Genomic DNA, 56226 nt, shown 5'->3' with positions numbered 1-56226 from the left:
CTGGCTGGGCTCGGTGCAACCGGATGTGCTGTGCCTGCAGGAACTCAAATCCGGCACCGACGCGTTCCCGGTCGACGCCGTGCGGGAACTGGGCTACGAGACGGCCGCGTACGGCATCGGGCGCTGGAACGGCGTGGCCATCCTGTCCCGCGTCGGGCTGGAGGATGTCACGCGCGGGCTGACCGGCGAGCCCACCTTCGAGGACAAGACCGACGCGCGGGCCATCGGCGCCACCTGCGGCGGGCTGCGCCTGTGGTCGGTGTACGTGCCGAACGGGCGGGAGCTGGAAAACCCGCACTACGAGTACAAACTGGCCTGGCTCTCGGCGCTGGAGGCGACCGTGCGCGAGGAGCAGGCGCGCGGGCTGCCGTTCGCCGTGCTCGGCGACTTCAACATCGCGCCGACCGACGCGGACGTCTGGGACATCGGCGTGTTCGCCGGCTCGACACACGTGACCGAGCCGGAACGGAAGGCACTCGCGGCGCTGCGGGACCTCGGCCTGTCCGACGTGTTCCCGCGGCCGCTGAAGTACGACCACCCGTTCACCTACTGGGACTACCGGGCCGGGAACTTCCCGAACAACAAGGGAATGCGGATCGACCTCGTGTACGCCGACGCCACGGTGGCGGCCGCGGTGACCGATTCCTATGTGGACCGTGAGGCGCGGAAGGGGAAGGGTCCGTCGGACCACGCGCCGATCGTGGTGGATCTGGAGCTTTGAGGGGCTTCGTCGGTGCAAGGCGCCTCATGAGGGGTCCCCATAGGACGAAATTTGTCCTATGGGGACCCCTCATGACACTTGAGTGAGCGCTGAAGCAACGTCCACGTGGCCGCCCCTTCATTGCGCCTGGGTCACCCTGGTGTGGCCTGGGTCTGGAGGTGGCTGTCGGTCGGGTGGTCGTGAGTGGCGATTCGGGCCATTGGGGTAAGGCAAAGTTGTCGTGACCGACACCCTCAACTGCGCGTTCTCCCGAAGCCGCTCCTGCCGATCATGTCTCCAATGTGGCATTGGAGACGCTGAGCGCCCCCAATGCCACATTGGAGACATCCGGCGCCCTTGCCCGTCCGCAGTACCCGGGAAGGTGTGAAGGTCGCGTTTCCTCGGCTGAGCCGCGTGAAGGGGGCCTTCACGCGCTCGGCATCCCCGCCGTAGGTACCGAAATCCTCTTGGCACCTTGCCCCCGATGCCATGAAAGGTCCTTTCCTTGCAAATTTTGCAAGGAAAGGACCTTTCATGGCACTTGAAGGAGCGCGTCAGCCGTTCCAGGCCGCCTTGTGCAGCCGCCGCAGCGCCCGCACCGCGGTCACCGCCCGTTCCCGGTCGACGGCCTGCACGGCCATGACCGAGTAGTACTCGTCGTCCGGCAGCTCCAGCCGCGCCCACGAAGCACCGTCCGGGAAACTCACCGAAAGCACCTCGCTCCACGCGAACCGCTTGGTGATCAGTACGTTCCGGACCTCGATGCCGTCGGCGTCGGCCTTCACGCGCGCGGTCGCGAACAGCATCGTCCCGGCCGCGAGCAGGATGCCGATGCCGATCATCGCCGCCTGGTCGGACGGCTGGAAGATCACGCCGGTGTCCGAGCCGCGCAGCAGCACCGCGACGACCACGAACGTCGCCAGCAGGATCACCGCCAGCACCGAGCACATCACCAGGGCACGGCGGGGCCGCACCACCACGACCTCGGACTCTGTCATCACATCCGCCTCGACGCTCACACGAAGCCCCGCTCGGTCCACGGCTGGCGCAGGTTGCGCAGCGCGTGCGCGGCGTCCAGTGCGGCGACGGTCGCTTCGTAGCCCTTGTCTTCGACGGAGCCCGGCAGGCCGGAGCGGTCGAGGGCCTGCTGTTCGGTGTCGCAGGTGAGCACGCCGTTGCCGACCGGGGTGCTCTCGTCGAGCGCCACCCTGGTCAGGCCCGCGGTGACCGCGTCGCAGACGTACTCGAAATGCGGTGTCCCGCCCCGGATGACCACTCCCAGCGCGACGACAGCGTCATGCGTACGGGCCAGTGCCTGCGCGGCGACGGGGAGTTCGACGGCGCCCGCGACGCGGACCACGGTCGGCTCTTCCTCCAGGTCGGCGGCCTTGGCCGCCTCCAGCGCGCGCTCCAGCAGGGCACTCGTGATCTTCGTGTGCCAGCGTGTGGCCACGATCCCGAGGCGGATGTTCTTACAGTCGGACAGGTCGAGTTCGACGTCCGGACGGCCCTCGCCGCTCACCGCGTGCCACCTCCGTTGCCCTGGTCGACCTCGGCGCCGACCTGGTCGAAATGCTCCAGCTGGGACAGGTCGTGCCCCATCCGGTCCCGCTTGGTCTTGAGGTAGCGCAGGTTCTCCGGGTTCGGCGAGATCGGCAGCGACACCCGGCCGCTGACCCGCAGGCCGTAGCCCTCCAGCCCGACGCGCTTGGCCGGGTTGTTCGTCAGCAGCCGCATCGAGCTGACGCCCAGATCGCACAGGATCTGCGCGCCGGTGCCGTAGTCCCGCGCGTCGGCGGGGACGCCGAGCTGCAGGTTCGCGTCGACGGTGTCCGCGCCGGCGTCCTGGAGCTGGTAGGCCTGCAGCTTGTGCAACAGCCCGATCCCCCGGCCCTCGTGGCCGCGGATGTAGAGCACGACGCCGCGGCCTTCCTTGGCCACCGCCTCCAGGGCCGCCTCCAGCTGCGGGCCGCAGTCGCAGCGCAGCGAGCCGAAGACGTCGCCGGTGAGGCATTCGGAGTGCACGCGGACCAGGATGTCCTCGCCGTCGCCGATCTCGCCGTAGACGAAGGCGATGTGCTCGATGCCGTCGAGCAGGCTGTCGTAGCCGACCGCGCGGAAGGTGCCCGCCGCCAGCGGGATACGCGCCTCGGCGACCCGTTCGACCTGCTTCTCCGTCCGGCGCCGGTAGGCGATCAGATCGGCGATGGTGATCACCTTCAGGTCGTGGTCCGCGGCGAAGACCTCGAGCTCGTCGCGGCGGGCCATGTCGCCTTCGTCCTTTTGCGACACGATCTCGCAGAGCACGCCGGACGGCGAGAGACCGGCGAGCCGGGCCAGGTCGACGGCGGCTTCGGTGTGCCCTGGCCGCCGCAGGACGCCGCCCTGCTTGGCGCGCAGCGGGACCACGTGGCCGGGACGCCGGAAGTCCGACGCCTTGGACGCCGGGTCGGCGAGCAGCCGGATGGTGTGCGACCGGTCGGCCGCGGAGATGCCGGTGGTGATGCCCTCGGCGGCGTCGACCGTGACGGTGTACGCGGTGCCGCGCTGGTCCTGGTTCGTGTGGTACATCGGGGGCAGATCGAGCCTGTCCGCCTCGGCCTCGGTCAGCGCCACGCAGACGTAACCCGAGGTGTAGCGCACCATGAAGGCCATCAGTTCGGGCGTGGCCTTCTCCGCCGCGAAGATCAGGTCACCCTCGTTCTCGCGGTCCTCGTCGTCCACCACGACGACCGGACGGCCCGCCTTGATATCGGCGATCGCCGCCTCGATGGCTTCGGCGTTCACAGCCACCCCGCCTCCACAGGGGGTCAGATCCGCCGACCCCGGAATCGCACTCGTCTCGGTCACGCCCGCTCCTCCGCGCCACCATTGTCCCCCTGCGTGCGCAGGTGCGGCATGGCCAGCTTCTCGACGTACTTGGCGACCACGTCGACCTCGAGGTTGACCAGGTCACCCGGCTGATTACGGCCGAGGGTGGTCAGTTCGAGCGTGGTCGGGATCAGGGCGACGGAGAACTCCTCGTCGGTCACCGAAGCGACCGTGAGGGAGACGCCGTCGACCGCGATCGACCCCTTTTCGACCACGTACCGTGACAGTTTCCCCGGGAGGGCGAACGTGGTGAGCCCTTGCTCGTCCCGCTTGAGGTAGACGCCGGTGCCGTCCACGTGGCCCTGCATGATGTGCCCGCCGAGCCTGCCGCCGGCCGGCGTCGCGCGTTCCAGGTTCACGACGTCGCCGACGTTCACCTTCGCGAGGCTGGAGCGCTGCAGGGTTTCGTGCACGACGTCGACGGTAAACTCACCGCCCGCCACCGCGACCACGGTGAGGCACACGCCACTCACCGCGATGGAGTCGCCGTGCCCGGCGTCGCTGGTCACCAGCGGCCCTCGCACGGTCAGCCGCGCGGCGTTCGGTACCTGCTCGACCGCGGTGACCTCGCCGAGTTCCTCGACAATGCCGGTGAACACTCCTGCTGCCCTCCTCCTGGTCGCACCGTCGCTGGAAACGATGCTCCCTTCATCCAACACCCACCGGTGCCGATTCCTTCTCCTGACCCGAGCACGGGTCTGGAGCCGGGAATCAGCCGCGGACGCGGGCGGCCTGCTCGCGCAGCGCCGCGACCGCCTTACCAGGGTCTTCGGCGCCGTAGACGGCGGAACCGGCGACGAAACAGTCCACCCCGGCCTCGGCGGCCTGCTCGATCGTGTCGGCGTTGATCCCGCCGTCGATCTCGACGACGAGCTTGAGGTGACCGGTGTCGACCAGGCGCCGCGCGGTGCGCACCTTCTCCAGGACGTCGGCGATGAACGACTGGCCGCCGAAGCCCGGCTCGACCGACATCACCAGCAGCGTGTCGTAGTGCTTGAGGGTCTCGAGGTGATCCTCGAGCGGGGTGTTCGGCTTGATCGACAGCCCGGCCTTCGCCCCGGCGGCGCGGAGGTTCTTCGCCAGCGCGACGGGGTCGTGCGCCGCCTCGACGTGCACGGTGACGTTGTAGGCGCCCGCCTCGGCGTACCCGATGGCCCATTTGTCGGGGTTCTCGATCATCAGGTGGCAGTCGATCGGCACGTCGGTGGCCTTGAGCAGCGACTTCACCACGGGCAGGCCGAGGGTCAGGTTCGGCACGAAGTGCGCGTCCATGACGTCGACGTGGACCCAGTCCGCGCGAGTGTCCCCCTCACCCGCGACGGCGCGGATCTCTTCGCCGAGCCGGGCGAAGTCCGCGGAGAGGATGCTGGGTGCGATCAAAGGTCGGTGAGCCACGCGCCCGAGTGTAGGAGGCCGCCGCTAACGGCCGCTAACCGGCTGTGACCGGCGTCGGTGGCCTTGAGGATGACATGAAATGGCCCCGGAGTGGGAGGTGCGCGCACCCGCCGCCGAATAGCGTTCCGGTCATGGTCAACCCTTTCAAGCCCCTGGTGCGGATCGGCGGTTACCGCAGTGTGCCGTTCAGCCTCCTCGGGATGGCGATGACGGCGCTGCCGTTCCCGTTCGCGCTCATCCCCGCCGTCCTCATCCCGGGCGACGTGACACTGAAACTGGTCTACGGGATCCTCGCGATGGGCCTGCTGGTCGCGCTCGCCGGACTTCCCGGTCCGATGCGGAAGGTCGGCGTGTGGTTCGCCAACCAGATGCTGGGCACCCGGATCGCGCAGCCTCCGCCGCACGCGAAGGTCGCCTGGGCGGAGCGACGGCGTTCGGCGGCCTGGCTCGTCGTGCACACCGGGCTCAGCTGGGTGCTGTTCGGCATCGGCGGCTTCCTGACGATCGGCTTCGTGTTCGCCCTGGTCTGGGTGGGAGGCGGCGGCAGCCCCATCGAGTTCTTCGGTGAGCGGGTGACGGTCGAACCCGGGACCGCCGGGCTGTGGACACTGCCGATCGCGCTGCTGACGCTGCTCGCGATCGCGTATGTCCTCGTCGGCTTCACCAAGCTCTTCCAGTACGGCGCGGTCGCGCTGCTGGGGCCGTCGGCCGCCGAACGCGTCGCCGCCGCCGAGGTCCGCGCGAACCATTTCGCCCAGCGCAACCGCCTTGCCCGCGAACTGCACGACTCCATCGGGCACACGCTGACGACGTCGACCATCCAGGCCGCCGCGGCCGCCGAGCTGGTCGATTCCGAACCGCAGCTGGTGCGGCGGGCGCTGGGCACCATCGAGGAGTCGTCGAGGATGGCGCTGGAGGACCTCGACCACGTCCTCGGCCTGCTGCGCGAAGACAACTCGTCCCGCGAGCCCGAACGGCGGCTCGTCGAAGCCGCGACGCTGGCCGAGCGGGCGCGTTCCGGCGGCGCGGTGATCGACTACGAACTGACCGGTCCCGCCGCCGAACTGCCCGCGACACTTTCCCGGGAGGCGTACCGGATCGTCCAAGAAGGACTGACGAACGCGTTGCGGCACGCCCATCCCGGCCCGGTGACCGTCCGCGTCGCGGTGCTCGCCGACGCGCTGCGCATCGAGATCGTGAATCCGCTCAAGGAGACCGTGGCCGCGTCCGGCCGCGGCGGCAACGGGCTGCCCGGTCTCACCGAGCGGGTCGAGGCGCTGCGCGGCGAGCTCGTCGCGGGTCCGGCCTTCGACGGTGAGCCGCTGTGGCGGCTGGTGACCACCATCCCGCTACGGTCACGCTCATGACATTGCGGGTCCTGATCGTCGACGACGAACCCCTGCTGCGGGCCGGTCTCCGTTCGCTGCTGGACAACCAGCCCGACCTGACCGTCGTCGGCGAGGCGGGCGACGGCGGCGAGGTGGTGGACCTGGTGCGGCGGACGCGTCCTGACGTGGTCCTGATGGACGTCCGCATGCCCGGCGTGGACGGGATCGAGGCGACCCGGCGGGTGCTCGCCGAAGTGCCCGAACCGCCGAAGATCCTCGTGATCACGACGTTCGACAACGACGACTACGTCTACGACGCGCTGCTCGCCGGGGCGAGCGGGTTCCTGCTGAAACGGGCCCGCAAGGAGGAGTTCGCGCACGCCATCCGGACCATCGCGGCCGGGGAGACCCTGCTGTTCCCCGACGCGATCCGGCGGATGGTCACCGCGCGCCCGGCGGCATCGGGCCTCGCGCCCCGGCCGTCGTCGCTGACGAAACGGGAGACCGAGGTGCTGCGGCTCATCGCCACCGGGATGTCCAATGTGGACATCGCGGCCGAGCTGGTCATCAGTCTCGAAACCGTCAAAACCCATGTGGGCAACATTTTCGGGAAACTGGGTGCGGCCAACCGCAGCCAGGCGGTGGTGTTCGCCTACGAGACCGGCATCGTCTCGCCGGGGCACAGCCTGCGCTGAGGGCGGTGCCGGGAAGGTGGGGCAGGCCCCCGGTGCGGCGCTGGGGGCTGCCCCATGGTCACCCGGCTTCGGCGTCCCTAATTTAGTGACCATGCGAAAATCCTTGCCAGGCAAGAAGATCATCGCCGTCAGCGCACTGGTCGCGCTGCTCGCCGCGACGACCGCCACCCCGGCACTCGCCGTGACCAAGCCGCGGGACGAAGTCGACAACGCGCTGAAAACGCTGGTGCGGGACGGCGTCCCCGGCGCGCAGGCGACCGTGACGAACACCTCCGGGCGGACGTGGTCGGAGCGCGAAGGCGTCGGGAACATCGAGACCGGGACGCCGTTCCCGCACGGCTCGAAGTTCCGGGCGGCCAGTGTCACCAAGACCTTCGTCGCCGTCGTGGTGCTGCAGCTGGTCGCCGAGGGGAAGGTGCGGCTGGACACGCCGATCGAGGAGTACCTGCCCGGTCTCGTGCGCGGGAACGGCAACGACGGCACGAAGATCACCGTGCGGCAGCTGCTCCAGCACACCAGCGGGCTCTACAACTACGTGCGCGACCTCGATATCGACAAGTGGCGGCATCGCGGGGCGGAGCCCGGAGAGCTGGTGGCGATCGGGCTCGCGCATCCGCCGCTGTTCGCGCCCGGTACGAGCTGGTCGTACTCCAACACGAACTACGTCATCGCCGGGATGCTCATCGAGAAGCTCACCGGCCGCTCCGTCGCCGACGAGATCGACGGCAGGATCGTCCGGCCGCTGGGCTTGCGCGACACCGCGCTGCCCCCGCGCGGCGACGAACGCCTGCCGTTCCCGCACGCCAGGGGGTACACGCCGCGAGGAACGGGGCTCGTCGACTTCACCGAATTCGACCCGTCGGCCGCCGGGGCCTCCGGCGGGCTCGTCTCGACCGGGGAAGACCTGAACCGCTTTTTCGGCGCGCTCGTCGACGGCCGGCTCCTGAAGCGGGCGCAGCTGACGGAGATGCAGCGGACCATCCCGGCGCCCGTCGGCATCCCCGGCGCGGAGTACGGGCTCGGCATCGCGTCCGTCCCGCTGTCGTGCGGGGGCAGGTTCTGGGGACACGGCGGGAACATCGTCGGCTTCGCGAACCTGTCGGGCGCCGTCTCGCACGGCAGGCGGGTGAACGTCGTGGTCAACCAGGACCCGTTGCCGGGCAAGGCATCGGACGATCTCGCCAAGGCACTGGACACGGGGTTCTGCGCCCGCTAGACCGCCGGGAGCAGATCCAGCACAGAGGTCCAGGACGCGTCGGGAGTGAGCCTCGTACTGGTGACCCCGGCGGAGGCGAGCGTGTCGAGATGACGTCGCCAGGCCGGGTGGTGCACCCGGGTGTCCTGGATCTGGTAGCCCAGCACGATCGTGACGCCGGGCGTGCCGAGGACGTCACCGAGCAGGGTCAGCGCCTGGTTGTCGGCGATGCCCAGCGCCAGTTTCGCCACGGAGTTCGCGCTCGCGGGGGCGAACAGGAACACCGTGGGATCCGGATGCGGCCGGGGTTCGCCCGGCATCCTGCCGGTACTGCGGACCGGCAGATCGGTGACCTTCTTCAGGTCATCGATCCCGCCGGTCGTCTCCAGCCAGCGGGCCGCGGTCGGGGTGAGCGTGATCGCGAGCTCCCAGCCGCGGTCCGCGGCCGGTCGCGCGAGCTGCGCGGCGAACCGGGTGTCCAGTCCGCCGCACGAGCTCGCGACCAGGCCGAGAACCCTGCTCACCCGGCGGAATCCGGCTTCCGCAGGACGGCGCAGAACATCGCGTCGGTGCCGTGCCGGTGCGGCCACAGCTGCACGTACGGGCCGTCGCCGAGCTGTGGGACGCCGGGGAAGAACTCACGCGCGTCGACGACCTCGACGCCGGCGCGGCGCGCCGTCTCCCCCACGACGCCTTCGGTCTCGGCCAGATGCGGCGAGCAGACGACGTAGGTGACGATGCCGCCGGGCCGGACCAGGTCCAGCGCCGCGGTGATCAGCTGGCCCTGCAGTTTCGTCAGATCCGAGATGTCGCTGGGCTGACGGCGCCAGCGCGACTCGGGACGGCGCCGCAGCGAGCCGAGGCCACTGCACGGCGCGTCGACCAGGACGCGGTCGTAGCCCGGTTCGAGGCCGGTCTCGCGGCCGTCGGCGACGTGGATGGTCACCGGAAGCCCACGGACGGCGTTCTCGATCAGCTTCGCGCGGTGCGGTGCCTTCTCGACGGCGTCGACGGTCGCGCCGCTGATCGACGCGAGCGCGCCCAGCAGCGCGGCCTTGCCGCCCGGTCCGGCGCACAGGTCCAGCCAGCGTTCGTCGGAGCCGGTGAGCGGCACCTTTGTGACGGCGACCGCGCACAGCTGGCTGCCCTCGTCCTGGACCGCGGCCAGCTTCTCCTTGACCGGCTCGACGTCGCCGGGATCGCCGGAGCCCGCGGGCATCCGGACGCCGTAGGGCGAGTACGGGGCGACGTCGCCGCCGGTGATGGCGGCCAGCTCGTCGGCGCTGATCTCACCGGGGCGGGCGACCAGGTGCACGTCGGGCCGTTCGTCGTCGGCCTCCAGGGCCGCCTTCAGCTCGGCTCCCTTGTCCCCCAGCGCTTCCGCGAAGGACCGCGCGACCCAGCGCGGGTGCGCCGTCCGCAGCGCGTACGCGCCGATCGGGTCGACCGCCTCGTCCGGCGCGAGTTCGTCGAGCCAGGTCTGTTCGTCCTTTTCGGACACTGAACGCAGCACGGCGTTGACGAAACCCGCGATCCAGGAACCGACTTCGGCGCGGACGAGGTCCACAGTGGACCCGACGGCGGCGTGCTCGGGGATACGGGTGCGCAGCAGCTGGTACGCGCCGAGCCGCAGCCCGTCCAGCACCAGCGCGTCCACCTTGTCCAGTGACCGGTCCACCAGGCAGGCCCCGATGACGGCGTCCAGCATGCCGATCGCCCGGGAGGTCCCGTAGGTCAGTTCGGTGGCCAGCGCCGCGTCCCGGCCGGTGATCCGGCGGTTGCGCAGCAGCTCCGGCAGCACCAAGTTCGCGTACGCGTCCTTTTCCCGTACCGCGCGCAAGACGTCGAACGCGACCTGCCGGGCCGGATCGACCTGCGGCGGGCGGCTGGGCCCCTCTTTACGCGGGCCGGGACGGCCACGCTCCGGCCTCGACGGCCGGCGTTCCCTACGCTCGTTCACTGCAGGCGCTCTCCTTGTTCGATCCTCGTACCGCGCGCCCAGTCGGTGGCCGCCATCCGCTTCTTGCCCTGCGCCTGCACTTCGCCCAGCCGCACCGGTTTCGACGCCGTGCCGACCAGGACCCGCTTGCGTTCCACGACCAGCTCGCCCGGCGGGGGCCCCGGCTCGTCGACGACCGTCACCGGGCCGAGCTTCAGCCGCTCGCCCCGGAACTCCGCCCACGCGCCCGGTTCCGGGCTGACCGCGCGGATCTGCCTGTCGACCGCGGTGGCCGGGTCGGCGAACGACACCCGCGCGTCCTCGACGGTCACCTTGGGCGCGTAGCTCACGCCGTCGCCGGTCTGCTCGACCGCGCGCAGCGTCCCGTCGGCGATACCGTCCATCGTGGACACGAGCAGCTTCGCCCCGGACTCCGCCAGCCTGCCGAGCAGCTGCCCGGCGGTGTCGGTCACCGCGATCTGCTCGGTGATCACGCCGAAGACCGGGCCCGCGTCGAGTTCCTTGACGATCCGGAACGTCGAGGCGCCGGTGATCTCGTCCCCGGCGCGGATCGCGGCCTGGACCGGCGCGGCGCCGCGCCACGCGGGCAGCAGCGAGAAGTGCAGGTTGACCCAGCCGTGCTTCGGGATGTCCAGCGCGGCCTGGGGCAGCAACGCCCCGTACGCGACGACGGGGCACGCGTCGGGGGCGATCTCCGCGAGCCGGGCGAGGAACGCGGGGTCACTCGCCTTCGGCGGGGTCAGCACCTCGATCCCGTGCTCGTCGGCAAGCGCGCCGATCGGGGACCGGACGACCCGGCGGCCTCGGCCGGCCTGCGCGTCCGGACGGGTCACGACGGCGACGACCTCATGCCGTTCGGACGCGAGGAGCGCGCGCAACGAGGGGACGGCGGGTTCGGGGGTGCCGGCGAAGACGAGGCGCATCAACGCACCTCCACCGGGGGGACGGGTACCTCTGACTGGACGAACATCGCCGCTCAGTCTAGAAGGGCCCCGCTCCCCCGGCGCGCTCGCTCTCCGCATCGGCCCGGCCTGGTGCTTCGACCCTCGGTTTCGAGAGAGCCGACCTGTCCGCCTCGTGAGTGGTAATGACGGTTCTAACCGTCATTACCACTCACGAGGCCGCAGTCGGTCCAGCGGGCCTAGCGAGGCGGCCAGGGCAGCACGACGGCCGCCGAGCCGCCACCCCGCCGGGTCGGTTCGGCGGCGGCGAGCCACCGGCCGTCCCGCAGCCGTTCGACACCGGTCGCGGCGCCTATCTCCGCGGGCGCCGTCGAGAACCCCTGTCCCTTGGCCTTCAGTGCCGCGAGCACCTCGGTCTGGTCGAGGAACGCCTGCTCGACCTGCGCGGCCGCCGAGTTCCGTTGCGAAGCGCGCGGTTCGGCGATCGCGTCGACCAGTCCGAGGCCGCGGTCGAGACGACCGGTGAGGATCTGCAGCACCGTGGTGATGATCGACGCGCCACCGGGCGAACCGACGGCGAGCAGCGGCTTGCCGTGGTCGAGCACGATGGTCGGCGCCATCGACGAACGCGGCCGTTTGGCCGGGCCGGGCAGGTTCGGGTCGGGCACGCCCGGCGTCACCGGGGTGAAGGAGAAGTCGGTCAGTTCGTTGTTGAGCAGGAACCCCCGGCCCGGGACGACGATGCCGCTGCCGCCCTCCTGCTCGATGGTCAGCGTGTAGGCGACCACGTTGCCCCACTTGTCGGCGACCGTGAGGTGCGTGGTGTTCTCGCCCTCGTACGGCGTCGGCGCGGAGTTCGTCCCCGCCGCGCACGGCACCGGGTTCCGCGGGTCGGCGGGCGCGACCGGGCTCACGCCGGCTTTCGCCGGGTCGATCAGGCACGCGCGGCTGTCGGCGAACTTCTGGCTGATCAGTTCCTTCGCCGGGACGTCGACGAACGCCGGGTCGCCGATCCACCGGTTGCGGTCGGCGAAGGCGAGCCTGGTCGACTCCAGGAAGTAGTGCAGGTAGTCGGCCTTCTCCAGCTTGGAGAGCTTCGTGTTCTCCAGGATGTTCAGCGCCTCGCCCACGGTCAGCCCACCGGACGACGGCGCGGGCATGCCGTAGACGTCGAGGCCCCGGTACCGGGTCTTGGTCGGCTTCCGCTCCACGACGCGGTACTTCGCGAGGTCCGCCGCGGTCAGGTCACCGGGACGAACCTTCAGCGTCGACGCGGGGTCGACCGGCGGCTTCCTCACCGTGTTGACGACGTCCGTGCCGATCGGCCCGCGGTAGAGGACGTCGGTGCCCTTCGCGGCGAGTTGCGCGTACGTGCCCGCGAGGTCCGGGTTCTTGAACGTAGTGCCGACCGCGGGCGGCGCGCCGCCGGGCAGGTACAGCGACCGGGTCGAGGGGAACGCCGAGAAGCGGGCAGCGTTGTTGGAGATCTGGGTGGTGAAGGTCTGGTCGACGGTGAAGCCGTTGCGCGCGAGGTCCTCGGCGGGCTTGATCGCCTTCGCCAGCGACTTGGTCCCCCATTTGCGCAGGGCTTCCTGCCAGGTGGCGGGCGTGCCCGGCACACCGACGCCGAGTCCGCTGGTGACGGCTTCGGCGAACGGGATCGCCTTGCCGTTCTCGACGAAGAGGTTCTCGTTCGCGCTCGACGGCGCGGTCTCGCGGCCGTCGAGGGTGTGCACCTTGCCGGTACGCGCGTCGTAGTAGACGAAGAAGCCGCCACCGCCGAACCCGGCGGAGAACGGATCGGTGACGCCGAGCGCGGCGGCGGTCGCGACGGCCGCGTCGACGGCGTTGCCGCCCTCGCGCAGGATCTTCGTGCCGATCGCGGTCGCGTCCGCGTCGATACTCGACACGGCGCCCAGATAGCCGACGGCGACCGGGGACTTCGGCGTCGGTGGAGCGGCCGAAGCGGTCCCCGGTACGGCGGCGCCGACCAGAGCGGCGATGGCGGTGACTGCGGTGATGCGTCCCAAAGTGCTTCTGTGCGCGGCCATGGCGCGAGTCTGCCCCGCCTGTCCACCCCGGACAAGACCCGTCCACACCTGCGTTCGTCGGTAGTGCGGCCCCGCCGGGATGAGAAGAATGCGGTGCCATGAAGACTCCCGGCAGGCGCTGGAGCGCGCTCCTCCCGCTGCTCACCGCCCTTCCCGTGCTCGCGGTCCCCGGTGTCGCGCAAGCCGAGCCCGCCCGTGACTGTTTCGACGGCTCGGCCGCGATCACCGTCGAGGAGAACCGCCTCACCGCGACGCTTCCGTCGGGCGGTCCCGCCGTCGGCCCGGAACTCGTCCGGCTCGCGGGATTCGACAAGCTCGTCTCCGACTTCACGACGCGTCTCTGCGCCACGAAGACCGCTTCGCGCGCCGAGAAGCTCGCCGAGACCGCCGGTGACGGGCTCTGGCGGACCGCGGTCGACCGCGCGCAGGGCCGCCGTCCCGACCTCGGCGGCATCGACAAGGCCGACGACCGCCCGCTGTACTGGGCGCGCTTGCAGATGAGCAAGGCGCTCCGGCAGTGGACGCCGCGCTTCCCGCTGACGGCGCCCGCCCGGGCGCACCTGCTGAAGACCTTCGACTTCGGCGCCCGCGGCCTCGACGACGCCCGTTTCCCGCTCGGCCCGTCGCTGCGCCGCGTGCTGGTGAGCGGATTCGACCCGTTCACGCTCAACGGCGCGGGCGTCCGTATCGCGAACCCGTCCGGCGCGGCCGCGCTGCACCTCGACGGCAAGGTGATCCAGACCCCGACCGGGCCGGCGCTGGTGCAGGCCGTGTCGTTCCCGGTGGTCTGGAGTTACTTCGACGCGGGCATCGTCGAGGCGGCCTACGGCGAGGCGTTGAAGAACCGCTTCCGCCGCCCGGAACTGATCATGACGATCAGCCAGGGCCGTCCCGGCCGGTTCGACATCGAGCGGTGGGCCGGCGCGTGGCGCGGTGGTTTCCCGGACAACCTCGACGCGTCGGTCGTCGGCCAGGTCCCGCCCGCGAGCGGCTGGCCGCAGCCCGCCGTCCAGTTCATCGAAACCACGCTGCCGTACGAAAAGATGCTCGCCGCGCCCGCCGGGGCGTATCAGGTGCTGTACAACCAGGCGTTCTGTGTGTGGCCGGACAGCACGAAGCCGGGGACCGGGACCGCGGTCTGCCGGACCGACGCGCCGAAACCCGGTGAGATCGCGGCGTCCGGAGGCGGCGGTAACTACCTCTCCAACGAATCGATGTACCGCAGCAACCGGCTCCGGATCGGGCTCGGCCTCGACGGTGTCGCGGGCGGGCACCTGCACACGCCGGTGCTCGGCACGCCCGCCGACCCGGCGGCCCTGACCGACGCCGATTTCGAGGCGCGGCGGGCGGCGATCTCCTCGCAGATCGTCACGCTGCTCACCGCCGCGCTGGGCGGCACCGCGCCTACGTCCGCTCCGCTCGCTACGCCCACTCCCGGCACTTCGTCCGCTCCGGGCGCTTCGCCCCGCGCCGACGTCCTCGCGGTCCCCGGCACGACCCTCTGACGCCCTGCGTTTCGTCCTCTGGATGCGGTCCTTGCACACGCAAGCACCGCATTCAGAGGACGAAACGCGGCAGGGGGCGGGGCGCTAGATGAGTTCCAGGGGGTCGAGCTGGATCCGGATGGGCTCTGAAGCCTTCCGCGCGTCCCGGCGGGCCGCGGCCGCGTGGACGGCTGCCGCGAGCGCCTTCCCCTGCGGACGGGCGACACGCACCAGGGCGCGCTCGCGTTCGGCGTTGCCGTCCTCGTCGACCTCCCCGAGCGGCACCGGGCCCAGCACCTCGCCGGTCTCCGGCAGGGCGAGATCGTCGAGCAGCCCGGCGACCACGTCCGGGGTGCCCTCGATACTCGCCATCCGCATCGCGGGCGGGAAGCCGAGTTCCCGCCGTTCGGCCAGCTCCTGGCTCGCGTGCCAGCCCGGATCCCACCGCACCAGGGCCTGGACGACCGAGAGGCCCGCTTCCGCGCCGACGAACACGCGTCCGCCCTCGGTCCCCGGCCGCACCAGTGCCGCGGCCGCCATCCAGCGGCGCAGGGTCTCCTCCCCGGCGCGCAGGTCCTGCCGCCCCAGCAGCGCCCAGCCGTCCAGCAGCAGGGCGGCGCCGTAACCGCCTTCCGCGATCGGCTCGGCTCCGGGCGTGCACACCACCAGCGCCGGTTTCCCCGGCACCGAAGCCAGAACCTCCGACGCGCCCGAGGTCCGCACCGGGAATCCGGAGAACGCGCGGCCCAGCTCCTCCGCGGTCCGTTTGGAGCCGACGACGACCGCCCGCAGCCGCACGGAACCGCAAGCCGCGCAATGGAAGTTCGTCTCGGGAACACCGCACCACCGGCAGGCGGGCGGCCTCGGCGCGCCGTCGATCAGGCCGCCGGGCAAGGAAAGCGGCCCCGCGCAGCGACGGCAGTGCGCCGACGTCCGGCAGTTGCCGCACGCCAGCCCGGGCACGTACCCGCGACGCGGAACCTGGACCAGGACCGGGAACCCTCCGGCCAGCGACTGCCGCGCCGCCTCGAAAGCGACCGAAGGAAGCCGTGCCGCCTTCGCCGCTTCGTCCCGCGCGACGTCGAAGTCCTCGCCGACGGGCGTGACGCGCGGCGCGGCGGCCCGCAGTTCGGGCCGGGCGGCGACGAGGGGTTGCGCCCAGCCCGACTCGACCAGGAACTGCGCCTCGGCGGTCCGCGCGAAACCGGCGACGAGCATCGACCCCTTCGCGGCGTGAGCGCGATCCATCAGCACGTCGCGGACGTGGGGATACGGCGCGTGCTGGTCGAGGTGGACGTCGTCGCCGTCGTCCCACACCACGAACAGGCCGGGATCGGCGACCGGCGCGAACATCGCCGCGCGCGTGCCGACGACGACGCGCACGGCGCCGCGCAGCACCGCGAGCCAGCGGCGGTAGCGCTCGGCCGGGCCCAGCCCGGCGATCAACGCGACCACCGCGCCCTCACCCAGCAAGGAGACGCACGCGTCGTGCAGACGCGTGAGATCACGGTGGTCGGGGACGACCATCACGACGCCACGTCCGGCGGCCGCGGCCACCGCGGCGGCTTCGGCGAGGCGGCGCGGCCAGTCCTCACCCGGCAGGGCCTGCCAGACGGCGTTGGCCGGACGCCGTTCCGCGACGGCTTCGAGGAAGGCGGGACCGCTTTGGTACTTCTCCCAGGCGGTGGTTTCGGGCGGCTCCGGCGTCGGCGCCGGTTCGGCCGGCGGTTCAGCCTCGACCTTCGCGTGCCGGGACGGGATCGCCAGCCGCAGGACGTCACTGAGCGTGCCGCCGTACCGGTCCGCGACCGACCGGCAGAGCGCGTGCAGCGCCGGGGGCAGCACCGGCTCACTGGACGTCACCCTGTCGATATACGCGAGCTTCCCGCCGAACTCCGTGGTTTCGGCACGTTCGACGAGATACCCGTCGACGAGCTGGCCCGCGAACCGGACACGCACCCGGCAGCCGGGGACGGCGGTCTCGTGCAGCTTCTCCGGGATCCGGTAGTCGAAGGTGCGGTCGAGATGCGTGAGCGGGATGTCCACGACGATGCGCGCGACCGGGTTCTCGGGCGCGGGATTCTGCGCTCCCCGGCGGCTGGCGGTCTTGGCGCGTGACGGTTTGGCCTTCCGCGCCGGCTCGGCCTTCGGAGGCTCCGGAAGGTCCCACAGCGGGGTCGGTTCGGAACTGCTGCTCACCCGGTGATCTCTACCAGACTCGCTCACCACGGGCCGTCACCGGCGTGAGATGAAAGGTCCTTTCCTGGCAAAATTTGCCAGGAAAGGACCTTTCATCTCACGTGGCGAAGGGCGCTTTCGCCGCATGCGATGCGGGGAAAGGGCCCTTCAGCCCCGAGCCACGACCAGGATGAGAAGGCTCAGTACAGGACGTCGCAAGTAGTCGACTAATTGCGAAGTCATGCCTGGTCGTGAGTGGTAAGTGCCGCTCTAACGACACTTAACACTCACGACCCCCACACCTCTGAACCTCAGGATGAGAAGGCTCAGTGCACTACTTCGTCCTTGGTCCGGTCCGAGGTGACGGGGGCGGTGCTGGGCGAGTCTCACCGCGAAGTGACGTGAAGGCCCCCTTCCCTCGGCTGAGCCGAGGGAAGGGGGCCTTCACGCGCTACTGGAGAGATCAGGCGCCCGCGGCCGACTTCAGGTCCGCCGCCCGCGCCGTGCTCTCCCACGGGAGGTTCAGCTCGGGACGGCCGAAGTGGCCGTACGCGGCCGTCGGCGCGTAGATCGGGCGAAGCAGGTCGAGGTCGCGGATGATCGCGGCCGGACGCAGGTCGAAGACCTCCGTGATGGCGGCCTGGATCTTCGACGGGTCGACCGTCTCGGTGCCGAAGGTCTCGACGAAGAGGCCCACCGGGGCCGCCTTGCCGATCGCGTAGGCGACCTGGACCTCGGCGCGCGAGGCGAGACCGGCGGCGATGACGTTCTTCGCCACCCAGCGCATCGCGTACGCGGCCGAGCGGTCGACCTTGGACGGGTCCTTGCCGGAGAACGCGCCACCACCGTGGCGGGCCATGCCGCCGTAGGTGTCGACGATGATCTTGCGGCCGGTCAGGCCCGCGTCACCCATCGGGCCGCCGATGACGAAGCGGCCGGTCGGGTTGACCAGCAGCCGCACGTTGGAGGTGTCGAGACCCAGCTCGGCGATCTCCGGGGCGACCACCTGCTCGCGGACGTCGACGCCGAGCATCTGCTCCAGGTCGATGCCGTCGGCGTGCTGGGTGGACACGACCACGGTGTCGAGCCGCACCGGCTGGTCGCCCGCGTACTCGATGGTGACCTGGGTCTTGCCGTCCGGCCGCAGGTACGGCAGCACGCCGTCCTTGCGGACCCGGGTCAGCCGCTGCGAGAGCCGGTGCGCCAGCGCGATCGGCAGCGGCATCAGCTCGGGGGTGTCCGAGCAGGCGTAGCCGAACATCAGGCCCTGGTCGCCGGCACCCTGGCGGTTGATCTCGTCCTCGTCGGACTCGACGCGGGACTCGTAAGCGGTGTCGACACCTTGCGCGATGTCGGGCGACTGGGAGCCGATCGCGACGTTGACGCCGCAGGAGTTGCCGTCGAAGCCCTTGGCCGAAGAGTCGTAACCGATCTTCAGGATCACATCGCGGACGATGGTCGGGATGTCCGCGTAGGCCTCGGTGGTCACTTCACCCGCGACGTGGACCTGGCCGGTCGTGATGAGCGTTTCGACCGCCACCCGGCTCCGGGGGTCCTTGGCCAGCAGGCCGTCCAGGATGGAGTCGCTGATGGCGTCGCAAATCTTGTCGGGATGACCCTCAGTCACCGATTCCGATGTGAACAGTCTGCTGGTGGACGCGGTCACGGTGGCCGTCACTTCCTCACCTAGACGTCTGATGCCCAGAAAGTTAGGCACCCCTTAGCTTGAACTCAAGCGTACTGACTATCGTTCGAGGGTCGGTCAACGCTTCATCAAGGTCACAACGGCGTCCCACAATGTGGACGCCAGCTCGGCCTTCGCGCCGAGCGGGATCGGGATCTCGGTCCCGTCCGCGCCGAGCAGCCAGCCCGAGTTGTCCTCGGTCCCGAACGCCTTTCCCTCACCGACGGCGTTCACCACCAGCAAGTCAGCACCCTTGCGCTTCAATTTGACCCTGGCGTGATCGAGTACGCCACCCCTGTCGTCACCTGTTTCCGCGGCGAAGCCCACGACCAGCTGGCCTTCTGCCCGGTTGCGCACCAGTTCGGCCAGGATGTCGGCGTTGCGCGACAGTTCGACGACGGGGTCCGGCGTGTCGTCGGACTTCTTGATCTTGTGCTCGGCCCGGTTCGACGGCCGGAAGTCGGCGACGGCGGCGGCCATCACGACGACGTCGGCGGAGGCGGCCTCGGCATGCATCGCCTGGCGCATCTCCTCGGCGGTGGACACGTGGACGACCTTCGCGCCCGCCGGTTCCGGGAGCGCGATGGTGTGCGCGGCGACCAGCGTGACCTCGGCACCGCGCTGGGCGGCGACCCTGGCCAGCGCGTAGCCCTGTTTGCCCGACGAGCGGTTCCCCAGGTACCGGACCGGGTCCAGCGGTTCACGGGTACCACCGGCCGAAATCGCCACGTGCACGCCTTCGAGGTCGCGCGGGAGGGCGTCCGGCACGGCGAGCAGGAGCCGGGCGAGGTCGACGATCTCGGCCGGATCGGCCAGGCGCCCCTTGCCGGTGTCGGCCCCGGTGAGCCTGCCCGCGGCGGGTTCGGCGACGACCAGGCCCCGCGAACGCAGCAGCGCCACGTTGTCACGGGTGGCCGGGTGCTCCCACATCTCGGTGTGCATCGCCGGGAAGAAGGCGACGGGGCACCGGGCGGTGAGCAGGGTGTTCGTCAGCAGGTCGTCCGCGATGCCGTGCGCGGCCTTGGCGAGCAGGTTCGCCGTGGCGGGCACGACGATCACCAGGTCGGCTTCCTTGCCGACGCGGACGTGCTGGACTTCGGGCACTTCGGTGAACACGCCGGTGTGCACCGGGTTCCCCGAGAGTGCCTCGAAGGTGGCCGCGCCGACGAAGTTCAGCGCGGCTTCGGTGGGGACCACGCGGACGTCGTGACCGGATTCGGTCAGTCCGCGCAGGACCTCACAGGCCTTGTAAGCGGCGATCCCGCCGCCTACGCCCAGAACGACCTTGGGTTTACTCACCCTCGGTGTGCTCGAGCAGGCCACCGTGGATCTCGCGCAGGGCGATGGACAGCGGCTTCTCGCGCGGACCCGGCTCGACCAGCGGGCCGACGTACTCCAGCAGGCCCTCGCCCAGCTGGGCGTAGTAGTCGTTGATCTGACGAGCGCGCTTGGCCGCGTAGATCGCCAACGCGTACTTCGAGCTGACCTTTTCGAGCAGGTCGTCGATGGGCGGGTTGGTGATGCCTTCGAGTTCTTCGTTCAGGATGGCCTGGGTCACTCGTGGTGCTCCGAATCTTCAAAGTTCTGGTCGCCGGTTATCAAGTTTAGCAACTGCTCGGCGGCGTCCCGCACGTCGGCGTTGACGACGCGCTCGTCGAACTCGCCGGCGGCGGCCAGTTCGCGTTCGGCCTCCGCCAGCCTGGCCTGCACGGCCGCCTGGTTCTCGGTGCCGCGGCCGGTCAGCCTGCCGACCAGTTCGTCCCACGACGGCGGCATCAGCATCACCAGCCGGGCCTCCGGCATCGCCTTGCGGACCTGCCGCGCGCCCTGGAGTTCGATCTCCAGAACCGCGTTGCGCCCGGCCGCCAGAGCCCGCTCGACGGGCTCACGGGGCGTGCCGTAGCAGTTGCCGGTGAACTCGGCGTGCTCCAGCAGCCTGCCGTCGGCGACCATGCGGTCGAACTCGGCTCGGTCGATGAAGTGGTAGTGCTCGCCGTCGACCTCACCCGGCCTCGGCTCGCGGGTGGTGACCGAGACGCTGAAATAGATCTCCGGATCCAGCTTGCGCAGCTCCCCCACCACGCTCGACTTCCCGACTCCCGAAGGCCCCGATACGACCGTGAGCCGGTGCCGGGAAAAAACTCCCGCCACCGGCTCACCGCCGCGGTCAGCGCCCGGGTTCACCGGGTGGTCCTGACCGTCGCCGCTCACTCGCCGCTGAATTCGGCCAGCAGCGCCTTGCGCTGCCGGTCGCCGAGGCCGCGAAGACGACGGCTGGGTGCGATCTCCAGTCGTTCCATGGTCTGCTGGGCACGGACCTTGCCGACGCCCGGAAGAGCCTCGAGCAGAGCCGAGACCTTCATCTTGCCGAGGACTTCGTTCTCCTCGGCCTGCTTCAACACGTCGACCAGAGTGGTACCGCCCCGCTTCAGCCGCTCCTTCAGCTCAGCACGGATGCGGCGGGCGGCGGCGGCCTTCTCCAGCGCCGCAGCGCGCTGTTCCTCTGTCAGCTGGGGAAGTGCCACGTTTTCCTCCGGTAGTTCTCAAATCTGGGTGGGTGTGGCGACGGTACCCACCCGTTACCTCGGCCCACAATGCGGGGGTGGCTGGTCATGACCGATTCCCGGGCCTGCTATTGGCCGTTTTCCAGGGGACCGAGGGAATCCCGTGTCCGCCGAACGGCCGCACGCAACGCCTCGGGGTCCGGTCCGTGCTTGAGGACGTCGCGGGACGACGCCGGGAGCACGCCCGGCAGTCCCGGCCCGAAAAGCGCCCGCAAATCGGCCACAGTGGCTCCCTGGGCCCCGAAACCGGGTGCCAGGACGGGACCGTTCAGCCGGCTCAGATCGAGCTCTCCCGGCGCGATGGTGGCCCCGACGACGACGCCGATGTCACCCAGAGGGCTTTGGTCGGCATTAAAGCCACCCGCCGTGTCGACGATGTCCTGTGCGACGGTCTTTCCGTTGGGCAGCAAGGCGTTCTGCAGTCCCTGCGCCTCCGGGTTGGAGGTGCGCGCGAGGACGAACAGGCCTTTGCCCTCCGCCCGCGCGACGTCGATCGCGGGTGACAGCGACCCGAAGCCGAGGTACGGCGACACGGTGATGGCGTCGGCTTCCAGCTCCGCGCCGGACGGCAGGAACGCCGCCGTGTACGCCGCCATCGTCGAACCGATGTCGCCGCGTTTGACGTCCAGCAGGACGAGCGCGCCCGCTTCCCGGCACACCTTCATCGTCTTGGCCAGAACAGCGACCCCAGGAGGCCCGTAGGCCTCGAAAAAGGCCGACTGGGGCTTGATCACCGCGACCTCGGGCGCGATCGCCTCAGCGGCCGTGAGAGCGAACTTCTCCAGGCCCGCCGCGTCCGCCGGGAGACCCCACGCCTGGAGCAACCCCGGATGGGGGTCGATCCCGGCGCAGAGCGGTCCCTTCTCCGCGACCGCCCGCGCCAGCCTCGTCCCGAACCGTTCGGTCATGCCTTGGCCTTCAGCGCCGCCTGCAGGCTCTGCAGCGACCGCACGCCGATGTCGCCCTTGATGACGGCCTCTATCCCGTGCACGGCCGCCGCGGCGCCCTGCACCGTGGTGATGCACGGGATGTCCCGCGACACCGCGGCGGTGCGGATCTCGTAGCCGTCGATGCGCGGACCGCTGTTGCCGTACGGGGTGTTGATCACCATCTGCACCTCGCCGCTGAGGATGACGTCCACGACGTTCTGCTCCCCTTCGGCCGAACCTTCGTAGTGCTTGCGCACGACGGTGCAGGCGATCCCGTTGCGCCGCAACACTTCCGCGGTACCGGAGGTGGCGAGGATCTCGAAGCCGAGATCCGCCAGCCGCTTCACCGGGAACACCAGCGAACGCTTGTCGCGGTTGGCGACGGAGACGAACACCTTGCCCGAGGTCGGCAGCGAACCGTAGGCACCGGCCTGCGACTTGGCGAACGCCTTGCCGAAGGACACGTCGACGCCCATGACCTCGCCGGTGGACTTCATCTCCGGGCCGAGCAGCGAGTCGACCCCGTGGCCCTCGGGGGTGCGGAAGCGGTGGAACGGCAGGACCGCCTCCTTGACGGCGACCGGCGAATCGGCGGGCATGTGGCCCCCGTCGCCTTCGGCGGGCAGCACGCCGCTCTCGCGGAGGTCCTTGATCGACGAGCCGGTCATGATCAGCGCCGCGGCCTTCGCCAGCGGCACCGCGGTGGCCTTGGACACGAACGGCACCGTCCGCGAGGCGCGCGGGTTGGCCTCCAGCACGTAGAGGACGTCGTCCTTGAGCGCGTACTGGACGTTCAGCAGCCCGCGGACGCCGACGCCGCGCGCGATGGCCTCGGTCGACCGGCGCACCGTCTCGATGTCGGTCCGGCCCAGTGTGATCGGCGGCAGCGCGCACGAGGAGTCACCGGAGTGGATCCCGGCCTCCTCGATGTGCTCCATGACGCCGCCGAGGAAGAGCTCGTCGCCGTCGAACAGCGCGTCGACGTCGATCTCGATGGCGTCGTCGAGGAACCGGTCCACCAGCACCGGGTGCTCAGGGGTGACCTCGGTGGCGCGGTGGATGTAGCCGGCGAGGGACTCCTCGTCGTAGACGATCTCCATCCCGCGTCCGCCGAGCACGTACGACGGCCGCACCAGGACCGGGTAGCCGATCTTGTCGGCGATCCGCTTCGCGCCCTCGAACGAGGTCGCCGTGCCGTACTTCGGCGCGGGCAGCCCGGCGTCGGTGAGGACCTCGCCGAACGCGCCGCGGTCCTCGGCGAGGTGGATCGCGTCCGGGGAGGTGCCGATCACCGGGACACCGGCGTCGGCGAGGCGCTTCGCGAGCGAAAGCGGGGTCTGGCCGCCCAGCTGCACGATGACCCCGGCGACGGTGCCCGACTCCTGCTCGGCGTTGACCACTTCCAGGACGTCCTCGAACGACAGCGGCTCGAAGTAGAGCCTGTCCGAGGTGTCGTAGTCGGTGGAGACGGTCTCGGGGTTGCAGTTGACCATGACCGCTTCGAAACCGGCCTCGCGCAAGGCGATCGCGGCGTGCACGCACGAGTAGTCGAACTCGATGCCCTGCCCGATGCGGTTCGGCCCGGAGCCGAGGATGAGCACCTTCGGCTTGTCGGTCTGCGCGGTGATCTCCGACTGCGCGGCGGGATCGGTCTCGTAGGCCGAGTAGTGGTACGGCGTCTTGGCCGCGAACTCGGCCGCGCAGGTGTCGACGGTCTTGTACACCGGCCGCACGCCGAGACGGCGGCGCAGCGCGCGGACGCCGTCCTCGCCTGCCAGTTCCGGCCGCAGCGCGGCGATCTGGCGGTCGGAGAGTCCGGTGCGCTTGGCGCGGCGCAGCAGCGGCTCGTCGAGCACCTGCGCGTCGCGGACCTCGGCACCGACCTCGCCGATGAGGGCGATCTGGTCGATGAACCACGGGTCGATGCCCGAGGCCTCGTGGATCTCCTCGACCGTGGCGCCGAACCGCAGCGCCCGCTCGACCTCGTAGATCCGCCCGTCGTGCGGCGTGCGCAAAGCGTCCAAAATGGACTCCTTGGTCGCGCCTTCGGGATCGGGGCGGGTCCAGAAGCCGGTGGCCTTGGTGTCGATGGACCGCAGTGCCTTGCCGAGCGCCTCGGGGAAGCTGCGGCCGAACGACATCGCCTCGCCGACGCTCTTCATCGTCGTGGTCAGCGTCGGGTCCGCGCCGGGGAACTTCTCGAAGGCGAACCGCGGCACCTTCACCACGACGTAGTCCAGCGTCGGCTCGAAGGCCGCCGGGGTCTCGCCGGTGATGTCGTTGCGGATCTCGTCGAGCGTGTAGCCGATGGCGAGTTTCGCGGCGATCTTGGCGATCGGGAACCCGGTCGCCTTCGACGCCAGCGCACTGGAGCGCGAGACGCGCGGGTTCATCTCGATGACGACCATGCGGCCGTCGGCCGGGTTGATCGCGAACTGGATGTTGCAGCCGCCGGTGTCGACGCCGACCTCGCGCAGCACCGCGATACCGACGTCGCGCATGTGCTGGTACTCGCGGTCGGTCAGGGTCATCGCGGGCGCGACGGTGACCGAGTCGCCGGTGTGCACGCCCATCGCGTCGATGTTCTCGATCGAGCAGACGACCACCACGTTGTCGTGCCGGTCGCGCATGAGCTCGAGTTCGAACTCCTTCCAGCCGAGGACGCTCTCCTCGATGAGCACCTCGGTGACCGGCGACTCGGTGAGCCCGGTGGAGGCGAGGCGCTCCAGTTCGGCGTCGGTGTGCGCCATGCCCGAGCCGAGCCCGCCCATGGTGAACGACGGCCGGATGACCACCGGGAGGCCGACCTCGGCGACGGTCGCGCGGACCTCGTCCATGTCGTGGCAGACCCGCGAGCGGGGCACCTCGGCACCGATCGTGCGGACGATGTCCTTGAACTTCTGCCGGTCCTCGCCGCGTTGGATGGCCTCGACGTCGGCGCCGATCAGTTCGACGCCGTACTTCTCGAGCACACCGCGCTCGTGCAGGGCGACCGCGCAGTTCAGCGCCGTCTGCCCGCCGAGGGTCGCGAGGATCGCGTCGGGGCGCTCCTCGGCGATGACCTTCTCGACGAATTCCGGCGTGACCGGCTCGATGTAGGTGGCGTCGGCGAACTCGGGGTCGGTCATGATCGTCGCCGGGTTCGAGTTCACCAGCGAAACCCGCAGGCCCTCTTCGCGGAGGACGCGGCAGGCCTGGGTGCCGGAGTAGTCGAACTCGGCGGCCTGCCCGATCACGATCGGCCCGGAGCCGATGACCAGCACGTGCTGGATGTCTGTCCTCTTCGGCATTACTTGGCCTTCTCCATCAAAGCGGCGAACTCATCGAACAGGGGGGCTGCGTCGTGCGGACCGGCGGCGGCCTCGGGGTGGTACTGCACCGAGAACGCGGGGACGTCGAACGCGCGGACACCTTCGACGGTGTCGTCGTTCGGGCAGTAGTGCGAGATCTGCGCGGCGCCGAACGGCGTCTCGAACCGCTGACCCGGCTCGCCTTCGAGGGCGAAACCGTGGTTCTGCGCGGTGATCGCGACCCGTTTGGTCGCCACGTCGATCACCGGGATGTTGATCCCGCGGTGGCCGTAGCGCATCTTGTAGGTGCCCAGTCCCAGCGCGCGGCCGAGGATCTGGTTGCCGAAGCAGATGCCGAACAGCGGGATTTCCCGCTGCAGCACCGCTTTCGTCAGCTCCGTCGCGTGCGCGGTGGTCGCCGGGTCGCCGGGACCGTTGGAGAGGAAGACACCGTCCGCCTCGACCGCGAGCAGTTCGTCCACAGTGGACGAGGAGGGCAGCACGTGCACCTCGATGCCGCGCGCGGCCATCATGCGCGGGGTGTTGGACTTGATGCCCAGGTCCAGCGCGGCGACGCGGAAGCGGGTCTCCCCCTGCGCCTTGACCACGTACGCCTGCTTCGTGGTGACCTCGCCGGCGAGGTCGGCGCCCTTCATCTGCGGGCTGGCCTTCACCTCGGCGAGCATCTCCTCGTCGGTGCCGAGCGCGTCACCCGAGAAGACGCCGGAACGCATGGCGCCCTGCTCGCGCAGGTGCCGGGTCAGCGTGCGAGTGTCCACTTCGGAAATCCCGACGACGCCCTGGCGTTCCAGTTCCTCGTCCAGCGTGCGCTTGGCGCGCCAGTTGGACGGCGTGCGCGCCGGGTCGCGGACGACGTACCCCGAGACCCAGATACGCGAAGACTCGTCGTCCTCGTCGTTCCAGCCGGTGTTGCCGATCTGCGGCGCGGTCTGGACCACGATCTGGCGGTGATAGGAGGGGTCGGTCAGCGTCTCCTGGTAGCCGGTCATGCCGGTGCAGAACACCGCCTCGCCCAAGCTGCGGCCACGGGCGCCGTACGCGGAGCCGCGGAAGATCCGGCCGTCTTCGAGTACCAGCGCGGCAGGCGCACGGGTGCCGTTCAGGGTGCTCATCAGGCACCTCCCTTGATGTCGTTGCGGGTGTCTTGCAAAGCTTCGATCCACTGTGGATAGTCGTCGACGTCGTCGCCGCGGAATCCGGTGTCCAGTTCGACGTCCCCGGCGAGCCAGGTGATGACGAGCAGCGCGTCGATGCCCATCACCTTCCCGGCCATTCCCTTGTCCTTGCGGACGCCGGTGATCGCCGGCCGCGGGATCCAGAAGTCCGGGGCGCCGCCGCGTTCGATGGCGACGCCGTCTTCGTGCAGCCGCCACACCGCGCCGGTGCGCAGGCCGGCGCCGCGGGTGACCACGCGGTCCTGCCAGTGCCCCGCCGTCGTCGTGCTGACGTAGAGACCGGTCGATTCGAGCAACGCCGCACCGGGGTCGGCCGGGATCTCGGCGAACGGCGGCACCTGGACGCTCTGGGTCCGCGACTTGCGCCGCCAGCCGCGCCACATCAGGAAGACGCAGAGCAGGAAGAAGGCGAAGACCGCCAGGGTCAGCAGGATCCGGTCGCTCATGATGCGATCTTCCCTTCCCGTGCGGTGATCCGCCCGCGCAGCAACGTCGCCGTCACCACGCCGGGGAGCCGCATTCCTTCGTACGGGGTGTTCGCCGCGATGCTCGCGAACTCGGCGCCCCGTACGGTCCATTCGGTGTCCGGGTCGACCAGCGTCAGGTTGGCCGGTTCGCCGACCTCGATCGGACGGCCGTGGTCGGACAGGTTCCCGATCTCGGCGGGCCGCTCGCTCATCACGCGCGCCACGCCCCGCCAGTCCAGCAGGCCGGTGCGGACCATGGTCTCGACCACGATCGACAGCGCGGTCTGGAGACCGAGCATGCCGGGCCGGGCGGAACTCCACTCGCAGTCCTTGTCCTGGACCGCGTGCGGCGCGTGATCGGTGGCGACGCAGTCGATGACACCCTCGGCCAGCGCGGCGCGCAGCTTCTCGGCGTCGGATTCCGTGCGCAGCGGCGGGTTGACCTTGTTGACCGGATCGTAGGTCGACAGCCGCTCGTCGGTCAGCAGCAGATGGTGCGGGGTGACCTCGGCCGAGACCTTGGTGCCGCGCTCCTTGGCCCATTTCAGGATGTCGGCCGTGCCCGAGGTCGACACGTGGCAGACGTGCAGCCGGGCGTTCGCGTGCTCGGCGAGCAGGCAGTCACGGGCGACGATCGACTCCTCCGCCGACGCGGGCCAGCCGGTGTAGCCGAGGCGCGCGGCGCGTTCGCCTTCGTGCGCCTGGGCGCCGACGGTCAGCCTGGGCTCCTCGGCGTGCTGCGCGATGACGACGCCGAGCGAGGTCGAGTACTCCAGCGCGCGGCGCATCAGCAGCGGATCCGCGACGCAGAGGCCGTCGTCGGAGAAGACCTTCACCCGGGCCTCGGATTTCGCCATGGTGCCCAGTTCGGCGAGCTTCTCGCCCTTGAGCCCCACGGTGACCGCGCCGACCGGATGCACGTCGACGAGTCCGGCCTCCTGGCCGCGCCGCCACACGTGGTCGACGATCACCGCGTTGTCGGCCACCGGATCGGTGTTGGCCATGGCGAACACCGCGGTGTAGCCGCCGAGCGCGGCCGCGGCCGAACCGGTGGCGATCGTCTCGGTGTCCTCGCGGCCGGGTTCGCGCAGGTGGGTGTGCAGGTCGACGAAACCGGGGAGCAGTACCTGGCCGCCCGCCTCGATGACTTCGGCGTCGTCCGGGGTGTCGAGGGACCCGATGTCCGTGATGACGCCGTCCTCGACGAGCACGTCGACCGGATCGCCCTCGCCGTAGGGTCGGGCGCCCTTGATCAGGACGATGGTCACGCGGTGGCTCCTTCGCTGGCGAGCAGGTGGTAGAGGACCGCCATGCGCACGTGGACGCCGTTGCGGACCTGTTCGGTGATGGCCGAGGCCGGGGAATCGGCGACCGCCGAGGCGATCTCCATCCCGCGCAGCATCGGACCGGGGTGCAGGACGACGGCGTGCTCGGGCAGCAGCTTCATCCGCCGTTCGTTGAGGCCGTAGGCGATCGAGTACTCACGGGCCGAAGGGAAGAAGCCCCCGTGCATACGTTCGGCCTGTACCCGCAGCATCATGACCGCGTCGAGCGCGGGCAGTTCGGCGTCGAGTTCGTGCGACACCGTGACCGGCAGGCTCTCCACGCCCGCGGGCAGCAGCGTCGGCGGCGCGACGAGCACCACTTCCGCGCCCAGCGAGGACAGCAGGTGGATGTTCGACCGCGCGACCCGGCTGTGCAGGACGTCGCCGACGATCCCGATGCGGCGGCCCTCCAGCGAGCCCAGCCGCTCCCGCAGCGTCGCCGCGTCGAGCAGCGCCTGAGTCGGATGCTCGTGCGTGCCGTCGCCTGCGTTGACGACCGCCGTCCCCGCCTCGGCGAGCCAGCCCGAAAGCCGCTGCGCCGCCCCGGAAGCGGGGTGCCGGATGATCACGCAGTCGGCGCCGGCCGCGGCGAGCGTCAACGCGGTGTCCCGCAGCGATTCGCCCTTGTTGACCGAGGAACTGGACGCGGAGACGTTGATCACGTCGGCGCTCATCCACTTCCCGGCGATCTCGAACGAGACGCGGGTGCGGGTCGAGTTCTCGTAGAACAGTGTGATGACGGTGCGGCCCCGCAACGTCGGGAGCTTGCGGACCTCGCGGCCCAGCAGGGTGTGCTTGAGCTCTTCGGCGGTGTCCAGCACGGCTGTCGCGAGCGCCGGGTCGAGCCCGTCGGTGGCGAGCAGGTGCTTCACGATCGGTCTCCTTCTGGTTGCGCACGCAGCAGAACGGTGTCCCGTCCGTCCACTTCGGACAGCAGGACCTCGATCCCCTCGGCACGCGAGGTGGGCACGTTCTTGCCCACGTAGTCGGCGCGGATCGGCAGTTCGCGGTGACCGCGGTCGACCAGCACGGCCAGCTGGACCGCGCGCGGGCGGCCGTGATCGCGCAGGGCGTCGAGGGCGGCGCGGATGGTGCGGCCGGAGAACAGCACGTCGTCGACCAGGATCACCACCGCGTCGTCGATCCCGGTCGGCGGCAGCTGCGAATGCTCGAGCGCGCGGGGCGGGCGGCGGCGGAGATCATCGCGATAGAGCGTGATGTCCAGCGCGCCTGTCGGCGGACGGATGCCGGAGAACTCGGCGATCTTGTCCGCGAGCCGCAGGGCGAGCGGGGTACCCCGGGTGGGGATGCCCAGCAACACGGGTGGAGTCGAGCCCCCGGCACCGAGAGCGGTCTTCTCGATGACCTGATGGGCCATTCGGGCGATCGTGCGCGCGACATCGCCGGACGAGAGCAGCTCACGCTCTCCCGCCGGTTCCGCCGCGCCACGTGGACGTGACGACAAGGCGGACCTCCTTCCCCGCCTCTCTGGACGGGTCCTTAAAGGACGTCGACTTCCTGCGTGGCGAGGAAATCGAGTCGACACTAGCAGGAGCGGGAGCTCATTCTTACGGGTGGCGCGCCCCAGGTGACGAAGACCTCGCGAAAGCACCCGCTTGACCTGGTGACAACTATGCGTAACCATTACTCTGAGTATTCGACTCTAGGAGTCCCCTGGACCGGTCATCCCGACCGGTTGGGGGTGAGGAAACGGAGAACCACCAGATGGGCGATTACGCCAAGGCGCTCGGGGCCAAGCTCCGCGGGATCCGCCAGCAGCAGGGCCTGTCCCTGCACGGGGTCGAGCAGAAGTCCGGAGGCCGGTGGAAGGCCGTCGTCGTCGGTTCGTACGAGCGCGGCGACCGCGCCGTCACCGTGCAGAAGCTCGCCGAACTCGCCGATTTCTACGGTGTGCCGGTGGTCGAGCTGCTGCCGGAGGGACGGGTGCCGTCGGGCGCCGAGCCCGCCACGAAGATCGTCATCAACCTGGAGCGGCTCCAACAGCTCCCCGCCGAGAAGGTCGGGCCACTCGCCCGCTACGCGGCCACCATCCAGAGCCAGCGCGGCGACTACAACGGCAAGGTGCTCTCCATCCGCACCGAGGACCTGCGCTCCCTCGCGATCATCTACGACATGACCCCCGGCGAGCTCACCGAGCAGCTGATCGACTGGGGTGTGCTGCCGCCGGAAGCTCGACCGTCCAAAGAGGACTGAACGTGGCGACGTTTTCGGTCCGGGGGGACCGGAAACGCCAGACGGCACCACCGAGCACGAGAACGGGCCGTGCCCTCGGCAGAGGACACGGCCCGTTGTAGTACGTCTTTCTAGAGAACGGCCCTGAGCCTGTCGGCGATGGTGCCGATGCGGCCGAGCACGCCGTTCACGAACCGCGGCGAATCGTCGGTCGACAGCTCCTTCGCCAGCCCGACGGCCTCATCGATCGCGACCGGGTCCGGCACGTCCTCGGCCCACAGCAGCTCGTAGACGCCGACCCGCAGCACCGCGAGATCCACCGGCGGCATCCGGTCCAGCGTCCAGCCCTGAGCGTGCTCGGACAGCAGCTCGTCGATCTGCGCCTTGCGTCCGGTGACCCCCTCGACCAGCGAGATCGTGTAGTCCCCGATCGGGTCGACCTCGACCGAACCGACGCGGTCCGCCAGCAGCATCACCGCGTCGGCGCCGCGCTGGGCGGCCTCGTACATCATCTCGACGGCACGCTTGCGGGCCTGGCGACGGCTGATCGGCCCGCCGCGGTTCGGGGACTTGCCGGATTTACCTGAGTCGGCCATCAGCTGGAGACGCGGCCCAGGTAGCGGCCGTCACGGGTGTCGACCTTGATCTTCTCGCCGGTGGTGAGGAACAGCGGCACCTGGATCTCGGCGCCGGTCTCCAGGGTGGCGGGCTTGGTGCCACCGGTGGAGCGGTCACCCTGCAGGCCGGGGTCGGTGTGCTGGACGAGCAGCTCGACCGAGGTCGGCAGCTCGATGTACAGCGGGACACCCTCGTGCACCGCGACCTGGACCTCGGTGTTCTCGAGCAGGTAGTTCGCGTTGTCGCCGACGGTCTCGGCCAGCACGGTGATCTGGTCGTAGGTCTCCGAGTCCATGAACACGAAGTCCTGACCTTCCTTGTACAGGTAGGTCATGTTCCGGCGGTCGACGGTGGCCGTATCGACCTTCGTGCCCGCGTTGAAGGTCTTGTCGACGACCTTCCCGGTCAGCACGTGCTTGAGCGTGGTGCGGACGAACGCGCCGCCCTTGCCCGGCTTGACGTGCTGGAACGCGGTGACGGTCCACAGCTGGCCGTCGAGGTTGAGGACGAGCCCGTTCTTCAGGTCGTTGGTGGTGGCCACGAGTGTGCAGTCTCCTGTGTCGATCTTCCGGGCCGCCGTCAGACGACCACGAGTTCCTTGGTGCTCAGTGTGAGGAGTTCGGGCGTACCTTCCCGCACGACCAGCGTGTCCTCGATGCGCACGCCACCGCGGCCGGGCAGATACACACCAGGCTCGACGGTGACCGCCATACCGGCGGTCAGTGTACCGACGCCCGTGGTAGCGAGACTGGGCGCCTCGTGCACCTGCAGTCCGACGCCGTGGCCGAGGCCGTGACCGAACTCGTCGCCGCGTCCCGCGTCGACGATGACACCGCGGGCCGCTTTGTCCACTTCGGACACCTTGGCGCCCGGGAAGACGGCGTCGCAGCCCGCCGCCTGCGCGCGCTGGACCAGCTCGTAGACCTCCTCCTGCCACGCCGCGGGCTTGCCGAGCACGAAGGTACGGGTCATGTCGGAGTGGTAGCCGTCGACCGTCGCGCCGAAGTCGATCTTGACGAAGTCGCCGGTCGCGAGCACGGCCGAGGTCGGCCGGTGGTGCGGGATCGCGGAGTTGGCGCCCGCCGCGACGATCGTGTCGAACGACGGCCCGGTCGACCCGTGGCCGAGCATGCGGTTCTCCAGGTCGCGGGCGACGTCCAGCTCGGTACGGCCCGGCCGCAGCCCGCCGGCGGAGACCAGGTCCTCCAGCGCCCTGTCGGCCGCCGCGCACGCCTGACGCAGCGCCTCGATCTCCTGCTCGTCCTTGACCAGCCGCAGCTGCTCGACGAGCCCCGGCGTCCTGACCAGCTCGACACGGTCGAAGCGCACCTTGAGGTCCTCGTGCTGCTCGACGCTGACGTGCTGGCTCTCGAACCCGGTCTTGCCGAGTTTCTTCTCCGCCGCGAGGTCGGCCAGCTTCGCCGCGCTCGCGCGGTCCAGCACCCGTTCGAGGTCGGGCACTTCCGTCGCCGACTGGACCGTGTAGCGGCCGTCGGTGCAGAAGATCGTCTTGTCGTCGCCGCCCTCGTGGACGAGGAGAGCGGCGTTGGACCCGGTGAAGCCGGTCAGGTACCTGATGTTGAGCAGGTCGGTGACCAGCAGCGCGTCCACCCCGGAGTCGGCCAGCAGGGAACGCAGCGCCGCGCGGCGGCGAGAGAAGTATTCACGCACGTGATGGAGTTTAGGGGGTGGGCGCGGTACTGGCGGCCCGCTGCCGGACGGGGCGGTCCGTGAAGGCCTCCTTAGGCGCTCGTGTTCGCTGACCTACTGGTGTGGCCGGGAGCGGAGGGTTCGGGACGGTGAACGTCTCGAGCCCTCCACTTCTCTCCTCGTTGATGAAGGATCTGGGACGTTGAACGTCCCAGATCCTTCAGCGACAGCACCCTGTTTCGTCTCCGCGCCGGGTGGACTTGTGTTGCCATCCGCGCAGGTCGAACGCAGGTAAACAAATCAGCGGTCACCTTGAGGGGCTCGTATTTGTTTACGCACTGGCGTGGGTCGCCGGCTCGGTTGCGGAATCACCACCCGCGTGCAGCCGCGTGAAGGCCCCCTTCACGCGGCTGAGCCGAGGGAAAGGGCTTCACGCGCAGAGGACAGGGGTCCAGTGCATTCAGAGGACTGAATGCGTGGGGGCGGGCGGGTCGCTACTGGCGAGTTAAACTCCCCCAATGGCACCGTGGCTGACTCGTGGACTCGTGATGGCGCTGCTGCACGGCGTGGCCGTCACCGTGCTGGCCAAGTACGAGGTCTTCAACCCCACCGACAAGACCCTCGTCACCTCGCTCGCCCTCGCCGTCCTCGTCGGTGCGGCGGCGGGCTGGAGCGCCGTGGACGCCTGGCAGGGCAAACCCGAGCGCGGCAGGAACTGGTTCATCGCGGCGCTGATCGCAGGCCCGGTCTCGGGTGTGCTGTACGTGATCGGCCGCGCGGTCTTCGTCGATCAGACCGGCGTCTCCGAACTCGGCGGCGCGCTCACCGGCGGCGCCGCCTTCTCGGCCCTGCTGGTGCTCATCCCGGCCGGGCTCGGCCTGTTCGTCGGCGGCCGGATCGCCAAACCCGCCCCGGAAGACGAGGAAGACGACGAGGCCGAAGTTCAGCCCGCGAGCGAGAAACCGGCCGGGAAGCCGTCCCAGGCCTGATCGCTGATCTCCTCGACGGTCGAATCGTTCAGCGCCGCCGCCCCGGCGTCGGGCACGGCGAACAGCTTGCCGTCGAGCACCACCGCGACCCCCCGGCCGGGCGCGCGCACCATCTTCGCCCCGGCGCTCAGGCGCGCGGCCTGCGGGAACTTCTCGACCACCTTGAGCCGCTGGTCCACCACCTCGCCCGCGAGCGCGGCCGCCACCGAGCGCCGGTCGACCCGCACCAGCCGCCCGTCGGCCACCAGGTCGATCGTCCGCTGCGGCGAAGGCATCGCGACCCCTTCGAACGCCGTGCGGATCCGGGCGTCGCCGTCGCAGGCCCGCGAACCGCGGACGTCCAGGCCGAAATGCCTGAGGTCGGTCGGCGCCCCCGCGCCGCCGACGATCGTGGCGCGGACGACGTCGAACGGGACCCGGTCGCAGACGTCGCCCGAGGAGAGCGGTGCGTGCCCGTCGGGTCGCCGGACCAGGCCGGGCCCCTCCTTCCAGGCGCCGGGGATGAGCACCGGCCGGTACGGCTGCGCGGTGAAGTCCCTGGTCCAGAAGGTGAGCGTGGTGCCGGTGTCGGTCTCGTGCGCGATCACGAAGGCGTCGAGCGCGCCGACCCACATCAGGTCGGTGCTGAAGCCGTCGACCAGGGAACGGGTGCGCGGCGAGATCGTGCTGGGCTTCGCCACGAAGCCCTGCTCCCCCAGCGTCTCCACGCCCTGGGAGAAGGCCGCGTCCTTGGCGCGCAGCAGGAACTGCCCGGCACCGTTCCAGCCGGCGGCCTTGGCCGTGGTGTCGGTGAAGAGCACGTAGAACCAGCCGTCGAGGTACACCGCCGAGGGCTGGCCCGCGCCGTAGACGTTGGCGCGGTGCACGTCGTGCGACGGCCCGATGATCGGCCGCCCGCCCGCGGCACGGGTCCAGGTGAGGCCGTCCGGGCTGGTGGCGAGCCCGATCGAGTTGCCGAGGGCGTGATCGCCCGCCGCGCCCGTGTAATACATGTAGTAGGTGGAGCCGACCTTGATCACCGACGGATCGCAGGTGTGCATCCCGTCGAAGCCGCCGGGAGCGCCGGAGAACACCGCGGCCGGGCCGCCACCGGACGGGCCGGTGAACGGGCCGTCGAGCGACGGCGACTGCGCGTAGAGGATGTCGTCACCGGCCGGCTGGGCGCTGCCGTACTGGCTGCACCACCACATCCGTAGCTTGCCGCCGTCCCGCATCACGGTCGGGCCGTAGTTGTAGACCGCGTCCTGATCACCCGCGGCGACCACGGCGCCGCTCTGGCGCGGATCGCCCGTGGCGAGTTCGACGTCCATCGGCCGGGGCTTCTCCCCCGGCGTCTGCTGGGCCCCGCCGATCCCGCCGCCCTTGCCATCGGCCTGGGACTGGGCGTGGCCGTCACTGCACGCCACGAGAACCGCGCCGGCCGCTAGGACGGCCACCACGACACGGGCGGGTCGCCGACCCCCACGAAAAAGGCGCATGATGGCCGAGTGTAGCGAGACTTAACCCGGCCGGGTGACGTCGCTCCCCTGTTGTGCGACCAACTCCACCTCGAAGCCGTCGGCGTTTTCGAGGTACGCGGCGTAGTGGCGATCACCGCCCGCATACGGATACTTCTCCGCGAACATCGGCGACCAGCCGTGGTCGACGGCCTTCGCGGCGAGTTCGTCCACCCGATCGGGGGACTCGACGTGCAGCGCGAGGTGGTTCAGGCCCGGTTTGGTCCGCTCGTGCTTCTCGCCGCTGAGCGCGGGAGAGCACTCGACGACCAGATACGTCGTGCCGTGCTTCCAGCTGACCCCGGCGGGCCAGCGCTGGAACTCCCGCCAGCCGAGTTCGCCGAGCAGCCAGCCCCAGCTCTCCTCGGCGCGCGCGAGATCCGGTACCCACAGTTCGAGGTGGTGCGGTTTGCCGTGCTCCGACGGCAGTGCGACGAAGACCCGGTGCGGCCCGCTGCCGTAGTGATCACCACCACCGACGTCGAGGAAACCCAAGCGCCGCACCAGATTCTGACTGGCCACATTGGACTCGCCGACCAGTGCCCACACCGACGGCAGGCCGAGCCCGGTGAGCCCGTGCGCCAGCAGCGCGCCCGCGGCCTCGGTCGCCAGGCCCTGTCCGCCGTGCGCCCGCGAGAGGTAGTAGCCGATCTCCGGAACCCGGCCGGGCAGCTCCTCCGACGGCCGCAGATGGGCGAGGCCGATCACCTCGCCGCCCCGCTCGATCACCCAATGCCCCATCCCCGCGGGGCCGTCGTAGGACAGGCGCCGGTCCACCATGGCGCGGACCTGGGACGGCTCGGTGAGCGATACGGCGAAATGCGCGCTCATCGCCGGGTCGGCGAAGAGCGCGACGACCGCCTCGGTGTCGGCCTCGGTCAGCGCCCGTAGGCGAAGCCGCGCGGTGACCAGCTCTGGTGGGTTGTTCATACCGCGTTCGCGGCCATCCAGCGCAGGGCGAGCGGGTAGCCGTCGACGCCGAGCCCGGCGATGACCGCGGTGGCGATGTCCGACAGCACGCTGTGGTGCCGGAACTGCTCGCGCCGGTGCACGTTGGAGATGTGCAGTTCGATCAGTGGCGCCTTGAGCTGGGCGGCGGCGTCGCGGACCGCGATCGAGTAGTGCGTCCACGCGGCGGCGTTGAGCACCACCGGCCAGTCCGCGTCGGCGGCCTCGTGCAACCAGCCGACCATCTCGCCCTCGTGGTCGGTCTGGCGGACCTCGACGTCGATCCCGAGTTCCTTGCCGGTGTCGACGCAGGACGTGACCAGGTCGGCGTGCGTGGCCGAACCGTAGATACCCGGTTCGCGCAGCCCGAGCCTGCCGAGATTCGGACCGTTGAGGACGAGCACCTTCACAGCAGTACGCTCCCGCCGGGCTTGGGTGCCTCGCCCGCCACCACCGAGTACGCCGCCGCGAGCAGCGACGGGTCGGGGCCTTCCAGCCTGCCGGGCTTGGCGAGCCCGTCGAGGACGACGAAGCGCAGCACACCCGAACGGGTCTTCTTGTCGCCCTTCATCGTTTCCAGCAGGTGCGGGAGCGCGTCCGGGTCGTAAGTGGTCGGCAGGCCCAGCAGCTTGAGGACGGCGGCGTGGCGATCGGCGGTGGCGTCGTCGAGACGGCCGGCCAGGCGCGCGAGCTCGGCGGCGAACACCAGTCCGACGCTCACCGCGGCGCCATGACGCCACCGGTACTTTTCGCGGCGCTCGATGGCGTGTCCGAGCGTGTGGCCGTAGTTGAGGATCTCGCGCAGATTCGACTCGCGCAGATCCGCGGCGACGACGTCGGCCTTGACCTGGGTCGAGCGGCGGACCAGCTCGCCCAGGACCTCGCCGGTGGAATCGAGCGCGGCGGCCGGATCCTGCTCGACGAGTTCGAGGATGCGCGGATCCGCGATGAACCCGGTCTTGACGACCTCGGCCATCCCGGCGACGAGTTCGTTGGGCGGCAACGTCTCCAGCGTCGCGAGGTCGACGAGGACCGCGCTCGGCTCGTGGAAGACGCCGACCAGGTTCTTGCCCGCCTCGGTGTTGATGCCGGTCTTCCCGCCGACGGCGGCGTCGACCATGCCCAGCAGCGTGGTGGGCACGTTGACCAGGCGTACGCCGCGCATCCAGGTCGCGGCGACGAAACCGGCGAGGTCGGTCACGGCGCCGCCGCCGAGGCCGACGACCACGCCTTGACGGTCGAGGCCGATCCGGCCGAGCACCTCCCAGCAGAAGCTGGCGACGGTGAGCGCCTTGCCGTCCTCGGCGTCGGGGATCTCGACCCGGTGCGCGTCGATCCCGGCCGCGGCCAGCTCGTCGCGGATGGCCTCCGCGGTGGTGGTGAGCGTCGGCGGGTGGATCAGCGCGACCTTGGACGCGTCGGCGAGCTGCTCGGTGAGTTCACCCAGCAGGCCCCGGCCGATGACGACGTCGTAGGGCTTGGCGGTGTTGACGGTGATGCGGACCGGCTCGGTCATCGTGTCCCTCACTTCGGCGGAAGCCGCTTGGCCCTGGCGACCTCGCAGGTGATCTTGCCCTTGACCGGGGTGTCGCCCGGGATCTCTTCGGTCACCTTCTGGCCAGGCGTCATGCGGTTCTTGGCGAACAGCGCTTCCCCGGAGTCCTTGCCTTCGGCGTCCTTGATCGCGATGGTGACGGCGTAGCGCGCGTCCTCGCCCGTGCTGTTGGTGACCTCGATGGTGACCTTCGGGGTGTAGCTGTTGCTGTCGCATTTGGTGACCTTGACGTCGGCGGCGACGTCCGCCTCCGGCGCGGCGGAGGCCGGAGCCGAGCTGGCCGCCGCGCCGGTCTGGACGACGTCGGCACCGGCGGGCTGCTTCTCGTCGCCGCACGCGGTCAGGGTGAGGGCCACGACGGCGAGGAGGACGCCGGCGGTGGTGCGCTTCATGCTCGTTCCTTGCTGTTCTCGGTCAGCCCGGCGACGGCGGCCTCGACGACCTCGGCGGGCGTACGGTGGTCGGTCTCGATCTCGATGGTGGCCACTTCGCGGTACACCGGCAGGCGGGCGTCGAGAAGGGCCTTGTAGGTGGCGCGGGGGTTCACCCCGGCCAGCAGCGGGCGCGCGGCCGACAGCCCGGCGCGCTGGACTCCCGCGGCCATCCCGACGTTGAGGAAGACCACGGTGTGCCCGGCCAGCCGCTCCCGGGTGCCCGGTGTGATCGGCGCTCCCCCGCCGAGGGAGAGGACGCCGTCGTGTTCGGCCAGTGCCTTGGCGACGACCTCCTCCTCCAGCGCGCGGAAGGCCGGCTCGCCCTCCTCGGCGAAGATGTCGGTGATGGGCTTGCCCGCCCGGGCGACGATGTCGTCGTCGCTGTCGCGGAAGGCCACGCCTAGTGCGGCGGCGAGCGCCGGGCCGACCGTGCTCTTGCCCGAGCCCGGCGGTCCGATGATCACCGCGCGAGGGGTCACCAGCGCTCCTCGAGCGCTTTCAGGTAGGCCTCGGCGTTGCGCTTGCCCTCGGCCAGCGAGTCGCCGCCGAACTTCTCCAGCGCGGCGTCGGCGAGGATCAGCGCGACCACCGATTCCAGCACGACCCCGGCGCGGGGTACCGCGCAGACGTCGGAGCGCTGGTGGATGGCGACCGCGGGTTCGCCGGTGGTGACATCCACAGTGGACAGTGCTTTGGGGACGGTCGAAATCGGCTTCATGGCGACGCGCACGCGCAGCGGCTCGCCGTTGGTGATGCCGCCTTCGAGCCCGCCCGCGCGGTTGGACCGGCGGGTCACCCCGACCGGGCCGGTGCCGCGGTCGATCTCGTCGTGGGCCTGGCTGCCCCAGCGCGTGGCCGTGGTGAAGCCGTCGCCGACCTCCACGCCCTTCATCGCCTGCACGCCCATGAGCGCGCCGGCGAGGCGGGCGTCGAGCCTGCGGTCCCAGTGCACGTGCGAGCCGAGGCCCGGCGGCAGCCCGTAGGCGATCACCTCGATGACGCCGCCGACGGTGTCACCCGCCTTCCGCACGGCGTCGACCTCGGCGACCATGGCGTCGGTCCCCTCCTGGCCGAACGCCCGGACCGGGCTCTCGTCGATCGCGGGCAGATCGGACGGCACGGGGAGCGGGCCTTCCGGCGCCGAGGCGCCGCCGATCGACACGACGTGGCTGAGGATCTCGACCCCGAGCAGCTGCTTGAGGTACGCGCGGGCGACCGTGCCGAGCGCGGTCCGGGACGCGGTCTCGCGGGCACTCGCGCGTTCCAGCACCGGACGGGCCTCGGGGAAGCCGTACTTCTGCATGCCGGGCAGGTCGGCGTGGCCGGGCCGGGGCCGGGTCAGCGGCTCGTTGCGCGCCAGGCCCGCCAGCTCCTCGGCGGGCACGGGATCGGCCGACATGACCTTCTCCCACTTCGGCCACTCGGCGTTCTCGATCTGGATGGCGACGGGGCCACCCTGCGTGAGCCCGTGCCGGACCCCGCCGGTGAACACGATGTGGTCGGTCTCGAAGCCCATCCGGGGACTGCGGCCGAAACCGAGCCTCCTTCGCGCGAGCTGCTCGCCCACCTCGGCGGTCGTGACCTCGACCCCGGCGGGCATCCCTTCCAGGATGGCGGCGAGGGCGGGTCCGTGCGATTCCCCTGCGGTTATCCAGCGCAACACCTGACAGATCCTGTCACAGCCTCCTCTCCGTCCCAGGACAGGCCGGGCTATCCCGGACCAGGTCCGGCGAAGACGGCGAGCGCCCACGCCGCGACCAGGAGACCAGGCCCATGCGGCACCGTGGGATGCCGGGGGCCGCCCACCGCGAGTGCCACACTCAGTAGCGCCGCGGCGACCGCGCCGAGGACGACCGACGGCCAGCCCGTCGCGGCGAGGATCGCTCCGAGGCTCCCGGCGAGCTTCACGTCACCGGCGCCGAGCGAACGGGGTGACAGCGCGTGGACGAGTGCGTGCGCGCCGCCGAAGAGCATCCCGCCCAGCACGGCCCGCCAGGCGAGGGCCGCTCCTCCCCCGTACGCGGCGATCGCCAGGGCGAGGGCCAGCGCCGGATACGCGGGCAAGGTCAGGATGTCGGGCAGGCGGCGGTACTTGAGGTCGGCGACCGCCAGCGGGACCGCGAAGACGGTCAGCAAGGCGGGGACGGCCAGCCACCAGACCGGCCATGCCCCGTCCTGGCCGCGGAGGCAGACCGCGACGAGCAGGGCCGCCGTGAGCGCGGCCGTCCATACCGGGACCGGTGCTCCCGCCCGGCGGAGGCAGGAGTGGGTGACGAGCGCCGATCCGGCGCCCGCCACCGCGAAGGCGATCGGCATGAACACAAGATCAAGAGTCCGCCTCGGTGGTGCGCTGAGGCAAGAACTTCTTTTCGTGACAGGGACTTTCACGCACTTCCGGCAGGTCGGCGGCCGACGCGTTCAGCCGACTTGAATGCGTTTAGCCGGCTAAATGCGCTGCGGGAGGCGAAGGCCGCGCTGCTCCAGGCTCGCGTCTCCCGTGGGTCGTGAGTGGTAATGACGGTTATTGAGAGGTAAGGCAAATATGGCGTGCCCCGCCGCGGGACCGGATTGGCTGACGGAAGCCAGCCTCGACCCCAGCTGTCCACAAGAGACCCCTGTCCGGCCCCAGGTGTCCAATTTGAGTAGTTTGCGCGGTTTTGGGATGGGGTCGTGAGTGATAAGTAGCGTTCTAACGCTCTTTATCACTCACGACCTCCTTCGAAACCATACTTCTAGGCATCGATCGGACACCGAGTCGCTGGTGACTATCCCTTGTGGACAGACATGGGACGCGCCCTGCCCCACTTGTGGCCTTCACAGCTGCGAGCCGATCGCGCCATGTTTGGCTTATCTCTCAATAGAACCACCATTGCCACTCACGAGGCTGGGCCAGCTCAAGTCCAGTGCTTTGGGCTCGCACAGGCGGATACCGGGATCGACGATGAAGGAATCTGGACACTCAACGTCCCGATTCCTTCATCGTCACGACGTACTCCCGTCCACGCCCCCTCGAACCCGGCGGCCGAAACCTCAAGCGGGGAAGATTCCGGACGCCCAACGGCCGCGGTCCTCCCCGCTCGCCGACATCAGCTCCACCACGGACACCAAGACGTGGCCAGACCCTGCCGTCTCGTGAGTGGTAATGACGGTTCTAACCGTCATTACCACTCACGACCCACCGGGCCCACCGCTGATCCGCGCGGCCTCCGGAGACGCCGAAACTTTTTCGCACCTGCCGCCAATCCACCTCGCGCCCGGCGCCGAAGACCTGTCATGACACCGGGATCAGGGGTTCATCCGCAGCAGCGGGAGACCCGAGGGCGTGCGGATCTCCAGCGCCTTGATGTCGCCGGTGCGCATCGCGGTGCCGACCACGATGTGCGCGGTGTCCTTGGGCATCGCGCGCCAGGACGCCAGTTCGCTGGTGCCGCCGCCCGCGTCGACCGCGACCAGGATGTAGTCCCCGGTGCGGTTGCCGCCGTAACTGCACGTCATGTCGACCTTGGTGCCGGTGTCCGTGGCGGACATGGCGACCTCGGCGGTCACCGGGTAGTCGCCGAGCGGGGTCATCGGATCGCCGCCCGCCGCGACCGGCCCGGTCAGGACCACCGCGAGCGTGACACTGGCCGCGACGGCGACCCCGGCCGCGGTGGTGGTGATCGCCCGCTGGATCCGCCTTCCCCGGCGGACCCGTTTGAGCACGGTCGGGAGCAGTTCCGGCGAGGGCGCCGGTTCGTCCTCCAGCAGCGCCGGGGCACCGGCCTGCGCGAGCAGGCCGGGAATTCCCGCCAGGTCGCGTACGGACGCCGCGCACCGGTCACACCCGCGAAGGTGTTTCTCGTACGCGGAGCGGTCTTCCGGGGACAACGCCCCGAGCACGTAGGCCGCGTCGTAAGTGGCGAAGGGGTCGGTCATTGAGTCACCCCTCTTTCCTCCAATACCAGCCGCAACGCCCGCAAGGCGTAATGCGTCCGCGATTTGACGGTCCCTTCGGCCACACCCAGCCGCTTCGCCGCGTCCGCGATGGAGTAACCCTGGAAATAACACAAAACGAGTACTTCGCGATGTCTCGGCGAGAGCTCGCCGAGGGCTTCGGCGACCAGCCAGCCTTGAACCGCCCGTTCGGTGCCGTCCGTGACCGCCGTTTCGGGTGGTTCGCCGGTCACCACCTCCGGATGCGCCGTGGAAGCGCGCCAGTCGTCGATGGCTATCCGCCGGGCCACGGTGAACAGCCAGCCCCGCGCCGATCCCTCGGACTGGTCGAGCACCTTGGCGTTGCGCCAGGCCCGCAGCAGCGTCTCCTGGACGACGTCCTCGGCGCGGACCCGGTCACCGCTGGTCAGGTGCAGTGCGTAGGACCACAGCGCCGCGGCGTGCTCGTCGTGCAGAGCCCGCATCAGCCGGTCCTCCGCGAATTCCTTCACCGATCCGTGCCTTCGCGGTTGAGGAGCAAAGGGACGGCGAACACCACACAGGCCACTTCGGTGATCACGCCCCACAGTTCGGCTTGGGTGGTGAACTGTTCGCTGACGCCGAAGAACCCTGTCGTCAGCGAGAGCACGTACGCACCCAGCGTGGCCAGACCGAAGCCGATCGCCGCCAGCACGGGCAGCCAGTGGTGCCAGACCAGCACGGCGACCGCGATGACCACCCCGGCCACCACGTTCACCAGGAAGAGTTGCCCGACCACGTCCGTCTCGGACGCCCAATCCCGCCAGACGACGTAATGCACCCACGCCGAGCCGAGCAGGCCCGCCGCCACCACCGCCCGCAGCAACCACCGGATCATGTCCGTATCTCTTTTCGCGTGTTCGGTTCCCCTATGCCCTTGAACACGGAAAAGAGGGGCTCTCGGTTCAATCCCGCACCCGATGGTCGGTGAAATTGAACCGGATGGGTGCTTGAACCGTGTCTATGGGCATGACTGCCGAACTGCACTCCCGCCGCACCGTCCTGACCACGGGGGCCGCCGTCGCCGGCGCGGCCGTCGGTGCCGTGGCCCTCACGGCCTGCGGAAGCGAAGCCCCCTCGTCCGGCTCGGCCGCCGCGCCGCCCGCCGCGGCACCGGGCGAGACCCTGACCGCGCTTTCCGACATCGAGATCGGCCAGGCGAAGGCGGCCAAGACCGCCGACGGCAAGGACGTCATCGTCACCAGGACCGCGGAGGGCACCGCGGCCGCGTTCAGCGCGATCTGCACGCACCAGGGCTGCGCGGTCGTCCCGGCGGGCGCGGAACTGAAGTGTCCTTGCCACAACTCGATCTTCGACGCCGCGACCGGTGCCGTCAAAAAGGGACCGGCGGACAAGCCGCTGCCCTCGATCGCGGTCAAGGTCGCGAACGGGCAGGTCGTCACCGCCTGAGAAACGTCATGAGGGGTCCCCATAGGACGAAAATTGTCCTATGGGGACCCCTCATGACACTCTCGCGAACGAGAGCGAGAAGTTCAGCCGTCCCAGGTGAAGATCGGGTCGCCCGCCTCGACGTCTCCGCCGGTGAGCAGTCCTGAAAGGACTTCGGCCTTCGCGTCCAGCGCCACGACGGGCACGATCGGCGAGTAGCCTGCGGCCTTGACCGCGTCGGGATCCCAGCCGACGACCGGCTGCCCGGCGCGGACGGACTCGCCCTTGACGACGTGGAGGGTGAACCCCTCGCCCTTCTGCTTCACCGTGTCGATCCCGAGGTGGACCAGCACGCCGCGGCCGTCTTCGGTGGCCACCACGAAAGCGTGCGGGTGCAGGGTCACGATCGTCCCGTCGACCGGCGCGACCGCGTCCTGACGCCCGCCCGAGGGCAAAACCGCGAGGCCGGGGCCGACCATCGCGTCCGCGAAGACCGGATCGGGCACTTCGGTCATAGCGGTCGTCTTGCCGGCGACCGGGCTCAGGATCTCGAGGCTCACAACAGATCCTCGATGTCACTGGCGATCGTGTCGGCCTCGGGTCCGACGATCACCTGCACACCCGCGCCCATGCGCACGACGCCCATCGCGCCGGCGGCCTTCAGCGCCGCTTCGTCGAGCAGGCTCATGTCTTCGAGCTCACAGCGGAGCCGGGTGATGCACCCCTCGACCTCGATGACGTTCTCGGCACCGCCGAGGCCCGCGAGGATCTTTTCCGCCCTGTCATCCGCCATCGCGGTCTCCCTGTTCCCTGTCGGTTTCCCACATGCGAACCAGCTGTACTACGCCGTTCGCCGACTCGCACGCGATCCCTGGCCACGAACGCGTAACGGTGGTTGACACCCGCTCGTGCGACGGAGCATCCTGCCCCATCGGATCATTGGTCTAGACCGGAACGTACCAATCTTCCGGACCAGACGCGAGTACGGGTTACCCGAATCGACCGGCCCGAAAGGACGGTGACCGTCATGAGCGCTTCGGCGCAGCAGCCGCCGTCCGACCGTGTGATCAACGGACCGACGCCCAAGCACGCCCAGCTGCGGGAGATTCTGCGCCGCACGGTGGAGCGTGAGCTACCCCCCGGCTCACCGATTCCTTCGGAACGTGACCTCGCCGAGACCTACCAGGTGTCGAGGCTCACGGTCCGCTCGGCGATCGGCAAGCTGGTCGAAGAAGGACTCTTGTCGCGGGTGCGGGGCAAGGGGACGTTCACCGCCGCGAGGCGGATGGAACTGCAGCTCTACCTGATGTCCTTCACCGAGGACATGCGCCGTCGCGGGATGACGCCGACCACGGAGGTCGTCAAGACCTCCACCGAGGTCCCGCCCGCCCCCTCGGCGCACGCGCTCGGCCTGGCCGCCGGAACTCCGGCACACCGGATCGTCCGGCTCCGCCGTGCCGACGGCGTGCCGCTGGCGGTCGAACGCGGGTGGTATCACGCGGGCCGGATGCCCGGTCTGCTCGATCTCGATCTCACCCGATCGTTGTACGTCCAACTCGCCCAGTCGTACGACCTGCGCCCGGACCACGCGTGGCAGACGGTCTGGGCCGAATCCGCGGACCGCGAAACGGCACGCCTGCTCGGCATGCGCGCCGGCAGTCCGCTCCTGGTCTTCCGCCGGGTCTCCAGCGTCAACGGGGAACCGATCGAAGACATGACTTCCTGGTACCGGGGCGATCACTACCAGGTCACCATGCAGCTTGACCGGAACACCCCGGATTCCGGTCATCATCCTCACTACGGAGGTACCCGATGAGCTCCACCACCGCGGAGGGGGCGAAGAGCAAGGGCAAGGGACTGGCCGGGCTTCAGCGCTTCGGCCGCAGCCTCATGCTTCCCATCGCCGCTCTTCCCGCCGCCGCACTCCTGAACAGGTTCGGTCAGGACGACCTGCTCGGCGCGAAAGGGCTCGGCTGGAACAAGGTCGCCGAAGTGCTCGGCGCGGCGGGCAACTCGCTGTTCAACTGGCTGCCGCTCCTGTTCGCGGTGGGTATCGCCGTCGGCTTCGCCCGGAAGAGCGACGGCGCGACCGGGCTGGCCGCAGTGGTCGGCTTCTTCGTGTTCACCAGCGTCCTCCAGGTCTTCGCGCCGTTCTCCGAACTGCCGGGCTGGAACCCCGAGAAGCCCGCTGGCCTGATGCTCAACCCGCTCAAGTGGCCCTACAGCGTACTGGCCGGTGTGATCGTCGGTCTCGTCACCGCGCTGCTGTGGCAGAAGTTCTACCGCATCAAGCTGCCGCCGTACCTGGCCTTCTTCGGCGGCCGCCGGTTCGTGCCGATCGTCACCGCCTTGGCGCTGATGATCCTCGCGGTGCCGCTCGGCCTGGTCTTCCACTGGGTCAACGACGGCATCCAGGCGGTGGGCGAAGCGGTCACCGGCGCACCGGTGGTCGGTGGCGGTATCTACGGTGTGCTGAACCGGTTGCTGATCCCGGTCGGTCTGCACCAGCTGCTGAACGTGCCGGTGTGGTTCATCTTCGACGGTGGTGACCTCACGAAGTTCTTCGAGGGCGACCCGACCCGCGGCACCTTCATGACCGGCTTCTTCCCGATCTTCATGTTCGCCATCCCCGCCGCGGCGCTGGCGATCTGGCAGACCGCGAAGCCCAGCCAGAAGAAGATCGTCGGCGGTGTGATGATCGCCGGTGCGCTGACCTCGTTCCTGACCGGTATCACCGAGCCGATCGAGTTCTCGTTCATGTACGTCGCGTGGCCGCTGTACCTGATCCACGCGGTCCTGACCGGTACGTCGCTGGCACTGGTGAACGCGCTCGACATCCACCTCGGCTTCGGCTTCTCCGCCGGCGCGATCGACTTCGGGCTCAACTTCAACCAGCCGGCGGCGAGCGACAACGTCTGGCTGCTCATCCCGATCGGCCTGGCCTACGCGGTCGTCTACTACGTGATCTTCCGTTTCGTGATCACGAAGTGGAACCTGCGGACCCCGGGTCGCGAAGAGGACGCGATCGAGGCCGATCTCGAAGCCACCGCGGCCAAGCCCATCAAGTAGTTTCAGCACAGAAGAGACAAAGGCACGAAAGGGAAAGAACATGCCGGAGAAACGCGTCACCGTGGCCAGCAAGGTGGGCCTGCACGCCAGGCCCGCGGCGACGGTCGCCAAGGCGGCCGCGGCGCAGCCCGTCGCGGTGAAGATCGCCAAGGCGGGCGGTGACCCGGTCGCGGCCGGCAGTGTGCTGAACCTGATGACGCTCGCCGCCGGTTACGGCGACGAGGTCATCATCAGTGCCGAGGGTGAAGGTGCCGAGGCGGCCGTCGACGCCATCGCCGAGCTGGTGGCGACCGACCTCGACGCCTGATCCCCTCCCCTGCGAAGCCCGGGCCGCCCCGACTGGCCCGGGCTTCGTAGGGTATGGGCATGGAGAGCGTGCGCGAGATCGAACAGTGGCCGGTGGACAACGCCGCCACGGCCGTGGTGACCGCCGCCGGTGACGTGCTGGGCACGCACGGCGACACGACGAAGGTGTACCGGCTGGCGTCGGTGACCAAGCCGTTGACGGCGTACGCGGCGCTGATCGCCATCGAAGAGGGCGTCGTCGAACTCGACACCCCCGCCGGCCCGGAGGGTTCCACGATCCGGCATCTGCTGGCGCACACCTCGGGCCTGGCCTTCAACGAGCACAAGGCGATGGCCGAACCCGGCAACCGGCGCCTGTACTCCAACGCCGGCTTCGAACAGCTCGCCGACGCGCTCACCGAGCATTCCGGCATCCCCTTCGCCGATTACCAGGCGGAGGCGCTTTTCCAGCCGCTGGGCATGAAGGCGACCCGGCTGACCGGCTCCCCCGCCTCGGGTGCGGAGTCCACTGTGGACGACCTGGTGGCGTTCGCCGCCGAACTGCAGGCACCGAAGCTGATCGCCGCCGAAACGGTGCGCGAGGCGACTTCCGTGGTCTTCCCCGGGCTTTCCGGTGTCCTGCCCGGCTTCGGCCACCAGAAGCCGAACGACTGGGGCCTCGGCTTCGAGATCCGCGACCACAAGAGTCCACATTGGACCGGGTCGTCCAGCTCGCCGCGGACCTTCGGTCATTTCGGGCAGTCCGGCACCTTCCTGTGGGTCGATCCCGACGCCGGCGCCGCCTGCGTCGCGCTCACCGACCGCGCGTTCGGCCCGTGGGCGGCCGAGGTGTGGCCGCCCTACACCGACGCCGTCCTCGCCGAACTGGGCAAGCTCACTCCATGACGCGGACCGGTGAACCCGCCTGGAACGCCGCGATGTCCTCTACCGCGTCGCGGTAGAAGATCTCGTACGCCTCGCGGGTGACATAGCCGATGTGCGGCGTGAGCACGACGTTGTCCAGTGTCCTCAGTGGATGGTCCGAGGGCAGCGGCTCGACATCGTAGACATCCAACGCGGCGACTGCGATCTCCTTGCGGCGCAAGGCGTCCACCAGCGCGGCTTCGTCCACGATCGGACCGCGCGAGGTGTTGACGAGCATCGCCGTCGGTTTCATCGCGGCGAGTTCGGGCGCGCCGACCAGGCCGCGGCTGCGGTCGCCGAGCACCAGGTGGACCGACAGCACGTCCGCACGGGCGAACAGCTCCTCCTTGGACACCGCCGTCACGCCGTGGGGGTCGGCCTTGTCCTGGGTCAGGTTCTGGCTCCAGGCGATGGTCTCCATGCCGAACGCCTTGCCGATCCTGGCCGCGCCGGCGCCGAGCCTGCCGAGCCCGAGCAGCCCCAGGGTCTTGCCGTGCAGGATCGTGCCGACCGTGGTCTGCCAGCCGCCCTCGCGCATGTTCCGCGATTCCACCGGGACGTTCCGCGCGGCGGCGAGGATCAGCGCCCAGGTGTGCTCGGCCGCCGGGGCCGCGATGTAGCCGGTGGAGGAGACGACCACACCCTTGCGGCGGGCGGCGGCGACGTCGATCGCGGCGTTGCGGTGGCCGGTGCTCACCAGCAGCTTGAGCGCGGGCAGGCGGTCGAGGACCTCGGCGGGGAAGCGGGTGCGCTCGCGCATCGCGACCACGACCTCGAAGTCGCGGAGGCGGGCCACCACGTCCGCGGGGTCCGCGAACGGCTTCGTGAACACCTCGATCTCGGCGCCGAGGGAGGCCCAGTCCCCGAATCCGAGCGCCACTTCCTGGTAGTCGTCGAGAATCGCGATCTTCATGGACTCCAGGCTAGAACAGGCTAGGGTCGTCGCCGGAAGCCGCGCCTGAGGAGGTCCCGTGATCCTTGAGTTCCGCACCTACCGGCTGAAACCCGGGACGAGCGAAGACTTCGTCCGGGTGATGCGTGAGGAGACCGTCCCCCTGCTGCGGACTGCGGGCCTGGACGTCATCGATTACGGTCGTTCCCTGGTCGCCGAAGACGGTCAAGAAGAGGCCTACCTGATCCGCGCGTTCCCTTCGCTGGGGGAGCACGAACGCCTGGAACGCGAGTTCTACGGCAGCGAGGTCTGGCTACGGGGGCCGCGTGAGGCGATCGTTTCGCGGATCGAGAGCTACCACACGATCGTCATCGAGACCTCCGAAGCGGCGGTCGAAGCACTCAGACGGCGCTAGCCGGGACATGGGGAGGGAACAGGGCATGGATGTCGACGAGGGCAAGGTTCCGGCCTGGACCGAGGCGGAACGGCTGAGTGTCGCCGAACTGTTCGAGGGGCTCGGCGAGCAGGACTGGTCGGCGGCCACGTTGTGTCCGAAGTGGACCGTCCACCAGCTGGCCGCCCATCTGGCGCTGTCCACCAAGACCGGGCTGAAGGACACCATCCTCGGCGCGATCAAGGCCAAGGGCGACTGGGACCGGATGACCGCCGACCAGGCGATCGACCACGCCACCAGGTACGAGCCCGCCGAACTCGTCGCGCAGATCCGCGAGGACGCGGGATCGGCCCGCCGCGCCCCCGGCGCCAAGCCGCTCGACCCGCTCGCCGACGTCCTCATCCACGGCCAGGACATCGCCCGGCCGCTGGGCCTCACCCGGCCGATGCCGGAGGCGCCGGCGATCGCGGCGCTCGAACACATCCTCGCCAGCCCGTTCTGGGGTGCGCGCGAACGCTGCAAGGGCGTGAAGATGATCGCCACCGACGCCGACTGGTCCGGCGGCGCGGGCCCCGACGAGGTGCGGGGCCCGCTCGCCGACCTGCTCCTGGCGTCGACCGGGCGGGGCAGCGGCCTGGCCGCGCTCACCGGGCCGGGCACGAAGCGGATCGGCGCGCACTGCAAGCCGCCGGTCGAGGTCTGAGGAGGACCGCTATCGGCGCGGCACGAACACGTCGACACGCACCAGGTGGTGGTCCGAGGCGTCGTTCAGCCGTGCCAGCGGTGAATCCGGCAGCGGCCAGAAGACCTCGGCGTGCCAGGGGAACAGGCCCTTCGACGGCAGGACGTAGTCGATCCGCAGGTTCCCCGGCGCGTTGTCGTTGAAGTCGCCGGTGTCGAAGAAGGGGTCGCCCTTCTGACCGATGTTGGCGCCCGCCTGGTCCTGGGCCGCGCGCACCGCGCCTTCGCTGCCCGGCCGCGTCTCGATGACGCGAGGGGCGTTCAGCAGGCGCGAGATCGCGCCGGGGACGCTGTCGCCGTCGAGCGGGTCGGAGTTGTGGTCCCCGGCGATGACGAACCTCTCGTGCGCGCCGAGCCCGCCGCGGCGGCCGCGGTCGTCGTAGATGTAGCGGCCCTTGCCCGGGGTCACGTAGTCCGCCCAGAACCGGATCTCGTCGTTGTTCCGCGTGCCGTTGCGGTCTTCGGGGCCATCGAAGGTGGGCGGCGTCGGGTGCGCGGCGAGGAAGTGGACGGTGGAGCGGCCGACGCGGATCGGGACGTCCCAATGGGACTTCGACGAGAGGCGCAGGACGTCGAGGATCCGCGGCGAGTACCAGTCGTGCGGCGCCGGGGTCGCCGGGTCGTCCGGGAGCAGCGCGCCCGGCATGTCCTTCCAGAGGAACTTCTGGAAGGTCCGCGCGTTCCGGGTGTCGATCGGGTACTTCGACAGCACGAGCATGCCGTACTGGCCCTCGAAGAGGCCGAAGCCGTGCGCGTCGTTGCCGCCGCCGACCTGGCCGTTGCGGTCGAGGTCGAACCCGGTCGCGACGCCGGTGTTCGACGGCGCGGTGAAGGCGTACGGGTAGTCGATCGGGGCGGCGCCGTTCTGACCGCGCTCGAGGTAGTTCTCGCGGAACAGGTCCGCGGCGCGGTTGTCCGGCACGTAGTCGAATTCGTTGATCAGCAGTACGTCCGGCCGGTTGCGCTGGATCACCTCGGCGACCTCGTTCGCCTGGGCGTTGCCCGGCTGCGAAAGGTCGGTCACCAGTTGTCCCGCGGCACCGCGGTTGAGCGAAGCGTTGAACGTCGCGAAGCGGACGTTCTGCCCGGCGGCGGCTTCCGCCGGGGTGGCGGACGGCAGCGTCCCGGCCAGCAAGGCGCCCGAGGCGAGCACGGCGGCGATGCGTTTCACGGTCTTACCTCCCAGAGTTCGGTGCGACCTTACGCACCCGGCCCGGCCGTCCGGGTGAGCTTCAGATGAACAGCACCTCTTGAACGCGTTCAAAATATCGGCTACCGTCCTTCTTGAACACGTTCAAAAGGAGGTCCCCATGCAACCCGTCGTCGTGGCCTACGCGCTCTATCTGGCCATCACCGTCCCGCTGACCGTGCTGGTCGCCCGTACTCTGAGCAGGCACGGCAAGACGTTCCTGGAGGACGTCTTCCAGGACAAGCAGGCGCTCGCCCATTCGGTGAACCAGCTGCTGGTCGTCGGCTTCTACCTGGTCAGCCTCGGTTTCGTGACCCTGTTCCTGACCAGCACCGACACCGTCCTCGACGCGCGCGACGTCTTCGAGATGCTGTCGGTGAAGGTCGGCACCGTGGCGCTCGTCCTCGGCGTGATGCACGTCGGGAACGTGCTGGTGTTCAACGGCATCCGGCGGCGCCATCTCCACCACGGCGCCGAGCGGCCCGCGCCGACGCCGCCGCCCTACCCCGGCTACCCGGCGCCCGCTCCGCATCCGGCGCCCTGACCGGATAACGTGCACGCGTGGCGAAGAGTGAGGAAACCAAGTCGCTGATCGTGGCGACCGCGTTGCGGCTGTTCGCCGAGAACGGCTACGACCGCACGACCATGCGGGCCATCGCCGCCGAGGCCGGGGTGTCGGTCGGGAACGCGTATTACTACTTCGCCTCGAAGGATCAGCTGATCCAGGGCTTCTACGACGAGATCGCCAAGGTGCACCTGCTGACGGCGCGCCAGGCGATCGAAGGTGAGCGGGACTTCAGCGCACGGCTCAAGACGGTCCTGCTCACCTGGCTCGACGTCGCCGAGCCGTACCACCGCTTCGGCACCCAGTTCTTCGTCAACGCCGCCGACCCGGACTCGCCGCTGAGCCCGTTCAGCGAGGAGTCGACACCCGCGCGGGACGCCTCCATCGGGCTGATGCGCGACGTCATCGACGGCTCCGACGCCAAACTCGACCCGGACCTGCGCGACGACCTGCCCGACCTGCTGTGGCTGTACCAGATGGGTGTCGTGCTGTTCTGGGTCCACGACCGGTCCTCGGGCCAGAAACGCAGCAGGCTGCTGGTGGAGCGGACCGTCCCGCTGATCGCGCGGCTGGTGGGGCTTTCGCGGCTGCGCGTGCTGCGGCCGGTCAGCCGGGAGATCGTGTCGCTGATCCGGGACCTGTCCAAACGCGACGACGCCGCATGAGAACGCGTTCAGTCCTCTAAACGCTGTCGTGATTGTGGCGGTCTGTTCGCCGGAGTGGCGGGTAGAGCGAAGACGTAAAGCGCGTGCTCAAACACGAGACTCGCGTGCCTGGATCCCGCACTCGGGGTTCCGGCTCTGAGCATGCGAGATCCGGCCTCAAGCCAGACTCACGCGAAGAGACCCCACCTGACCCTCGACTGTCCACAAGAGACACTCTGCGCGGCAAATGCGCCCGGTTTGGGCAAGTTGCACGGTTTCGCGGGAGGGTCGTGAGTGACAAAGAGCGTTCTAACACTCTTTGCCACTCACGACCCCTCCCGCAGAAAAGTACATTGCGACATCAATCGGATCCTTGATCAATCTCCGCCATCGGCGCATGCGACCCCGCCACATCGAGGAATAGTCACCTGACCTGCAAGATCTCGAATCTCCGTGAAGGCCTCCTTCCCTACGCTCAAAGTAGGGAAGGAGGCCTTCACGGACACGCCATCTTTGGGGTGCCTCGCATCCAGAGGACTGAACGCGTTCAGCGGATCACTCGCGAACCGTCCGGAAGTACAGGAACCGCGGTTTGGTCCGCAGGTTCGCGTACCAGCGCGGGTCGGATTCGGCGAGCGACTCCTCCGGCATCGGCTCGACCAGCCTGTCGACGGCGAACCCGGCGTCCCGCACCGCGCCGAACGTCCAGCTCAGCGGCCGCCGGTAGAACTGGACCTTCTGCTTGTACTCCCCCAGCGGGAACTCGTCGTCGAGCAGTTCGAGCTGGAAGTAGTTCTCCTTGCCGAACCAGCGCCAGTCCTCGCCGGGATGGTGCACCGAGAACACCAGGATCCCGCCCGGCTTCAGCACCCGGCGGAACTCGGCCAGCGCCGGACCCCACTCCTTCAGGTAGTGCAGCACCAGGGACGCGGTGATGACGTCGACGGAACCGTCCTCGACGAACGTCAGCGGCCGCGACACGTCCGCCGTCTCGAACTTCGCGACGTCCCCGAACTTCTCCCTGGCGACGGCGACCATGCCCGCGCTGGCATCGACGCCGAGGACGTCGGCACCCTTCGCCGCGAGCAGCGCGCTGAGGTGACCCGCCGCGCAGCCGACGTCGAGTACTCGCTTGCCCGCGACCTCGCCGGCCAGCTCGACAATGGCGGGACGGTCGTAGCGGGCGTTGGTGCTGCTGGTTTCGGCGTGCGCGGCGTAGAGCCGGGCGAAGCCGTCGTACTGGGCGGCACGCGCCCGTTCGATGATCTCGTCGATCACCTCGGTCTTGGCGTCGGCGTACTGCTGGATGTACTTCCAGGTGCGCGCGGCCAGTTCGCGTTTCTTGGCCTCGTAGAGCTTCAGCTCGTCCTCGTGGGCGATCAGCCGGTCGCGGAAGAGCCGGTACCGCTCGGTCTGGCCGTTGTCCGGCGAGTAGACGTGCAGGTTGATGTTCGTGTCCGGGCCCTTGAAGCAGCGGTGCTTCTCCCAGTCCGGCTCGCGGATGACGAGTTTGTAGCCCTCCGCCTCCAGCTGCGGCACGTAGGCGTCCTCGTCGTCCGAATCGGGGACGATGAGCATGATGTCGATGATCGGTTTCGCGCAGAGTCCCGGAATCGATGTGGAGCCGACGTGCTCCAGCACCAGCGCCCGCTCCCCCAGGATCCCCCTGATGCGCTTCGCTTCCCGCTCGAACAGCTCGGGCCACTCCGGGTCGTATTCGGCCAGGGTGACGGTGGAATTCAGTACCGGAGCCTGACCGACCCACGAGTTGTCGATGTCTTCTTCGGTGTAGTCGTCACGATCGGGTTTAGGCATTGACCCCTTGTTCCTTCCTCAAGGCAGTCGGCCAGATTATCGAACCCGGGCGATCTTGTCAGGCGTTCACCGAAACCCCTCCAGTCTGGGGCCGGTCCAGTCTCGTGAGTGGCAATGAGGGTTAGAACCGTCATTACCACTCACGAGGCCGTGGTGGCTCTTGGCGGGCCGGGGGTCAGTGGAGCGGCAGGGGAAGGATCCCGCCGGTCGCCTCGCGCAGCGCGTCCCGCATCGCCTCGCGGGGCGCGGGCTGCCCGGTGAAGTACTCGGATTGGCCAAAAGCCTGATGCAGCAACATGTCCAGCCCGGTCGCCAGTCGCCCGCCCCGGTCGGCGACGGCTTCGGCGAGCGCGGTCGGCCACGGGTGATAGATGACGTCGAGGACGCAGCCGATCCCGGCCAGCTCCGTCAGGTGAGCCCGCACGGCATCCGGGGGGACGGTGTTCACCAGCACCGCCGAGGCGTGCGCGAGCTTCCCGAAGTCGGCGTCGGCCCAGCGAAGGACTTCGACGTCCAGTCCGGCCCGCTTCGCCGCCTCGACCGTTTCGGCCGCCCGTGCGGGTTCCCGCACGACGAGGCGGACCGTCCGCACGCCGAGCGCCGCCAGGCCGACGACGGCCGCCGCGGCGGTGCCGCCCGCGCCGAGGACGACGGCCTCGTCGTCCGGGCCGGGTACGTATCCTCCCGCGATCCGCAACGCCTCGGTGACGCCGTCGACGTCGGTGCAGTCGGCCAGCCAGCCGGATTCCCGGCGCACCAGCGTGTTCGCCGCGCCGACCGCCGCCGCGCGCGGCGTGACCTCGTCGGCGTGCTCCAGCGCGGCGCGTTTCCCGGGCATGGTCACCGAGAGCCCGGTCCATTCCGGGCCGAGCCCCCGGACGAACCCCGGCAGACCGTCGCCGTCCATTTCGACGCGTTCGTAGGTCCAGCCGTCGAGACCCAGCGCGCGGAACGCGGCGCCGTGCAGCACCGGCGAAAGCGAGTGTTCGACCGGCTTCCCGAGGATCGCGGCCTTGCGGTTAGTAGACACCACGCCTCTGTGCGTCCAGTTTGTTCTTGTTGTGCTCGTCGTTCGTCACCGCGAAGCAGGAGAGCCCGTTCTTCTCGCATTTCACGAAGAACAGCCACTCCCCCGGGGCCGGCTTGAGCGCGGCTTGGATCGCTTCCGCGCTCGGCACCGCGATCGGGGTGGGAGGCAGGCCGACGGACTTGTAGGTGTTGTACGCGCCCGCTTTTTCCCGTTCCTCGGGTTTCGTGAGCAGGGTCGGCCGATCGAGGACGTAGTTGACCGTCGAGTCCATCTCGAGCCGCATCTTCTCGGCGAGCCGGTTGTAGACGACCCGTGAGATCTTCCCGAAGTCGGCCTTCACCGCCTCGCGTTCGATGATCGACGCGATGACCAGCGTCTCGTACGGCGTCCTGCCCTCGCCCTTGGACTGCTCGCTCAGCCCGGCGTTGAGGATGCGCTCCGCCGAGGTCTTCACGACGTCGGTGAGCAGTTCCTCGGCCGTCCAACCGGGTTTGACGTTGAAGATGCCCGGCGCGATGAGTCCTTCGAGCCGCCGGTCCTTGTGCTCGGCCTTCGTGGCGGCCTCGACGGCCCAGGGCGGGACGCCCAGCTTCGCCAGATCAGCGGTCTCGATCGTCTTGCGCAGTTCTTCGACCGGGATACAGGTGCTCTTGCCGTTCAACTCGGCGCAGGAAGCCTTGGACAGCAACGAGTAGACGCCCGGCGTCACCTTGCCGTCCGGCTGGGTGATGTCGTGGAACTGGGTGTAGGGCCGGATTTCGACCTGGCCGACCTTCGAAGCGGCCGCGGTGATCTTCTCGACCGCGCTGGCGCCGGACATCTTCGTCTTCATGACGTAGTAGCCCTGCTGCAGCCGCGAGACGGCGGTGTTGTCCTCGCCCGCCTTCACGAAGGCCTTGCCGCTGGCGACGACTCCGGCCGCCTGGAGCCGGTTGCCGATCGCCGACGTCGAGTCGCCCTTCTCCACCTGGACGAGGACATCGCTTTCGCCCGTGCCTTCGTAGTCGTCGTAGCCGAAGATCTCGGTGAAGCCGTAGTAGGCGCCACCGGCGAGCAGGACGAGCACGGTCAGCGCGGCGACCCAGCCCAGCGCGCGCTTCTTCTTGCGCTTCTTGGGCGGCGGTCCCTGGCGTTCCGGGCGCTCGTCCTCGATACGTTCGGGTTCGGCACGATCTTCGTCCTCGAAGTCCAGGTCGTCTTCGTAGTCTTCGTAGTCGTCGTACTCGTCGTACGCGTCTTCG

At 69.6% G+C, this 56226-nt stretch carries 58 protein-coding genes and 1 pseudogene (2 of these 59 only partly in view); 16 read left to right on the top strand and 43 right to left on the bottom strand.

The features are described from left to right. Positions 1-721, top strand: partial view of an exodeoxyribonuclease III gene (locus SD37_RS14850; RefSeq protein WP_044850379.1) — the 3' portion only. It extends 59 nt beyond the left edge of the window; the window shows 721 of its 780 coding nt (coding positions 60-780); its start codon lies off the left edge, out of view; the stop codon is at positions 719-721. A gap of 533 nt (positions 722-1254) precedes the next feature. On the opposite strand, the gene SD37_RS14845 is transcribed toward SD37_RS14850, so the two are convergent. The 5 genes from SD37_RS14845 to rpe all read right to left on the bottom strand — a co-directional run bounded on the left by SD37_RS14845 (position 1255) and on the right by rpe (position 4951). Continuing rightward, positions 1255-1698: a PH domain-containing protein gene (locus SD37_RS14845; protein WP_044850536.1), complete on the bottom strand. Its 444-nt coding sequence runs from the start codon at positions 1696-1698 to the stop codon at positions 1255-1257. A 17-nt stretch (positions 1699-1715) separates the two neighbouring features. Beyond that, positions 1716-2222, bottom strand: coding sequence for a 6,7-dimethyl-8-ribityllumazine synthase (ribH, locus tag SD37_RS14840; protein WP_034311710.1), 507 nt, complete (start codon positions 2220-2222; stop codon positions 1716-1718). Next, positions 2219-3493, bottom strand: coding sequence for a bifunctional 3,4-dihydroxy-2-butanone-4-phosphate synthase/GTP cyclohydrolase II (locus SD37_RS14835; RefSeq protein WP_174567908.1), 1275 nt, complete (start codon positions 3491-3493; stop codon positions 2219-2221). The genes ribH and SD37_RS14835 overlap by 4 nt, the downstream gene beginning before the upstream one ends. A gap of 53 nt (positions 3494-3546) precedes the next feature. Next, entirely contained in the window at positions 3547-4170 is a 624-nt protein-coding gene (locus SD37_RS14830) for a riboflavin synthase (protein WP_037320883.1), read from the bottom strand. Between the two features lie 112 nt (positions 4171-4282). Further along, on the bottom strand, positions 4283-4951 hold the full coding sequence (gene rpe / locus SD37_RS14825; protein ID WP_037320880.1) for a ribulose-phosphate 3-epimerase: 669 nt from the start codon (positions 4949-4951) through the stop codon (positions 4283-4285). A gap of 146 nt (positions 4952-5097) precedes the next feature. On the opposite strand from rpe, the gene SD37_RS14820 reads away from it, so the two are divergent. From SD37_RS14820 to SD37_RS14810, 3 genes are all read left to right on the top strand, one after another. After that, the gene (locus SD37_RS14820; RefSeq protein WP_044850381.1) at positions 5098-6333 is read left to right on the top strand and encodes a sensor histidine kinase; all 1236 of its coding nucleotides are present in this window, start codon (positions 5098-5100) and stop codon (positions 6331-6333) included. Then, positions 6330-6989, top strand: a complete 660-nt coding sequence (locus SD37_RS14815) for a response regulator transcription factor (RefSeq protein ID WP_037320875.1) — start codon at positions 6330-6332, stop codon at positions 6987-6989. Before SD37_RS14820 ends, SD37_RS14815 begins: the two co-directional genes overlap by 4 nt. A gap of 91 nt (positions 6990-7080) precedes the next feature. Continuing rightward, positions 7081-8205, top strand: a complete 1125-nt coding sequence (locus tag SD37_RS14810) for a serine hydrolase domain-containing protein (RefSeq protein WP_044850382.1) — start codon at positions 7081-7083, stop codon at positions 8203-8205. Here SD37_RS14810 and SD37_RS14805 read toward each other — a convergent pair. The 4 genes from SD37_RS14805 to ggt all read right to left on the bottom strand — a co-directional run bounded on the left by SD37_RS14805 (position 8202) and on the right by ggt (position 13097). Next, positions 8202-8708, bottom strand: coding sequence for a flavoprotein (locus SD37_RS14805; protein WP_044850383.1), 507 nt, complete (start codon positions 8706-8708; stop codon positions 8202-8204). The genes SD37_RS14810 and SD37_RS14805 overlap by 4 nt on opposite strands. After that, positions 8705-10144 (bottom strand): RsmB/NOP family class I SAM-dependent RNA methyltransferase, encoded by a 1440-nt coding sequence (locus SD37_RS14800; protein WP_083254967.1) that lies wholly within the window; start codon positions 10142-10144, stop codon positions 8705-8707. The genes SD37_RS14805 and SD37_RS14800 overlap by 4 nt, the downstream gene beginning before the upstream one ends. Beyond that, entirely contained in the window at positions 10141-11067 is a 927-nt protein-coding gene (fmt, locus tag SD37_RS14795; RefSeq protein ID WP_044850384.1) for a methionyl-tRNA formyltransferase, read from the bottom strand. The genes SD37_RS14800 and fmt overlap by 4 nt, the downstream gene beginning before the upstream one ends. 218 nt (positions 11068-11285) lie before the next feature. Next, on the bottom strand, positions 11286-13097 hold the full coding sequence (ggt, locus tag SD37_RS14790; RefSeq protein ID WP_044850385.1) for a gamma-glutamyltransferase: 1812 nt from the start codon (positions 13095-13097) through the stop codon (positions 11286-11288). A 98-nt stretch (positions 13098-13195) separates the two neighbouring features. Between ggt and SD37_RS14785 the strand changes: the two genes are divergently transcribed. Further along, entirely contained in the window at positions 13196-14602 is a 1407-nt protein-coding gene (locus tag SD37_RS14785; RefSeq protein WP_044850386.1) for a pyroglutamyl-peptidase I, read from the top strand. Between the two features lie 84 nt (positions 14603-14686). Here the strand turns inward: SD37_RS14785 and SD37_RS14780 are convergent, their stop codons facing one another. The 13 genes from SD37_RS14780 to pyrR all read right to left on the bottom strand — a co-directional run bounded on the left by SD37_RS14780 (position 14687) and on the right by pyrR (position 29679). After that, a complete protein-coding gene (locus tag SD37_RS14780; protein ID WP_044850387.1) occupies positions 14687-16780 on the bottom strand; it encodes a primosomal protein N' in 2094 nt (697 codons plus the stop codon). A 442-nt stretch (positions 16781-17222) separates the two neighbouring features. Beyond that, positions 17223-18425 carry a methionine adenosyltransferase gene (metK, locus tag SD37_RS14775; protein ID WP_037321159.1) on the bottom strand — a complete coding sequence of 401 codons (1203 nt, stop codon included), beginning with the start codon at positions 18423-18425 and terminating at the stop codon, positions 17223-17225. Positions 18426-18521: 96 nt separating this feature from the next. Then, the gene (coaBC, locus tag SD37_RS14770) at positions 18522-19742 is read right to left on the bottom strand and encodes a bifunctional phosphopantothenoylcysteine decarboxylase/phosphopantothenate--cysteine ligase CoaBC (protein ID WP_044850388.1); all 1221 of its coding nucleotides are present in this window, start codon (positions 19740-19742) and stop codon (positions 18522-18524) included. Then, positions 19735-20001 carry a DNA-directed RNA polymerase subunit omega gene (gene rpoZ / locus SD37_RS14765; protein WP_037320858.1) on the bottom strand — a complete coding sequence of 89 codons (267 nt, stop codon included), beginning with the start codon at positions 19999-20001 and terminating at the stop codon, positions 19735-19737. Before rpoZ ends, coaBC begins: the two co-directional genes overlap by 8 nt. After that, the gene (gene gmk, locus SD37_RS14760; protein ID WP_065912835.1) at positions 19998-20654 is read right to left on the bottom strand and encodes a guanylate kinase; all 657 of its coding nucleotides are present in this window, start codon (positions 20652-20654) and stop codon (positions 19998-20000) included. The genes rpoZ and gmk overlap by 4 nt, the downstream gene beginning before the upstream one ends. Continuing rightward, entirely contained in the window at positions 20651-20968 is a 318-nt protein-coding gene (mihF, locus tag SD37_RS14755) for an integration host factor, actinobacterial type (RefSeq protein WP_003096398.1), read from the bottom strand. Before mihF ends, gmk begins: the two co-directional genes overlap by 4 nt. A 107-nt stretch (positions 20969-21075) precedes the next feature. Next, the gene (gene pyrF / locus SD37_RS14750; protein ID WP_044850390.1) at positions 21076-21915 is read right to left on the bottom strand and encodes an orotidine-5'-phosphate decarboxylase; all 840 of its coding nucleotides are present in this window, start codon (positions 21913-21915) and stop codon (positions 21076-21078) included. Continuing rightward, positions 21912-25226: a carbamoyl-phosphate synthase large subunit gene (gene carB, locus SD37_RS14745; RefSeq protein ID WP_044850391.1), complete on the bottom strand. Its 3315-nt coding sequence runs from the start codon at positions 25224-25226 to the stop codon at positions 21912-21914. Before carB ends, pyrF begins: the two co-directional genes overlap by 4 nt. Beyond that, positions 25226-26359, bottom strand: a complete 1134-nt coding sequence (gene carA, locus SD37_RS14740) for a glutamine-hydrolyzing carbamoyl-phosphate synthase small subunit (RefSeq protein WP_044850392.1) — start codon at positions 26357-26359, stop codon at positions 25226-25228. Before carA ends, carB begins: the two co-directional genes overlap by 1 nt. Continuing rightward, complete coding sequence (locus tag SD37_RS14735) at positions 26359-26868, bottom strand: PH-like domain-containing protein (protein WP_044850393.1); 510 nt, start codon at positions 26866-26868, stop codon at positions 26359-26361. The genes carA and SD37_RS14735 overlap by 1 nt, the downstream gene beginning before the upstream one ends. Then, complete coding sequence (locus SD37_RS14730; protein WP_044850394.1) at positions 26865-28157, bottom strand: dihydroorotase; 1293 nt, start codon at positions 28155-28157, stop codon at positions 26865-26867. Before SD37_RS14730 ends, SD37_RS14735 begins: the two co-directional genes overlap by 4 nt. Beyond that, positions 28154-29086 carry an aspartate carbamoyltransferase catalytic subunit gene (locus tag SD37_RS14725; protein WP_044850395.1) on the bottom strand — a complete coding sequence of 311 codons (933 nt, stop codon included), beginning with the start codon at positions 29084-29086 and terminating at the stop codon, positions 28154-28156. Before SD37_RS14725 ends, SD37_RS14730 begins: the two co-directional genes overlap by 4 nt. Then, positions 29083-29679, bottom strand: coding sequence for a bifunctional pyr operon transcriptional regulator/uracil phosphoribosyltransferase PyrR (gene pyrR / locus SD37_RS14720; protein WP_016333099.1), 597 nt, complete (start codon positions 29677-29679; stop codon positions 29083-29085). Before pyrR ends, SD37_RS14725 begins: the two co-directional genes overlap by 4 nt. 260 nt (positions 29680-29939) lie before the next feature. On the opposite strand from pyrR, the gene bldD reads away from it, so the two are divergent. After that, positions 29940-30428, top strand: coding sequence for a transcriptional regulator BldD (gene bldD, locus SD37_RS14715; protein ID WP_003096372.1), 489 nt, complete (start codon positions 29940-29942; stop codon positions 30426-30428). 110 nt (positions 30429-30538) lie between these two features. Here the strand turns inward: bldD and nusB are convergent, their stop codons facing one another. Genes nusB through SD37_RS14700 form a run of 3 tightly spaced genes read right to left on the bottom strand, consistent with a single transcriptional unit; the run spans position 30539 to position 32696 of the window. Next, on the bottom strand, positions 30539-31003 hold the full coding sequence (gene nusB, locus SD37_RS14710) for a transcription antitermination factor NusB (RefSeq protein ID WP_044850396.1): 465 nt from the start codon (positions 31001-31003) through the stop codon (positions 30539-30541). Continuing rightward, positions 31003-31566, bottom strand: coding sequence for an elongation factor P (gene efp, locus SD37_RS14705; RefSeq protein WP_037320836.1), 564 nt, complete (start codon positions 31564-31566; stop codon positions 31003-31005). Before efp ends, nusB begins: the two co-directional genes overlap by 1 nt. Positions 31567-31604: 38 nt before the next feature. After that, positions 31605-32696: a M24 family metallopeptidase gene (locus SD37_RS14700; protein ID WP_044850397.1), complete on the bottom strand. Its 1092-nt coding sequence runs from the start codon at positions 32694-32696 to the stop codon at positions 31605-31607. Positions 32697-33223: 527 nt separating this feature from the next. On the opposite strand from SD37_RS14700, the gene SD37_RS14695 reads away from it, so the two are divergent. After that, complete coding sequence (locus tag SD37_RS14695) at positions 33224-33664, top strand: B-4DMT family transporter (RefSeq protein ID WP_044850398.1); 441 nt, start codon at positions 33224-33226, stop codon at positions 33662-33664. Here the strand turns inward: SD37_RS14695 and SD37_RS14690 are convergent. The 11 genes from SD37_RS14690 to SD37_RS14640 all read right to left on the bottom strand — a co-directional run bounded on the left by SD37_RS14690 (position 33619) and on the right by SD37_RS14640 (position 42886). Further along, positions 33619-35103, bottom strand: a complete 1485-nt coding sequence (locus SD37_RS14690; RefSeq protein WP_044850399.1) for a glycoside hydrolase family protein — start codon at positions 35101-35103, stop codon at positions 33619-33621. The two genes, SD37_RS14695 and SD37_RS14690, sit on opposite strands and share 46 nt — an antisense overlap. 60 nt (positions 35104-35163) lie before the next feature. Then, complete coding sequence (locus tag SD37_RS14685) at positions 35164-36090, bottom strand: GNAT family N-acetyltransferase (protein ID WP_044850400.1); 927 nt, start codon at positions 36088-36090, stop codon at positions 35164-35166. Next, the gene (gene aroQ / locus SD37_RS14680) at positions 36087-36518 is read right to left on the bottom strand and encodes a type II 3-dehydroquinate dehydratase (protein WP_044850401.1); all 432 of its coding nucleotides are present in this window, start codon (positions 36516-36518) and stop codon (positions 36087-36089) included. Before aroQ ends, SD37_RS14685 begins: the two co-directional genes overlap by 4 nt. Continuing rightward, entirely contained in the window at positions 36515-37624 is a 1110-nt protein-coding gene (aroB, locus tag SD37_RS14675) for a 3-dehydroquinate synthase (RefSeq protein WP_044850402.1), read from the bottom strand. The genes aroQ and aroB overlap by 4 nt, the downstream gene beginning before the upstream one ends. 8 nt (positions 37625-37632) lie before the next feature. Next, positions 37633-38055 (bottom strand): hypothetical protein, encoded by a 423-nt coding sequence (locus SD37_RS14670; RefSeq protein ID WP_044850403.1) that lies wholly within the window; start codon positions 38053-38055, stop codon positions 37633-37635. Next, the gene (locus SD37_RS14665; RefSeq protein ID WP_083254966.1) at positions 38052-38576 is read right to left on the bottom strand and encodes a shikimate kinase; all 525 of its coding nucleotides are present in this window, start codon (positions 38574-38576) and stop codon (positions 38052-38054) included. The genes SD37_RS14670 and SD37_RS14665 overlap by 4 nt, the downstream gene beginning before the upstream one ends. Beyond that, a complete protein-coding gene (aroC, locus tag SD37_RS14660; RefSeq protein WP_044850404.1) occupies positions 38573-39760 on the bottom strand; it encodes a chorismate synthase in 1188 nt (395 codons plus the stop codon). The genes SD37_RS14665 and aroC overlap by 4 nt, the downstream gene beginning before the upstream one ends. Positions 39761-39807: 47 nt before the next feature. Then, positions 39808-40413 carry a prepilin peptidase gene (locus SD37_RS14655; protein ID WP_236725367.1) on the bottom strand — a complete coding sequence of 202 codons (606 nt, stop codon included), beginning with the start codon at positions 40411-40413 and terminating at the stop codon, positions 39808-39810. Between the two features lie 969 nt (positions 40414-41382). Then, complete coding sequence (locus SD37_RS14650) at positions 41383-42012, bottom strand: anti-sigma factor family protein (RefSeq protein ID WP_037306013.1); 630 nt, start codon at positions 42010-42012, stop codon at positions 41383-41385. Continuing rightward, positions 42009-42521, bottom strand: coding sequence for a sigma-70 family RNA polymerase sigma factor (locus SD37_RS14645; protein ID WP_083254965.1), 513 nt, complete (start codon positions 42519-42521; stop codon positions 42009-42011). The genes SD37_RS14650 and SD37_RS14645 overlap by 4 nt, the downstream gene beginning before the upstream one ends. Then, on the bottom strand, positions 42518-42886 hold the full coding sequence (locus SD37_RS14640) for a hypothetical protein (protein WP_044850406.1): 369 nt from the start codon (positions 42884-42886) through the stop codon (positions 42518-42520). The genes SD37_RS14645 and SD37_RS14640 overlap by 4 nt, the downstream gene beginning before the upstream one ends. Before the next feature lie 131 nt (positions 42887-43017). Here SD37_RS14640 and SD37_RS14635 point away from each other — a divergent pair, with 131 nt between their 5' ends. After that, on the top strand, positions 43018-43458 hold the full coding sequence (locus SD37_RS14635) for a QcrA and Rieske domain-containing protein (protein ID WP_044850540.1): 441 nt from the start codon (positions 43018-43020) through the stop codon (positions 43456-43458). An 83-nt stretch (positions 43459-43541) separates the two neighbouring features. Here the strand turns inward: SD37_RS14635 and SD37_RS14630 are convergent, their stop codons facing one another. Then, positions 43542-43997: a PTS sugar transporter subunit IIA gene (locus tag SD37_RS14630; RefSeq protein ID WP_044850407.1), complete on the bottom strand. Its 456-nt coding sequence runs from the start codon at positions 43995-43997 to the stop codon at positions 43542-43544. Beyond that, positions 43994-44239 (bottom strand): annotated as a pseudogene (locus tag SD37_RS14625) (PTS sugar transporter subunit IIB); the annotation flags it as partial. The gene SD37_RS14630 and the pseudogene SD37_RS14625, both read right to left, overlap by 4 nt. A gap of 225 nt (positions 44240-44464) precedes the next feature. Between SD37_RS14625 and SD37_RS14620 the strand changes: the two are divergent. The 4 genes from SD37_RS14620 to SD37_RS14605 are packed head-to-tail and all read left to right on the top strand — an operon-like array spanning position 44465 to position 47697. After that, positions 44465-45253, top strand: a complete 789-nt coding sequence (locus tag SD37_RS14620) for a GntR family transcriptional regulator (protein ID WP_037306027.1) — start codon at positions 44465-44467, stop codon at positions 45251-45253. After that, positions 45250-46506, top strand: a complete 1257-nt coding sequence (locus tag SD37_RS14615) for a PTS transporter subunit EIIC (protein WP_044850408.1) — start codon at positions 45250-45252, stop codon at positions 46504-46506. Before SD37_RS14620 ends, SD37_RS14615 begins: the two co-directional genes overlap by 4 nt. A gap of 40 nt (positions 46507-46546) precedes the next feature. Then, the gene (locus SD37_RS14610) at positions 46547-46813 is read left to right on the top strand and encodes an HPr family phosphocarrier protein (protein WP_044850409.1); all 267 of its coding nucleotides are present in this window, start codon (positions 46547-46549) and stop codon (positions 46811-46813) included. Between the two features lie 59 nt (positions 46814-46872). Further along, on the top strand, positions 46873-47697 hold the full coding sequence (locus SD37_RS14605; RefSeq protein ID WP_044850410.1) for a serine hydrolase domain-containing protein: 825 nt from the start codon (positions 46873-46875) through the stop codon (positions 47695-47697). On the opposite strand, the gene SD37_RS14600 is transcribed toward SD37_RS14605, so the two are convergent. Next, entirely contained in the window at positions 47687-48628 is a 942-nt protein-coding gene (locus SD37_RS14600) for a D-2-hydroxyacid dehydrogenase family protein (protein ID WP_044850411.1), read from the bottom strand. The two genes, SD37_RS14605 and SD37_RS14600, sit on opposite strands and share 11 nt — an antisense overlap. Before the next feature lie 58 nt (positions 48629-48686). Here SD37_RS14600 and SD37_RS14595 point away from each other — a divergent pair, with 58 nt between their 5' ends. Continuing rightward, the gene (locus SD37_RS14595; RefSeq protein ID WP_044850412.1) at positions 48687-49022 is read left to right on the top strand and encodes an NIPSNAP family protein; all 336 of its coding nucleotides are present in this window, start codon (positions 48687-48689) and stop codon (positions 49020-49022) included. Positions 49023-49047: 25 nt separating this feature from the next. Next, a complete protein-coding gene (locus SD37_RS14590; RefSeq protein ID WP_044850413.1) occupies positions 49048-49704 on the top strand; it encodes a maleylpyruvate isomerase family mycothiol-dependent enzyme in 657 nt (218 codons plus the stop codon). A 9-nt stretch (positions 49705-49713) separates the two neighbouring features. Here the strand turns inward: SD37_RS14590 and SD37_RS14585 are convergent, their stop codons facing one another. Further along, positions 49714-50913 (bottom strand): endonuclease/exonuclease/phosphatase family protein, encoded by a 1200-nt coding sequence (locus tag SD37_RS14585; RefSeq protein WP_044850414.1) that lies wholly within the window; start codon positions 50911-50913, stop codon positions 49714-49716. A 139-nt stretch (positions 50914-51052) separates the two neighbouring features. Between SD37_RS14585 and SD37_RS14580 the strand changes: the two genes are divergently transcribed. Together SD37_RS14580 and SD37_RS14575 are read left to right on the top strand one after the other, a co-directional pair. Continuing rightward, positions 51053-51475, top strand: a complete 423-nt coding sequence (locus SD37_RS14580; RefSeq protein ID WP_037305996.1) for a hypothetical protein — start codon at positions 51053-51055, stop codon at positions 51473-51475. A 17-nt stretch (positions 51476-51492) separates the two neighbouring features. Next, positions 51493-52161, top strand: coding sequence for a TetR/AcrR family transcriptional regulator (locus SD37_RS14575; RefSeq protein WP_044850415.1), 669 nt, complete (start codon positions 51493-51495; stop codon positions 52159-52161). 534 nt (positions 52162-52695) lie between these two features. On the opposite strand, the gene SD37_RS14570 is transcribed toward SD37_RS14575, so the two are convergent. The 3 genes from SD37_RS14570 to mltG form a co-directional block, all read right to left on the bottom strand. After that, positions 52696-53955: a GrpB family protein gene (locus SD37_RS14570; RefSeq protein WP_044850416.1), complete on the bottom strand. Its 1260-nt coding sequence runs from the start codon at positions 53953-53955 to the stop codon at positions 52696-52698. Between the two features lie 175 nt (positions 53956-54130). After that, entirely contained in the window at positions 54131-54988 is an 858-nt protein-coding gene (locus SD37_RS14565) for a shikimate dehydrogenase (RefSeq protein ID WP_083254964.1), read from the bottom strand. After that, on the bottom strand, positions 54975-56226 hold the 3' portion of the coding sequence (gene mltG / locus SD37_RS14560) for an endolytic transglycosylase MltG (RefSeq protein ID WP_236725366.1). Its footprint extends 548 nt past the window's final position; only the last 1252 of its 1800 coding nucleotides appear in the window; its start codon lies beyond the right edge, outside the window — the gene reads right to left on this strand; its stop codon occupies positions 54975-54977. The genes SD37_RS14565 and mltG overlap by 14 nt, the downstream gene beginning before the upstream one ends.

Source organism: Amycolatopsis orientalis, from assembly GCF_000943515.2.
Classification (GTDB): Bacteria; Actinomycetota; Actinomycetes; order Mycobacteriales; family Pseudonocardiaceae; genus Amycolatopsis; species Amycolatopsis orientalis.
Note: the sequence above shows the minus strand (reverse complement) of the source record. Positions and strands in the feature narration are given on the sequence as shown.

Excerpts from the sequence above, each read along its gene's own strand:
- SD37_RS14810 (WP_044850382.1), top strand. The coding sequence starts at position 7,081 with ATGCGAAAATCCTTGCCAGGCAAGAAGATCATCGCCGTCAGCGCACTG.
- aroB (WP_044850402.1), bottom strand. The coding sequence starts at position 37,624 with ATGACCGAGCCGGTCCGCATCACCGTCAACACCGCCAAGCCCTACGAC.
- SD37_RS14605 (WP_044850410.1), top strand. The coding sequence starts at position 46,873 with ATGGAGAGCGTGCGCGAGATCGAACAGTGGCCGGTGGACAACGCCGCC.
- carA (WP_044850392.1), bottom strand. The coding sequence starts at position 26,359 with ATGAGCACCCTGAACGGCACCCGTGCGCCTGCCGCGCTGGTACTCGAA.
- SD37_RS14685 (WP_044850400.1), bottom strand. The coding sequence starts at position 36,090 with ATGAACAACCCACCAGAGCTGGTCACCGCGCGGCTTCGCCTACGGGCG.
- SD37_RS14600 (WP_044850411.1), bottom strand. The coding sequence starts at position 48,628 with ATGAAGATCGCGATTCTCGACGACTACCAGGAAGTGGCGCTCGGATTC.
- bldD (WP_003096372.1), top strand. The coding sequence starts at position 29,940 with ATGGGCGATTACGCCAAGGCGCTCGGGGCCAAGCTCCGCGGGATCCGC.
- SD37_RS14785 (WP_044850386.1), top strand. The coding sequence starts at position 13,196 with ATGAAGACTCCCGGCAGGCGCTGGAGCGCGCTCCTCCCGCTGCTCACC.
- SD37_RS14820 (WP_044850381.1), top strand. The coding sequence starts at position 5,098 with ATGGTCAACCCTTTCAAGCCCCTGGTGCGGATCGGCGGTTACCGCAGT.
- SD37_RS14610 (WP_044850409.1), top strand. The coding sequence starts at position 46,547 with ATGCCGGAGAAACGCGTCACCGTGGCCAGCAAGGTGGGCCTGCACGCC.
- SD37_RS14640 (WP_044850406.1), bottom strand. The coding sequence starts at position 42,886 with ATGATCCGGTGGTTGCTGCGGGCGGTGGTGGCGGCGGGCCTGCTCGGC.
- SD37_RS14695 (WP_044850398.1), top strand. The coding sequence starts at position 33,224 with ATGGCGCTGCTGCACGGCGTGGCCGTCACCGTGCTGGCCAAGTACGAG.
- SD37_RS14845 (WP_044850536.1), bottom strand. The coding sequence starts at position 1,698 with ATGACAGAGTCCGAGGTCGTGGTGGTGCGGCCCCGCCGTGCCCTGGTG.
- SD37_RS14580 (WP_037305996.1), top strand. The coding sequence starts at position 51,053 with ATGCAACCCGTCGTCGTGGCCTACGCGCTCTATCTGGCCATCACCGTC.
- SD37_RS14635 (WP_044850540.1), top strand. The coding sequence starts at position 43,018 with ATGACTGCCGAACTGCACTCCCGCCGCACCGTCCTGACCACGGGGGCC.
- SD37_RS14815 (WP_037320875.1), top strand. The coding sequence starts at position 6,330 with ATGACATTGCGGGTCCTGATCGTCGACGACGAACCCCTGCTGCGGGCC.
- fmt (WP_044850384.1), bottom strand. The coding sequence starts at position 11,067 with ATGCGCCTCGTCTTCGCCGGCACCCCCGAACCCGCCGTCCCCTCGTTG.
- ggt (WP_044850385.1), bottom strand. The coding sequence starts at position 13,097 with ATGGCCGCGCACAGAAGCACTTTGGGACGCATCACCGCAGTCACCGCC.
- carB (WP_044850391.1), bottom strand. The coding sequence starts at position 25,226 with ATGCCGAAGAGGACAGACATCCAGCACGTGCTGGTCATCGGCTCCGGG.
- SD37_RS14735 (WP_044850393.1), bottom strand. The coding sequence starts at position 26,868 with ATGAGCGACCGGATCCTGCTGACCCTGGCGGTCTTCGCCTTCTTCCTG.
- nusB (WP_044850396.1), bottom strand. The coding sequence starts at position 31,003 with ATGGCCGACTCAGGTAAATCCGGCAAGTCCCCGAACCGCGGCGGGCCG.
- SD37_RS14620 (WP_037306027.1), top strand. The coding sequence starts at position 44,465 with ATGAGCGCTTCGGCGCAGCAGCCGCCGTCCGACCGTGTGATCAACGGA.
- SD37_RS14655 (WP_236725367.1), bottom strand. The coding sequence starts at position 40,413 with ATGCCGATCGCCTTCGCGGTGGCGGGCGCCGGATCGGCGCTCGTCACC.
- SD37_RS14615 (WP_044850408.1), top strand. The coding sequence starts at position 45,250 with ATGAGCTCCACCACCGCGGAGGGGGCGAAGAGCAAGGGCAAGGGACTG.
- SD37_RS14570 (WP_044850416.1), bottom strand. The coding sequence starts at position 53,955 with ATGCCTAAACCCGATCGTGACGACTACACCGAAGAAGACATCGACAAC.
- SD37_RS14650 (WP_037306013.1), bottom strand. The coding sequence starts at position 42,012 with ATGACCGACCCCTTCGCCACTTACGACGCGGCCTACGTGCTCGGGGCG.
- pyrF (WP_044850390.1), bottom strand. The coding sequence starts at position 21,915 with ATGACCGAACGGTTCGGGACGAGGCTGGCGCGGGCGGTCGCGGAGAAG.
- SD37_RS14590 (WP_044850413.1), top strand. The coding sequence starts at position 49,048 with ATGGATGTCGACGAGGGCAAGGTTCCGGCCTGGACCGAGGCGGAACGG.
- SD37_RS14670 (WP_044850403.1), bottom strand. The coding sequence starts at position 38,055 with ATGAAGCGCACCACCGCCGGCGTCCTCCTCGCCGTCGTGGCCCTCACC.